Consider the following 57,671-nt stretch of genomic DNA (forward strand, 5'->3'; position numbering starts at 1 on the left):
CCACCACCTGCCGCGGCAACCAGCCGCGGCACACCCCACCCCACCCCACACCCGTGCATGTCGTCCCCGACGCGTCAGATTCCGCACCGCACGCCCGTGTTTCCACGTCGTGAGGCCTGCGAGGTGCACGCGTTTGACGAGATCGGATCGAGAGCGTGGGGCTCTCCCGTCTCCCCAGGTCGCCGCCTCCCCTGCAGGCGGTGTCCGAGTTCCGTTGCAACGACAGCAGACACACATCCGTCCGCCCCCCGGAGGTTCTCGTGGAGTCCTGGCAGTGTTCCCCGGCAGAGGTCACGGTCCCTCAACTGGACCTCGACCCCTACCGCTTCCCCGGCGCAGCGACCGTCGAGTCCGCGACCTGCGAGGCCTCGCCGCACAGCCGCCCAGGTGATACGGACTGGCAGCTGCCTCCCTGCGGCGAAGGCTCTCCGCAGGCTCACTGGCAGCCGTACGACCCACGCCTCACCTGGTCCCTCCAGCCTTCAGACCGGCGTCGCCTGGACCTCCACGCAGCACTGACCACCATCGGCATTCCCCCGCTCCCCGATGACCTGGAAGCCATCCACACCCTGTCCGCACTGGACGACACCACCCACGCAGCCCTCGTGCGATGGATCACCACCAGCCGCTGAACCCACAGTGCGCGCTGCCCGCCTCAAGAGGGGGCCTGCTGGGGTGGTCGGACCGCTGTTGCCGTGTCGACGTCGTGGTGGATGCGGAGAACCTGGTCGAGGCCGACGATGCGCAGGATGCGCATCGTGTTCGCGGGGACGGCCGCCAGGGCGATGTCTGCCTGGGCGGCGACGGCGTGGTTGCGGGCGAGGATGAGTGCGGTGATGCCGCTGGAGTCGCAGAACTGTATGCCGGAGAGGTCCAGGACGAGGCGTTGGCCGGGTTTCAGGCTGAGGGTTGTGACGGCTTGCCGAAGGCGGGGGGCCTGGTCGTAGTCGAGGTCGCCTGCGATGTGCAGTACGGGGCCTGTGCTGGCGTCTCGGGTGGTGATTGTCAGGGCGCTCATGTCGGATCGTGCTCTCGCGCGAAGGGGAGGGGATGGGGCACGCCAAGGGCGAGCAGAGCGGTGTCGTCGTCCAGGCCTTCGCCGAAGCTGTCGAGGAGCTCGGTGAGGGCGGTGATCAGCTCATGCGGCCCGTCATGGGTGTGGGCGGCGGTGAAGGAACGCAGGGCCTCGTCCCCGTAAAGCTCGCGGTTTGCGCCGATACGGGCTTCGGTGAGGCCGTCGGTGTAGAGGAGGAGGGTGTCGCCGGGGCCGAGTGTGGTCTCGGCGGCGGTGAAATGGGGCTCGGGCAGGATGCCGACGAGGAGACCGCCCGGCGTGGGGAGGTAGTCGGCCCGCCCCTCCCCACGCAGGACGAGAGCGGGGGGATGACCGCCGGACGCGATGCGCACGGCAACCGTTCCGGCGGCGGCATCGGGTTCCAGGATGCCGAAAATGGCGGTGCAGTAGCGCGGGTCCCCACTCGTGTAGCGCTCGTGGAGCACGGTGTTCAGGGTGGTCAGCGCGGCTGCGGGGTCGGCATCATGGAGGGCTGCGGCGCGCAGCGTGTAGCGGGTCAGGGAGGTCACGGCTGCGGCCTGGGGACCTTTGCCGCAGACGTCGCCGAGGAAGAACGCCCAGCGCTTGTCGTCCAGCGGGAACAGGTCGTAGAAGTCTCCGCCGAGCCGGTCGACGGAGGCCGTGTGGTAGTACGAGGCCGCCTCCATGCCGGGTACCGCAGGCAAAGTGGCGGGCAACAGGCTCTGCTGCAGTACCGCGAGTGCTTCCCGTAGCCGTTCGCGGTCGGCTACGGCCTGGCGACGCGCCTCGTCCGCCGCCTCGCGTTCGCGGAGCAGTTCGTTTTCGTAGGCGCGGCGCTGGCGGGCATCGAAGACGGTGGTGCGGATGAGCATCGGCTCGCCGTCGCCGCTCGTCTTCACCGTGGAGGTGACCAGGACCGGAAGGCGTCTGCCGCCCGACGCCTTGAGTTCCAGCGCGATCTCGCTGATCTTTCCCTGCATCCGCAGCAGCGGTGCGAAGTGCGTCTCGTGGTAGAGCTTGCCGCCGACGGTGAGCAGATCGGTGAAGCGCTTGCGGCCCACGACTTCCTCGCGCGTGAGGCCGAGCCAGGCCAGGAGCGTTCCGTTGACCTTGGCGATGGTGCCGTCCATCAGTGTGGACAGGTATCCGCAGGGCGCCGACTCGTAGAGTTCCTCGGCGGTGTCCTCCAGCAGAGTGGAGAACACGACGTCGGTAGCCGACTCCTCGCCCTCGGGCCGCTCCGGGTTCCGGGCGGTGCGGCTCATCACCGCAGCTTCCGCAGGAACGCGCGGACGGCTGACGCCGTGGCCTCGGGAGCGCTCAGCTGCGGGCAGTGACCCGTTGCGTCCAGAGTGATCAGGTGGCTTCCGGGGATGGCCGCGTGGACGTAGGCGCCGACCTCTCGCGGTGCGATCACGTCCTGGGCGCATTCCAGTACCAGCGTAGGTACGCTCACCGACTTCAGATCGTCACGGCTGTCGGAGAGGAACGTGGTGCGGGCGAAGACGCGGGCGATGGCCGGATCGGTGGCGCAGAAGCTGTTGGTCAGCTCCTCGCCCAGTTCCGGGCGCTCCGGGTTGCCCATGATCACCGGCGCCATCGCGGCCGACCAGCCGAGGTAGTTGGACTCGAGCGACTCCAGCAGCTCGTCGATGTCTTCGGCGCTGAACCCGCCGCGGTAGGTGTCGTCGTCGATGTAGCACGGGGAAGGGCCGACCATGACCAGGGAGGAGAGCCGCTCAGGGGCGGCGGCCGCCGCGAGGACCCCGATCATCGCGCTGACCGAGTGCCCGACGAAGGCCACGTCCTGCAGGTCCAGGGCTTCGCACACCTCGACCACGTCGCGGGCATAGCCGTCGAGCGACGAGTACCGCTCATCGCTCCAGGCGACGGCGTCGGAGCCGCCCGATCCGACATAGTCGAAGAGGACCACCTGGAATTCCTCGGCCAGCGCGGGTGCCACGAGGCGCCACATGTTCTGATCGCAGCCGAACCCGTGCGCCAGCATGACCACGGGGCTGCCGGGTGAACCGATGACGGTTACGTTGTTCCTGCGGAGGATATCCATCCGGCCATACTGCCATCCGCCGGTACCGGACGAGACGGTGCTACCACCTGGCCCACGTAGCCGCAGCGGCATCGCAGCGCCGGCAATAGCAGGAACGGGCCGCAGTGGAATGGGAAATCGGATCTGAGTCGAATGAATCCGTGTGGGTGGGGCGCTTAAATGGGTTGACGTGCAGCGGGCGCTTATGCAGGACATCGGCGAGGCAGATCCGAAGCGGCTGTAGCACTGGATGTGCTCCGTGGTGGGGAGCATCATGCACGTGAACCACGCCGGAAGTCGATCCCATCCGGGGCCCACAGCCGAAGGACGCAGTTCCCAGCCCCAAGCGCGTCAGCGTCAGGCCGGAACGATGTACTCGGCAGTCGGATCCCTCTGGCCCCGGCGTCGGCGCGATGATCCCCCGCCCGGGATGACCGGAATATCGGAGTAGAGGAATGTGTCCGGCGGCAGAAAAAGCCGGCCGATGAAGGCGCCATGTTTGGGAACCACGACCGCCACGGATATCGACACAGCGGTCCGCAGCGGTCTATGTGCGTCTGTGGTTCGACTCTTCTCCCTGCGCTGAGAATCTCCTCGCATGGACCGACATACTCTTACCTCGCCGTGACGGATATGGTGACGCCCCGGACGCAACGTTTCAGCCAAGGAAACAACCATTCCGAGGGCACGATCGGTGGTACGTCGTAAAGTGGTCGAACCGACGCCACCCCCAGGAGCGCGAAGGGAGCCCGCGCTGGTGGCGTGGCAGCCCGTGAGCAGCTGGCGGGGACCCGCAGCACACGGTCGGCGGTCTGGCGCGACTCGGGGGAGCCGAGCCGGGTCTATCGCAGCGCCGTTCAAAGGTGCGGTGCCAGTGCGGCGGCCGGTCTACACCTGGCCCAGGTCCGAACTCACCCAACGTGCCGGACGCATGTGGATCACCACCTGCTCGCCGTGGTTCTTCCACGCGTCGTCGACGTAGTCGTCTACCTTCTCAGCCGGCAGGTACCGCGAGGAGATCCACACCAGTTGCTCGCGCACCGCCGGTACGGTCGAGACGACCGGGCCCTCGACCGACACATACCGGATCGTCGGCTCCACGCGGTCGACCATCAGACTGAACCGACCTGCGGCCTCGATCAGTTCCGCCTTGCGGGAGTCGCGGCCGGTCATGATCCAGACGTCGCCGCCAGGAGAATAGTGGTACCAGATCGGTACCGTCAGCGGCGCGCGGTCATCGCCCGCACTCACGGCGAGAGCGGCGATATGGGGTTCGGCGAGGAACTGCTCACGCTCGGTTCGGGACAGTGCCACGGCATCCTCCTTCAGGACGGAAGGCGTACTCCGGGAGAACCCCGTCCCGCCGCGGCCCATTCCCTGCATGTCACCCGCAGGGCCCGCAGCACAGCGGCTCACCATGGGCCGCGCGCCGGAGTGGGGATGAGCGATCTGCGGGTCACGGTCTACGAGCACCGCGGCGGCAGGTAGGAGCCGTTGAACAGTCCTCGTGTGGGGAAGCGTCACGCGGGCGTGGGGTGCAGGGTGGCTTCGCCCGTCACGGTGATGCCTGTGCGTTGGCCGGGGCGGACTGGGGCCTGGCCGGGTACGCGTACGTCGATGGGCGCGTCCATGCCGTCGACGGCGACGGTGACCATGGCGTCATGGCCGTAGAAGCGCGTCTCCGTGACCGTGCCGGCGGCCCCTGCCGAAGCGGTGTCGGTGAGGTGGAGTTGTTCGGGGCGGAGCAGCACGACTCCTTCGCTGAGCCCGCCCGGTGGGTTCGTGAGGGGGATGCGGCCCAGGGCTGTGGTCGCCGACTGGTTGTCCGCCGTGCCGGAGACGAGTACCGCGTCACCGACGAAGGCGGCTACCCAGGGGTCGGCGGGGCGGCGGTAGACCTCGTGGGGCGTGTCGCACTGGGCGACCTTCCCGTTGCGGACGACGGCGACCAGGTCGGCCGTGGAGAGTGCCTCCTGCTGGTCGTGGGTGACGAGCAGGGCCGTGGCCCCGGTCGCGTGCAGGGCGGCGCGTACGTCGGCCCGTACGCCGGTGCGCAGGGCGGCGTCGAGGGCGTTGAACGGTTCGTCGAGGAGGACCAGAGCGGGTTTCGGTGCCAGAGCCCGGGCCAGGGCGATGCGCTGCTGCTGTCCGCCGGACAGCTCGTGCGGCATGCGGTCACCGTAGCCCGCGAGGCCGACGAGTTCGAGCATCTCCTCCGTGCGGCGACGGCGCGCGGCCCGGTCGAGGCCCGTCAGGCCGAAGGCGACGTTGCGGGCCACGCTGAGGTGGGGGAAGAGCGCGCCTTCCTGGGGCACGATGCCGATGCGGCGGCGCTCGGGCGCCAGATGGACTCCGGGGCCGGAGAGTGCGCGTCCGCCGAGGGTGACGGTGCCCGCGTCGGCGCGCAGGAATCCGGCGATGATGCGGAGCAGTGTGGTCTTGCCGCAGCCGGAGGGGCCGAGTACGGCGGCCAGTGCGCCGCCGGGGACGGTCAGGTCGAGTGCGTCGAGGACCGGCCCACCGGGGCCGTACGCCTTGCCCAGTCCGGTGATCTGAAGGTCGGTCATGTGCGGTGCCTTCCGAGGAGGTAGGACGGGATGGCGGCCAGCAGGATCAGCGCGGCTGCGTAGGGCGCGGCGGCGGCGAAGGATCCTGTACCGGTCTCCGTCCACAGGCGCGTGGCCAGGGTGTCCATGCCGGTGGGACGCAGCAGGAGGGTGGCCGGCAGCTCCTTCATGCACACGACGAAGGTGAGGGCCGCTCCGGCTGCGACCCCGGGGGCGGCCAGCGGCACGGTCACCTCGCGCAGCACCTTCAGCGGGGAGCGGCCGAGGGAGCGTGCGACGTCTTCCAGGACGGGCGGGGACTGGAGTACGGCGGCGCGGGTGCCGGCGACGGCTACGGGCAGGAACAGCACGGCGTACGCGCAGACCAGCAGCGGGAGTTCCTGGTAGACCGGTTCGGCGTAGCGGACCGCGAAGAAGACCAGGGACAGGGCCACGGTGATGCCCGGGAGGGCGTGGCCGGCGTAGGCCGACTGCTCCAGCAGCTGAGCCGTCCGGCTGCGGTAGCGCGCGGCGATCACGCCGACCGGCAGGGCGAGCAGGGTGGTGAGGGCCGCGCCCGCGGCGGCGACGCCGAGGGTGGTGGCGGCGGTGTCGAGGAGTGTGGACGGATTCCAGGTCGCGGAGTTGCCGACGGCCAGCCAGTAGCCGAGCGTCGCCAGCGGGGTGAGGACGGCGGCGCCGGTGACCGCAGCGCACCAGGTCAGAGCCGGCACCCTCCAGCGGCCCAGCTGGGCGGGGACGGCGGGGCGCGCTGTACCGCCGCCTGTCCGGGCGTGGCCGGCACGGCCCCGGGTCCGCGCCTCGGCGAAGACCAGGGCGATCGTCATCACCACCAGGACGACGCTGAGCGCGGCGGCCGGGGTGCGGTCGAAGCTGGCCCGGTAGGAGGTGTAGATGCCGCGGGTGAAGGTGTCGTACCGCATCAGCGACACGGCTCCGAAGTCGGAGAACACGTACAGCGCGACGAGTACGGCCCCACCGGCGGCGGCGGGGCGCAGCTGCGGCAGGGTCACACGCAGAAAGGTTTTCAGGGGTCCGTGGCCGAGCGAGCGGGCGACCTCCTCCTGGGCCGGATCGTTGCCGCGCAGCGCGGCGGTGACGGGGAGATAGACGTACGGGAAGCTCACCAGGGTCAGGGCGAGCGCAGCCCCGGTGAAACCGGCGAAGTCGGGGAAGGCGGACAGCCAGGCGAAGGCGGCGACGTAGCTGGGCACGGCCAGCGGCAGGGTCACCAGCACCGACCAGGCCCGGGCGCCCGGCAGCGAGGTCCGTACGGTCAGCCACGCCAGCGAGACACCGAGGACCAGGCACGCTGCGACGACCACGGCGGCCAGTCCGAGGCTGCGGACCAGGAGTTGGGCGGTGCGTTCGTTGGCGATGACGTCCCAGGCGAAGGCGGGGCCGCGCTCCAGGGAGCGGACGGCGAGGTAGCCGAGCGGCAGCAGGGCGAACACTGCGGCGACGGTCGCGGGAATGAGCAGGACGGCAGGCGGGCGGCGCCCGGCACGCGACCGCCCGGTCGGCGTGGCGGCGCCGGCCGGGCGGGGGTCGGTGGCGGGATCCGTCGGCGCGACGGGATCCGTGGAGCGCATGACGGGTTAGACCATCCCGGCTTCCTGGAGCATCTTCAGGGTCTCCTGCAGCGATTCCAGCTTCCCAAGGTCGATCTTGGGGGAGTCCAGGGAGGCCAGCGGCGGCAGGTCCTTGACCGTGCTGGTGACTCCTGCCGCCAGCGGGTATTCCTTGGTGTCGTCGGCGAAGTACTTCTGGGCCTTCTCGGAGAGCAGGAAGTCGACGGCCTTCTGGGCGGCAGGTGCCTGGTCGCTGCCCTTGATGATGCCGACGCCTGCGGTGTTGACGAGGGCGCCGGGGTCGCCGCCCGGCAGGAAGTGGATCTTCGCCTTGACCTTGGTCTCGCCCTTCTCGGCGACCTGCTCGTACCAGTAGTAGTGGTTGACCAGGCCGAGGGAGACCTCGCCCTTGCCGACGCCGTCCAGGACCTTGAGGTTGTTCTCGTACACCTTCGGCTCGTTGGCCTTCAGGCCCTTCAGCCAGGCCCGGGTGGCGTCGTCGCCTTCCAGGACGCGCATGCCGGTGACGAAGGCCTGGAAGGAGGCGTTGGTCGGAACGTAGCCGATCTTGCCCTTCCATTCCGGCTTGACCAGGTCGTGCACGCTGTCGGGAACCTTGGTTACCTTGCCCGGGTTGTAGGCGAGGACGCGGACGCGTCCGGAGGTCCCCACCCAGTCACCGGCGCCCCCGCGGAAGCCGGCCTCCACCTTGTCGAGGGATGCCTGGGGAAGCTTCTCCAGCAGGCCCTTGGTGGACAGGGCCCCGAGAGCGCCGGCGTCCTGGGAGAAGAACAGGCCGGCCTTGGTCTTGCCGCCCTCCTCCTGGATCTGAGCGGCGAGTTCGGCGCTCTCGCCGTAGCGGACGGCGACCGTGGTGCCGACGGCCTTCTCCAGCTCGTCCAGGAGGGGCTTGACCAGCTTCTCGTTGCGGCCGGAGTAGATGACGAGCCCTGCGTCGTCCTCGTCGACGCCGCAGCCTGCAACGCCGGGGAGGAGAAGTGCTGCCGCGAAAAGCGCGGTCAAGCGTCGGACCAAGGGGCGTCGCATGGGAAGCCTTCCTGCAAGGGCAGTGGAGAACCGGGTAACGCCCCATAAGTAAGGTAAAGCTAACCTAAAGGTCAAGAGTGACGCACACAACAAATCGGCCGGCCCCCGTATCGGCGGAGCCGACTCTACCCTTTGTTTTCCTGTGGATCTTCAATGAGTCACTTGTGACTTTCCTGTGACTATCCGGCGAGGTAAGGCTTTCCTAAGATTCGCCCGTGACAGTCCTCCCCGACCTGCTTCCAGGCGCCAAGTCGGTCCCGTTCGCCCACGGCCTCGCCGCCCACGGCGACCGGACCGCCGTCATCACGGCCGAAGGCCAGGTCAGCTACGCCCAGCTGGCCGCGCGCGTGGACAGGGCGGCCCGCCGCCTCGGCCGGGAACGCCGTCTGGTCCTGCTGGCCGGTGCCAACACCCTCGATGCCCTCGTCGTCCACCTCGCCGCCCTCGCGGCCGGCCACCCCGTCCTCCTGGTGCCGGGCGACCACCCCGAAGCCGTCCAGTCCCTGATCGACGCATACGACCCCGATGTCGTGGCACACCCCGAGGACGGGGAATGGCTGCTCGACGAGCGACGCGCGGTCTCGGCGCACGACCTGCACCCGGACCTCGCCCTCCTCCTGAGCACCTCCGGATCGACCGGATCGCCCAAGCTCGTCCGCCTGTCGCACGAAAACCTCCAGGCCAACGCGGAGTCCATCGCCCAGTACCTCGGCATCCGCGACACCGACCGCGCCGCCACCACCCTGCCCCTGCACTACTGCTACGGCCTGTCCGTCGTCCACAGCCACCTGATGCGCGGCGCCGCTCTGATCCTGACCGACCTTTCCGTCGCGGACACCTGCTTCTGGGAACTCTTCACAGCCGGCCGGGGGACGACCTTCGCCGGGGTTCCGTACACCTTCGACCTGCTCGACAGGGTCGCATTCGCCGACATGGAACTGCCCCACCTGCGCTACATCACCCAGGCCGGCGGACGCCTGGCACCCGACCAGGTCCAGCGGTACGCCGCACTCGGCCGCGCCGCCGACTGGGACTTCTTCGTGATGTACGGCCAGACCGAGGCGACGGCCCGCATGGCCTACCTGCCGCCGCACCTCGCTGAATCCCGCCCCGAGGCAGCGGGCATAGCCATCCCCGGCGGTGCCTTCCGCCTCCACCCCTTGCCCGAACGCCCCGAAGAGAACACCGGCGAACTGGTCTACTCAGGCCCCAACGTCATGCTCGGCTACGCCCGCACCCCCGGCGACCTCGCCCTGGGCCGCACCGTGCACGAACTCCACACCGGCGACATAGCACGCCGCACCCCCGACGGGCTCTACGAAATCCTCGGCCGGAGCAGCCGCTTCGCGAAGATCCTCGGCCTGCGCATCGACCCCGGACAGATCGAGGCGATGCTCGCACGGCACGACGTCACCGCCCTGTGTACCGGCGACGACGAGGCCCTCTGTGTCGTAGCCGTCGGTGCCCTCGAATCCGAAGCCCGCACGATAGGCAGGCTCGTCGCCAAAGAGTGCGGTCTGCCGGCCCGTGCGGTCCGCGTCCGTATCCTCCCGGACCTTCCCCGCCTGCCCACGGGCAAGCCCGATTACCAGGCTGTTCGCGAACTGAGCCGCCAGGCGCCGGACACCGCCACCGGTCCCGGGGCCACCCCGGACGGCATCCCGGAAAGCCTCTGCCGGCTCTATGCGAGGGTCCTCGACCGCACGGACGTGACGGACGAGAGTTCGTTCGTCAGCCTGGGAGGAGACTCGCTCTCGTACGTCGAGATGTCGATCCACCTCGAGGAGCGACTCGGCCACCTGCCGGCCAACTGGCACACGACACCGATCCGGGACCTCCGACAGCCCGAGCAGCCGGTTTCCTCCTCCCGCAAGCGGGCGTTGGAGACCAGCGTCGCGCTCCGCGCCCTGGCGATCTTCTGCATCGTCGGATCCCATATCCATGTCTTCGGCATCAAGGGCGGGGCGCACATCCTCCTTGCCGTCGCCGGATACAACTTCGCCCGCTTCCACCTCACCGCCGCAAAACGGCGCGTACGCCTACGCCGGATCTGGACCGCCATCGCCCGCATCACACTGCCGAGCATGGCCTGGATCGGCCTGATCCTCCTGCTCAACGACGACTACACGCTCGCCAACCTCTTCCTGCTCGACAGTGTCTTCGGGCCAGAAGACCTCAAGACCGGGATGCAGTTCTGGTTCATCGAGGCCCTCGTCTACATCCTGATCGCCGCCGTCGCGATCCTCGGCCTCCCGGTCGTGGACCGTGCTGAGCGCCGGTTCCCGTACACCCTGCCCCTGGCACTCGCCGGCCTGGGACTGCTCACCCGCTACGACCTCGTCGGCCTGCCGCACCGCGAGCAGATACCTGACGCGATCACCGTCTTCTGGCTGTTCGCCCTCGGCTGGGCGGCGGCGAAGGCCACCACCGTGCGACAGCGCCTGCTGGTCACCGCCGCGGCCCTGGCCACCGTGCCGGGCTTCTTCCCCGGCGACCCCGGCCGCGAAGCGATCATCATGGCCGGCTTCGCGCTACTGGTGTGGGTGCCCACCATCCCCAGCCGCGAGCGCCTCAACCAACTCGCAGGTCTCCTCGCGACCAGCTCCCTGTACATCTACCTGACCCACTGGCAGATCTTCCCACTCATCGACGGGTTCTCCCGGCACCTGGCGTTCTTCGCCTCACTCGTCTTCGGCATCGCCTACGCGACGGGCGTCGCCCGACTGACGAGAGCGCTGCGCGGATTGCGTACTGACCAGGGCGGCCTGGCCTACAACCCGCTCATCGGCAGACGAGGATTCCGCCGAGGCAGGTGACCGGTCGGCGCGAGCAGCAGCAGCCGCTCCTGCGGCTCCGAGACGACGGCAAGCCTGAGCCGGACGCAGCCCGGGCATCGAGTGGCCGGCCCCTTGAGGACGATGGGTTCCGGTGGAACCTGCGCCGACTGATGGCGACCCTGGACATGTTCCAGACCACCGACCTGGTGCCCAGGCTCGCTGAGTACGGCATCCACCTGTCGCGAGCAGGTGTACCGGCTGGTGACCAGGATCCGCAACGTCTGTCGATGGACACCCTGGCCGCGTTGCGCGGGATCCTGCAATGCACCCCGGCCGACCTGATCGAAGTGGTCGAGGTGCGCACGCAGGTCGTCAAGCCTGCCGCCTCCGGCGAGAGTGCCCCTTGTGCGGTGGCGCCGCCCGCCCGCCGGAGTTCGAAGCCATCGACCGGCGGTACTGCAAGCCGTCCGCCGAGGCGATCGCCGAGGTGACGAGTCTGCTTGCGCCCGGAGACGGCCACCGCTGAACCAGGTCTGGTCTGAGCGATCGCTTGGTGCCTCGCGGCCAGGAGGCAGGCTGAGCTACAGCGGCCGGGTGAGCGCGGCCCGGATCGCCAGCCACAGGCGGATGGGAGGTGGACGGTGAGGGGTCGCATGCGGCCGTCGTCGGTGGTGCCGACGGCTGCGGAGTATCCGAACCGCAACTGGGCCTGTGGAAAATCGAGTTGATGCGAAGCGACCCCATCCGTTGTCAGTGGCACGGCATAGCTGCAGGGACAGAAATAGGGAACCGTTCACGCATGGATGCGTGTCTCCGAGCACACAGCAAGACGTGTCCGGGCGGGCCCGGCTCGATCCTCAGGGGGGATCTTGACTTCAGCACACCGCGGACGACTACGAGCCCTGGCCGCCGGCGTACTCGCCCTGGCCGTCGGCGCCCTGGTCGCCGCCCCGAGCAGCGCAGCCGAGCAGCACCGCCTACCCGGCTCCGCCACCGCACCGCCCGCGGGCGGCCCGGAACCTGAGTCGGCCTCCGGGCCCGCACCGCGCAGCGACCGCCAGTACCCGAGCGTCGTCCCGCCCGGCCGCGCCACGGAGCCGGCGCGGGTGGCCGCCGCCAAGCCGCGGCACGACGTCGACGGGGACGGCCTCAGCGACATGATCGTCATGGAGTACGACCAGAGCACGGGCGTCTACCTGTCGTCGATCTCGGCCTGGAGCGACTACACGATCTACAAGACCGACCCCGAAGCCTCGTTCAAGGACCTGCTGCCGGTGGGCGATGTGGGCGGCACGACCAAGCCCGAGCTGCTCTCCCTCTCCTTCGACGGCGTGCTCACGCTCTACGAGGCCGGCCTGAAGTCCACGTCGGCGCCCCTGTGGTCCGGCGGCGGCTGGCAGAAGTACAACCGCCTCATCGCCACCGGCGATATCACCGGAGACCGCCACCCCGACCTGCTGGCCCGCGACCACGCCGGCGACCTGTGGCTGTACACGGGGACCGGAACGGTCAGCAAGCCCTTCAACTCGCGGGTCAAGGTCGGCTCCGGCTGGGGGATCTACGACCAGATCGTCGGCGCCAGCGACGTCGACGGCGACGGCCTCGGCGACGTCCTCACCCGCACCCTGACCGGTGATCTCTGGTTCCACAAGGGATCCGGCAGCGCCAGCGCACCGCTCAAGCCCCGCGTCAAGGTCGGCACCGGCTGGAACACCTACAACGTCGTCAGCGGGCCGGACGACGTCGACGGCGACGGCCTGAGCGACCTGGTCGCCCGCAACCGTGACGGCTTGCAGTACTTCTACAAGTCAATCGGTGGAGGCAAGTTCGCCGCACCCACCTACTACGGCAGCGGGTGGGAACGCAACAAGTTCATGGTCGGCGCCGGCACCACGCAGCTCTACGGCAAGGGTCAGAACCTCATGACCCAGACCAACAACACCCTGGCCAAGTACTACGCCCTGGCCAACGGCGACTACCTGTCGCCGCCGACCAACGCCGGCACCGAGACGCCCGGGTCCCGCAACACGTACGCCACCGGGCTCAACAGCCACAACCACGCCAGTTACGTGCAGAACATCGGCAGCGACCTGTACATCCGCGGCCAGAAGGTCAGCACGACGTGGAACTACACGCTCATGGTCGGCCCCGGCGACCTCACCGGCGACGGCAAGGGCGACCTGCTCAGCCGCGACTCCGCCGGCGTCCTGTGGCTGCACCCCGGCGACGGCGCGGTGTACACCAAGCTCGGCACACGCATCAAGGTCGGCAGCGGCTGGAACGCCTACAACGCGCTCGTCGGCGCCGGCGACTACTCCGGCGACGGGCGGCCCGACCTGCTCGCCCGGGACACCTCCGGCCGGCTGTTCCTCTACAAGGGGACCGGGACGTCCACCGCGCCGTTCGCCGCGCGGGAGCAGATCGCGAGCGGCTGGGGCGTGTACGACATGCTGGTCGTGCCAGGTGACATCGACGGCGACAGCAAGGGCGACGTGCTCGCCCGCCTCCCGAACGGCGACATGTACCTGTACACCTCAACGGGCAACGCCGGCACCGCGACCTTCACCGCCCGCGTGAAGTTCGGCACCGGCTGGAACATCTACAAGAACATGATCTGAGTTCCGCGGCCGCCCGGCGGCCAGTCCGCGATGAGCGACGGCGAGGGCCTGTCCACCGGCACCAGTCGGCGGGCAGGCCCGCGTCCGTTGCGCTGCCGTGGCCCGCACGGGTCGACCATCGGGTCCTGGTGACGGTCATGGGAGGTGGGCCTTGCGCGGGGTCGAGGTGTGGGGGGACACGGACGCGGTCCGAGTTGCCCGCCACCCCTTCGGCGGCTTCGGTGATTCCGTTGAGCCCCGCCCAGCCGACCCCGGTCACGGCCCGGGAGTCGGGACTTGACAACCCGGCCGCACCCGAACGCGTCACCGACCGCGAGGACGTCCTGCAGTCCCGCGGGCCGCAGTGGCTCTTACCCACGCGCGGTCACCTGAAGGTCGGTCGAGCACGCCGAGGGCCGTATCGGGCTCCCGCCGGGCGTTGTCGGTGGCGGCGGTGAGCCCGCGCGGTCGCGCCGTCGCCGGGGAGGCAGATTCCGAACGTCGACCCACTCGCATAGGTAGCGGTCGGATCTAGGCAGCGAGGTTGGTCATCCGAAGGCGCGGGGAGACGCTGGAGGCGTCTGCCCCGCGCCAGGTTGAAGCCACGCGTGCTCAGCCGAAGGTCGGCTCCTCCAGAGGGAGGTGGTCTCGGAAGTACTGCGAGTCCAGCCACTCCTCCTTCACGAGAAGCGGACGCGTGAGGCGTGCTTCCCCGACCTGCTGTGAACGCAGCAGCAGTCCGAGGTCCGTCAGGGCAATCGACTCGTCAGGGGTGTACAACACCCAGTTCTCATGTTCTGCGGCATGTTTTATAAGGAATTCATAACCCTGCGCTGGGTCCCTCCCCGCCAGCGGGAAGCCGGCCAGGAAGATTTGCGGGCCGGTGACTGCATCCAGAGCGACGCATGCAAGCTTGCCCGCGTCGTAGAACGCCTTCACCCCATTCGAAAAGTCTTCCTGCTTGTACGGACCGCCAACCCGCGCCGGGGGCTCGGTGATCAGCAACGCCTCAGCGACTTCGGTTGGCAGCATCCCGAACCGCAGCGGCCCCACACCGGCTCCGGAAAGCATTTCCCAGCGCTCCCGTTCCACATCCGCACTCACTCAGACCCTCCCTCTGGTCGGCTCGGATCCCAGTCCGTGCCCAGCCGCATGCAAATCGCCAAGGGCAAAGCGCCAAGGGCAAAGCGCCAACTCAACAAGGCAGACACTAGACAGGAGGCCACGGGTACCACCTGGAGGCCCGGTGCAGCAGCCAGCCTTATCATGGCCCACCCGATCACCCGCCTCAGATCATCCGCCTGGCCGACGGATCCCGCACCCTCCGCCTGGAAAGCTTCGGCACCGGCAATGTCCCGGACCTGCGCGTCTGGTGACCGATGCTCCGGTGAAGAGGGCGTCGCCGGCTGGCGGGTCTTCGACGACGGCAAGTACGTGAGCCTGCGCAAGCTCAAGGGCAGCAAGGGCGACCAGAACTGCGAGATCCCGGCCGACGTGAACCCGGCCGACTACAGCAGCGTCACCATCGGGTGCGACCGCTTCGACGTCTCCTTCGGCGCGGCAGCCCTGACCTTGGGCGCGACGCGCCGGGCCCATCCAGCTGTCACGAAACGGTCATCATTCGGTCTCATTCCGACATTAATGGTCGGGAAGCATTCCGCTGGAGAACACCAGACCAGCAAGGGATCCCCCGATGCTCCGTTCCGGACGAGACAGGCCCAGGGGGCCGCTCGCGTGAGCCACCGCAAACCGAAGCCGAAGCCGCAGCTGGTGTCACGCCGTACGGCACTGGTATGTACCGGCGGCGGACTCATCGCCACCGCTCTCGGCGTCGTCGTCGACTTCGGCGGGGCCTCCGGGGGATCGGGCCGAACGGAAACGCAAGGAGCGGGCGGGGCGCGGCCACCCGCCGCAACGACTGCACGACCGGGGCAGGCGTGGATGCCGGACGCCACCCGCAAGCCGCTGGCGGTGAACTTCACTCCGCGAGGAATCCGGGAGATGCGGGGTCTGGTCCTGCACGTGCAGGAGGGCGAGAACTCCCTCCACGACCACTTCAGCGACCCGGCGGTGGAGTCTTCCGCACACTTCTGGGTCTCGCAGTCCGGCGAGATCGAACAGTACGTCGCCGCGCACGACCGGGCCTGGGCACAGTCTGCCGGCAACCCGTCGTGGCTCTCGGTGGAGACGTCCGGTTTCGCGAGTCGGCCACTGACCGCACAGCAGGTGGACTCCGTCGCCCGGATCTACGCCTGGGGCATGGCCCAGCACGGCTGGCCCCTCGAACCCGCCTCCACACCGCGGGGCCGCGGCTTCGGCATCCACAGCATGGGCGGCCGCGACTGGGGCGCCCACTCCTGCCCGGGCCCCCTCCGATCCTCCCAGACGGGCGAGATACTCAGCACGGTCCGCAACAGGTACCCCCGACAGACGCCGCTGTGACAGTCGGCGGCGTGCTGTGCTTGATCGCCTCGCTCGGCCGGCTCAGCCCGTTGTCGGCCATTGGCCTCCAGCCGAATGGAATAGAGAGAGGCTGGTGAAGACCAGCGCCGCATCCCTCTGGTTCACGCCCGCCATGCGTACGTTCATGGCCGTCCTGGGTGCGGTGGCGCGCGAGCAGGCCAGCGGGCCGGCCCAAGCGGTAGGGGCGCAGAGGGTTCGCTTCAGAGCGGACTCGGATCGTCGGCGGCTCGCCAGTCCCGCGCCGGAAGGCCTTGGTCCGCGCGCGGCCGGGTCAGTCGGCGGCTCGGCGGCGGCCCCGGGGGCGGCGCGGGTACGGGAAGAGCCGCGGCGAGCGTTTGGCGGCCACGTCCTCGACCCAGCCGAAGGTCAGGACCAGCAGCCCGAGCAGCGGGATCGCCACCAGCAGCGTGAACCACTGGCTGGCCAGCAGCCACTGGAAGTTGTCGTAGAAGAAGGGGACGCTCCAGAGGGGGTCGATCAGTGGGATGGCGACCACCAGTGCAACCTGGTGCCAGAGGTAGACGCTGACGGCTCGTGAGTTGAGCAGGCTGATCAGGCCGTTCCAGCGTTCCAGGGGCCTGGGCCACCGATCCCAGGACGGGCTGACGTGGAGCAGGATGGCGACGAAGCCGAAGGACCACAGGGCGTGGGCGATGGGCCAGGCCTCGATGTCGGTCGCCACGGTCGGATCGACAGGCCGGGTTTGCAGGTACCACAGGCCGGCCACCATGATCAGCGGCGCGACGGACGGCAGCACGTACTGCGGGATCTTCTTGAGCAGCCCCTCCTGGTGGGCCATGCCGAGGATCCAGCAGGCCCCGAAGGTGGCGAAGTCGTTGGCGGTCTCCCAGACCCGGCTGTAGACGAACTCCTGGTCGACGAAGAACGCGTTCATGACGATCACCATCGCCAGCGGAGCGGACAGCGTCGCCACCGGAAAGCGTCGCAGTGCCCGGAGCAGCAGCGGCGAGAGCAGGACGTACCACAGGTAGGCTCGGAGGTACCAGAGCGGGACGATGATCTGCGTGGCCCAGGCGGGTTCCACGAGCTGGAAGCCGGCGAGGTCCTCCCCGTACGGCGGGGTGCTCAGCGGCAGGATCCAGAAGGCCAGCTTGGACCACCACCAGGTGGGGTGGCCCTCGGATTGGGGGCCCCAGCCGTCGAGGATCTGCAGGGCGATCAGCACGGCGCCGAACAGCCACATCGGCGGCAGCAGGCGGCGCAGTCGGCCGCGGATCACGCCGAGGGCGGGACGGCTGAGGGAGCGGGCCATCAGCGAGCCGGCCAGGGCGAACATCACGCCCATCGACGGGAAGACGAGGGGCAGCCAGAACCAGCCGAAGTTGTGGTACAGCATCACGCGGGCCAGCGCCAGCGCGCGCAGCAGGTCGAGATAGCGATCCCGGCCTCCCTTGCGCTCGGTCGGCGCCTGCGCCTGCGGGTCCGGCTGGGGCGCAGGCGCCGGCTCCGGCTCCCCTGACGGGTCAGCTCGCAGTGCGGCCGGGACCCTCAACTGGATGGTGTCCCGAGTGCGACCGAGGTCGAAGGATGCGGTCACGATCACGCCTCCACCGGTACGGCGACCTCGCCGGTGCGCCGGAGTTTCTGCCAGCGCAGTCGGCCCCCGGTCATCGCCGTGATCGCGGACTGCAACAGGACGATGTACATCAGCTGCCGGTAGACCAGCTGCTGGATCGGCAGGCTGATCAGGTACCAGGGCTTCTCGCGGTCGAGCCGGAAGGCGTACCAGGACAGCGCGGCCTGGAGCAGGATGAAGCCGCCCCAGCTGGTGAGGGTGATCCCGGCGTCCCCGAAGAACACGCCGTACAGCAGGAACAGGTCGACCAGCGGCGCCAGCAGCGGGGCGACCACGCCGAACAGCACGACGAGCGGCAGCCCGACCCGGCCGAAGCGCCCGCCCGGTCCGCGGGAGGTCACCGCGCCGCGGTGCTTCCACATCGCCTGCATGCTGCCGTAGCTCCAGCGGTACCGCTGGGACCAGAGCTGCTGGAGGCTGGCGGGAGCCTCGGTCCAGGCGCGGGCGTTCTCGGCGTAGACGATCCGCCAGCCGTCGCAGAGCACCGCGATGGTGATGTCGGTGTCCTCGGCGAGGGTGTCGTCGCTCATCCCGCCGACCCGCCGCAGCGCCTCCTTGCGGAAGGAGCCGACGGCGCCGGGGATGGTCTGGATGACGTTCAGCATGTCGTACATCCGGCGGTCCAGGTTGTGGCCGAGGACGTACTCGATGTGCTGCCAGGCGCCGATCAGGCTGTCGCGGTTGCCGACCTTGGCGTTTCCCGCGACCGCGCCGATCTCCGGGTCGCCGAAGGGCTGGACCAGCTCGCGCACGGTGGACGGCTCGAAGACGGTGTCGCCGTCCATCATCACGATGATGTCGTGCGAGGCGGCCGCGATACCGGTGTTGAGCGCGCTGGACTTGCCGCCGTTGGCCTGGCGGATCAGCCGGACGAACGGCAGGCCCATCTCCTCGACTATGTCCGCGGTGCCGTCCGAGGAGCCGTCGTCGATGACGATCACCTCGATCGGATGATCGCTGACGGCCAGGGAGTTGAGGGTGTTGGCGATGCACTCGCGCTCGTTGTAGGCCGGGACGAGTACGGTGACCGGCCCGGTGACGGGCGGCCCCCAGGCGTCCCTCCTCTTGGAGCGGCGGGCGTGGATCGGTGCGAGGACGAGCATCAGCGCGAACCGTCCGAAGTTGAGGAAGCCGACGAGGGCCAGCAGTCCGACCAGCACCGGCAGGGTGTGCACGGCGACCTGGGTGGCCCAGATGTAGCCCTTGCCCGCCCACAGCTGGTATCCGGTCACCGGCACGGTGGCGCTGGAGGCGCCGAGGGCGTCGGAGATGGTGGTGAAGCGGTAGCCCTGGGCCTGCAGCTTGTCGATGATCTGCTCGAGCGCGGCGACGGTCTGGGTACGGTCGCCGCCCGCGTCGTGCATCAGGATCAGCGCGCCCGCTCCGGGCTTGGACGGCATCGCCCTCTTGACGATCTCCTCGACTCCGGGACGCTTCCAGTCCTCGGTGTCGCGGTCGATGAACGCGGTGAGGTAGCCGCGCGCGCCCACGTACTTGATCACCGGGTAGTTCCAGTCGTCCATCGCTGTGGCGTCGGAGGAGTACGGCGGGCGGAACAGCGCGCTGTGGATGCCCGCGACGCCGGCCAGCGCGAGCTGCGTCTGCGCCAGCTCCCAGCCGATCCGGCCCTGGGACTGGTACGCCATGTCGGCGTGGGTGAAGGTGTGCACCCCGAGTTCGTGGCCGCCCGCGACGATCTGCCGGATCAGCTCGGGATTGCGCGTGGTCATGGCGCCGGTCACGAAGAAGTCCGCACGGACGTCGCGGGCCGCGAGTACGTCCAGGATCTTCGGAGTCCACTCCGGAGAGGGACCGTCGTCGAAGCTCAGAACCGCGGTGCGGTCGGGGATGTGATAGCTCACCGGCTTCGCGTTCTTGCCACCGCGCGCGTCGATGACCGGACCACCCTTGAGCAGGTGGTTCGGCACGGTCGTCTTGTCGACCGAAATCGCGATCCGGGAGTCGTGGAACGCTTCGTTGGTGGCCAGGCCGCGCAGGACGAGCAGGGCGAGCAGGCAGGCCAGCAGGGACAGCGGCATGAAGAAGCGCAGCGGCGGCGCGGCCAGCCGGCGCGGCCTCAGCGGGGACTGCCGGCGGCGCTGGTGGCGGGACAATGACGCTCCTGGAGACGGTGGTGCGGGTGATCAGGGTTGCGTGGTGGGTCGGCCCGAGGGCTTCGCCCCGCGCAGTGCGGTGGTCGCCGGTTTCGGCGGGGTGGCGGCCGCCTTCGAGGGGGCGGCTGCGGTCTTCGACGGGGTGGCCGAGGTCTTGGCGGCCGGCGTCTTCGTCCCGGGAGTCGCAGACCGCGCGACCGTCCGAGGTGAGGACGACGAGGACGACGAGGACGACGAGGACGGCGAGGTCGATGGGGACGACTGGGCCGGCGACGGCACGGGTGAGCGCGAGGGCTGCGGGGGTATCCCCATCGCCGGGGCGTCCGCCTGCACACCGATCAGGCTGCTGCCCATGGCGACCGCCAGGATCGCGCCGATCACGGAGACCGGCCAGCCGAAACCCCGCAGCAGACGGCCGCGCAGACCCGACTGGTCCACGAACACCGGTGCGGGGGCGGGCTCCTCGAAGCTCGACTCGGACGTTTCAGGCTTGGTCGGGCGTGCCGATCCGCGCTGGACGGAAGTCATGGCTGGGCGCACCTTGCGAGGCCTTTCATTGCAGGGTACGTAGACCGCGGGATCGCAGGGCGAACGCTAGTGCACCGACCTGAGGGGACTTCGGCCCGATGTCGGCATATGACCCGATCTAGTCGGGGGACGTGATCAGATCGAAACGGAATTGGTTGTACCGGTTAGTAGATACGGTCGCCCTGTCGCCACTTCTGACCGGTGCGTGTCCAACCCGGGTGGTAGCGCCCGGGGGCTCGGTGGCCGGGGGCACCCGAAGCCGCCCCTGCGGCCACCCCCGCGGTCGCCCGGGCGGTCACGGCGCACCTTAGGATGACGCCCTCATCGGTTCAGCCGGTGACGATCCCCATGCAGAGGGCGTGTCCAGGTACCGCCTCTACGCCCCAAGGAGCCCGTGTGAGCCAGCCCCGCCGCACCCCTCGTCGCCGTGTGTGGACCGCGCTCACGCTGCCCGCCCTCTTGTGCGTACTCGCCGCGTGTTCCGGTGGCCCCGGTGACGATGCCGCCGCGCCCGCCCCCAGCGCGTCGCCGACCCCCTCCGGTCCGCCGGGAACCCTGTTCGACAGCTTCCACTACAGCGGCCCCGACGACCCCTCGCTCGCCGCCCACGGCTGGGAGGTGCGTACCGGCGGGGGCGGCCCGGGGATCAAGGACACCTGGTCCACCGCGGGTGCCGGCTTCCCCTCCGACACGACGGCCCAGGGCGGCAGGGTGCTGCAACTGCAGTCCTCCACCGACGGCACCAAGCAGGGCACCAAGCAGGTCGAGGTGCAGGGCACCGGCAAGAACCTCTTCACGGGGACCTTCGCCGCTCGGGTCCACTTCAGCGGCAAGCCCACGAGCGGCCGCAACGGCGACCACGTCGTCCAGACCTTTTTCCCGATCTCCCCCTCGGACGCCTCAGCCGACTACAGCGAGCTGGACTTCGAGTACCTGCCGAACGGCGGCTGGGGTTCGGCGGGTCCGCGACTCGACACCGTCAGCTGGTACAAGGCCGACCCGCCGGACCGGGTCAGCCACACGCTCAAGCAGCGCACCGAGGGCTGGCACATCCTGATGGTCACCGCCATGAACGGAACGGTCACCTACTCACTGGACGGCAAGACGCTGTTCACCAGCTCCGGCAAATACGTCCCGCGCGAGAAGATGGACATCCACTTCAGCAACTGGTTCATCGACACACCCGCCACCGGTGGTCCGCGCACGTGGGACATGAAGGTCAACTGGGTCTACTACAAGGCCGATGAGGCCGTCCCCCAGGCGGACGTCCAAAAGACGGTGGACGGCTTCTACAACGCCGGAACCGACTACATCAACACCGTTCCGAAGGCCTGACCCCCGCCGCCAGGCGTCGGCGAGTCCTCCCGGGGCACCGGCACCGGCACCGTGGCCAGGTGCTCGAGCGGCCTGGTCAGCGCCCGCAGGGCCGGCAGGTCGGCAGCGCCGGGAGCGTCGGCGAGGCTGCCGTCGCGATGCACCACCGCCGCCCGTGCATTCGGCGCCGAGAAAATGGTTTTGCGGTGGGGCGCGGCTCGGGGTGATATATGCGGATGAGTAGAAACGCGCAGGTCATCGTGTTGGCGCAGTACGAGGATGAGGTGATGGAACCTTTGACTCGGTTCGACGAGGCGCGTACCTGGAGTGGCCGCTTCACGCGGATAGAGGACTGGTTCGTGGGGGGCTGGTACATAGAGTTCCACAGGTGGCGAGGGCGCTACGGGGTACTGCGGGACCTGGAGTCGTTGCCCTGGAACAGGCCGGAGTGTGTGCAGGTGATGCTCCATGACGAGGAGGACGACTGTTTCGCCTTGTGGATGTTCCGTGACGGGGTCTTGGTTGAGGTGGATATCCCGGGAACTCAGCGATTCCATACGCCGGTGCCGGAGTGGAAGAGGGCGGAGCCCCACCCCGGCGTTCTTCTGCGGACTGATCAAGGCGAAGTGGAGCTTCGGCACTCACCGGAGCATGTCCAGGACCCGCGGTCGGCCTGGTAGTTGGGCCGTACCGCCGGCTGCCCCTTCGCCGGCGACGGGGGTGTCCACCAGGCCGTGGGGCGTTGACCTGGGCTGCGCGGGAAGAGCGTGGCGTTCACCCGATGCAGGTTGGTGTCGTTTCGCAGGTATCCGGCGTGGCGTGCGTGTAAGGCTCGCGTCCCTGGTGGCCGCACGCTGCCCCCATCGCGGAGCAAGGCCGGCGGCGGGGGCCGTCTATCCGATCTCCTCGGTGATGATCCGGTCGTCGATCTGCTTGTATGCCCCCGCCTGGCGGGTCAGCACCGGCAGCGCGGAGCCGAGAGCGAGGTGTGCGGCGTGAGCGGTGGGCAGATCGGCCGCCCGTTCGCGGGCGAGCTGAGCGACGGCCCAGCATGCGGGTTCGTCGAGGGAGCGGAAGACGAAGCACGGCGCCGACAGGGCGTCCTGCAGTATTCGCGCCACCTCCGCCTGCACGACGGGGGTGAGCCCTTCAGCGAAGGCGACTGCGGGCACGTACAGGGGCTGGACCTGCTGGACGGATCGGAAGACGCGCGCGGCCATGTACAGGTCGCCGTGGGCGAGGGCCGCGATGGCGGTGTGGTCGAGGATATAGCCGGTGTTCACGCGGCGCTCTGCTCCTGGTCCCCGGTGAAGCCGTGCCGGCGGTCGGCCGCCTCAACGGCTGCGAGGGCCTTCTCCCACTCGCCCGCGTTTTCCTCGCGCGCGCGGTCGACGAACCATCGAACGGCGCGGTCCGCACGCTCGGCCTGATGGAGCTTGGCGGCCACCGCGTCTTCGATCCAAGCGGAAACCGAGCCAGTGGGGCTCGACTGCAGGTACTGCTCGATCGCCGCCACCTTGTCGGTGTCGATCGTGATCGTGAGCTTCTTCTTCGCCATACCGACACCCTACCGATGTCATACCAGGCTGTCAGGCCTTCCCCGCCGCTCCGCGCGAACTGCGCTGCGGCCGGCTGAACCCGTTGACGAACCCTTCCGCCGGTCCACCCTTGCCTGGGCGGGGGAGCACGTGGGCGCGTCGACGCCCGGGAGGCGCCCCCGGTGCCGGTCCGCCATGAGGCGATCGGCCTGGATGGGTGTGGTGGTGTGCCGGAAAAGGATCACCGCCATCAGATCCGTCATGCGCCCGTCACCGGGCTGCTCCGGCGCCCGAGGACCTCCGCAAGACCCCGTCGGGTGGCTGCGATCACCACCCGGTCCTGAGCCTTGAAGACGTAGCCGGGGTGGAGATCCCAGACGAGGCCCGGGAAGGAGTCGCCGTCACCGTCGGGCGTGGACGCCAGGTCCGGGCGCCGGTCCTCGGGAGCCGCGGTGTCGAGGGCGATGACGCGCCAGGCCCCGGGCCGGAAGGACTCCGCGACGGTCCTCCCTTCGAGCTCGCGGTGACCGGACACCTCCACCGCGGCGAACAGCAGGACACGGCGCTCCACCGGTATGGCCCCCAGGATCTGCCGGCCCATCATCGCCCCGGCGAAGGCGGGCGCCGCGAGGTGGGTGACGCTGCGGCTGCGCGTGAGGGCCTCGGGGTGCGCCGCGCGAAGGGTGCGGTACACGGCGGTTGCGAAGTCGTCGTCGTACAGGCGCAGAGCCACGCGTACGTCGGACCTGACGGACCGGGAGTACAGCACGGCTTCGAGGTTGGTGGTGTCGGAGCTGGTCAGGGCGAGCAGGGCCTGGGCCTTGTGGATACGGGCGGTCTCCAGGACCCCTTCCTCGGTGACGTCGCCCAGGACGACCGGTACGCGCAGGGCTCGGGCGAGGGCGACTCCGCGTGCGTCCGGGTCCGCTTCCACGCACACCACGGGGATGTGCAGTTCGCGCAGCCGGGCCAGGACCCGCGTCCCGATCTTGCCCAGCCCGAGGAGGACCACGTGCCCCGTCAGGCCCCGGGGCGGACGCCGGAGCGCACCCGCGTTGCGGAAGGAGCCGAGTGCCTCCAGGGCTGCCGCCACGAGGATCGGAAGGAGCAGCATTCCGGTCAGGCCGGCGAGGATCTGGAGGATCTGCCTTCCGGTCTGGTCGTCGACGGCGGGATCGTTGATCGCGAAGATGTCCAGCAGGATCATGTAGGCGGCGTGCAGGGGATCGTCTCCGGTGACCCACCACGCCGCGACGGTCAGGGCGCCGACGGCGGCCCCGAGTCCGGCCAGCGACCAGCGAAGCCGCTTGGAGAAGATCGATCCCATGGGAGCCGCCGTCGTGCTCAGCCGGCGCGTGGCCGGCACGGGACCTTCGTGGGTGACGGTCTCCAGCGCGATGATGCCGCGGCCGGTCGCTGCTTCCACCGCGCTGTCGTCGGGGAGCAGCTGGGGCCCTTCGCTCCCGCTGGCTTCCGAACCTTCGCTGCCCGCGGGGTCGTTCGTCGTGGCGGACAGCAACGCCAGGGTGCACAGGCCCGGATCGGCTGTCTGTCCCGGGCCCGGCGGGGTGCGTTCCACCGCACGCAGCAGCAGTCCGTCCGCCTGCACCACCTTGCTCGTCCCCGCTACGGCTGTCGCGGCCAGAGCGGGTGCAGCCGTGTCGGCGTCCGACAGAACCGTGGTCGACGAGTCCAGTTCCCGCAGGTCGATACCGGGCTCCGCGACGATCGCCGCCTGGTCCAGCAGTTGTTCCAGATGCTGGCCCAGCTTGCGGTTGTACAGCCGGATCACCAGTCGCAGCCTGGGGTTGAGTCGACGCGCCACCAGTGCGGCTCGTACGTTGGTCTCGTCGTCCTCGTAGACGAGTGCGAGGGCGGCGGCGCTCACCACTCCGGCCGCGATCAGTACTTCTTCGTCCGGTTCGGTCGCATCGAAGAACCGGATGCCCTGCGCGGCCGGGTGGTTGTCCGGGGCCGGGGTGGGTCGGCTGCGGGCGGCAGGTACCCAGCTCAGGAAGCGCCGTGAGGGCTCGCGGCCCTCCCCCTCACGGATGCCGGGCTGAGTGGCACTGCTCGGCGGCGTCACGAGGGTCACGTGCTCGCGGTAGACGCCTTCGAGTTCCGCAGCCAGTCGGTGGGCCAGCCCGTCGTCGCCGCAGACCACCATCCGCTCGGCTGACTGCGCCTGTTGGCTGTCAGGGGAGTTTGACACGGCCCAAGGATGCACTGCCGCTGTCATACCTGGCCCCTTATGGTCTTGGCCCGCTTGGCCGCCTCGGCCCGGCTGCCAGGGCCGGCGGGCGAGGCAGGCCGGCGCCGTCCTGGCTGCGTGGCCGCAGGCGGAACAGTACGGATGCGGCGAACCATCAAGGCGTGATCCTGCCCGCTTTCGGCGCAGCGTGCATTGCCGTTTTCCGGCAGCGTTCACGCGCTCTTGATGCCGACTGCCTGACAGGCAACAGTGATCGCCCTACGAGCGTAGAAGCTGTCGAAGCGCGGGCCTTGCCCTGACGTTGACGCCCCCCCGCTGCACGGCTTCACCCGTACCGGTGCCGAGACCGGCATTGAGGGCCGTCAGTCCGGCGGACCGGCGGGTGGCGTCTTCAGCTGATGGTGACGTTCCGCCGTCTCGGGGGAGATCGGCAGCGCGCCGGTGGCGGCGCCGTCGGCTTCCGCTGCGTCGGCGAGGGCCTCGGCAGCGGCTTCTGCCGCCTCCGCCGCGTCGTTCGCGGCCTGGATGGCCAAGTCGTCCGATGACGTCCGGCGGGTGGCGGCGGACTGGGGGAGGACTTCGCTGAAGGCGCGGGAGACGCCCTGGAGAGCGGACGTAACCTCGCCGGGGATCACCCAGAACGTGTTTCCCGGGCTCTGCGCGAGCTGGGGGAGCGTCTGGAGGTACTGGTAGGCGAGCAGTTTGGGGTCGGGGTCGTTGCGGTGGACGGCCTGGAAGACCTCGTCGATCGCTCGCGCCTGGCCCTCGGCCTTGAGGATGTCGGCGGTCCGGTTGCCTTCCGCGCGCAGTACCGCGGCCTGCTTCTCGCCTTCCGCGGTCAGGATCTGGGACTGGCGCTGCCCCTCCGCCCCGAGAATGACGGCCCGCTTGTCCCGCTCGGCCCGCATCTGCTTCTCCATCGCGTCCTTGATGGACTGCGGCGGGTCGATGGCTTTGATCTCCACTCGGTTGACCCTCAGCCCCCACTTGCCGGTGGCGTCGTCGAGTACGCCGCGAAGCTGGTTGTTGATGGTGTCCCGTGAGGTCAAAGTCTTCTCAAGGTCCATGGATCCCACGACGTTGCGCAGCGTGGTGACGGTCAGCTGTTCCACCGCCTGCAGGAAGTTGGCGATCTCGTAGGCGGCCGCGCGCGGATCGGTGACCTGAAAGTAGAGGACGGTGTCGATCTCGACGACCAGGTTGTCTTCTGTGATGACTGGCTGGGGTTTGAACGAGACGACCTGCTCGCGCAGGTCGATCACCGGGTAGACGCGGTCTATGTAGGGGATGACGACATTGAGCCCGGGCTTCAGTGTGCGGTGGTAGCGGCCGAGCCGTTCGACGTTGCGGGCGCGGGCCTGCGGGACGATCCGCACCGCGCGGACCACGGTGAATACCGCGATGACCGCGATCAGCAGACCGGCGATGACGAACGCCGAGATCTCCATGGTTCACTCCCGGGGGTAGACGAGCGCAGTGGTGCCCTTGATCTCGATGACGTCGACGGTCGTACCGGCAGGGATCACCAACGTCTCGTCGTAGGCGCGGGCCGACCATTCCTCGCCGCCGATGCGGACCCTTCCGCCCAGTCCCGTGACTTCGGCTGTGACATGCGCTGCTTCGCCGACCAGGGCGTCCACGCCGAAGCGGTCGCTCTGTGGTGGGGACAGGTGGCGCAGGGCAAGCGGGCGTACGAACACCACACCGGCCGTCGCCACGAGGGTGAACACGAGGAGTTGCCACGGGAGGGGAAGTCCGATCGCCGCGAAGCCGGCGGTGATCAGCGCGGCGCCGCCGAGCAACCCGAGTGCGGCAGTGAGGGTGAAGATCTCCGCCGCACCCAGGAGCGCGGCGGTGATCAGCCAGATCAGCCAGGGATCCATCGCTTACGCCTCCTGCAGACGGTATGGCGAATGCCCCTTCTTATTACTTTTGTAATATTTTACACATTCATTCTCCCGGGTCAGAGTTGAGCCCATGGCGGACTTCCTGTCCGGCGCGGATTTCGGGGACGCCGACCCGGTGTGCGGGCATCGTGTGACGTGATGAAGATCGTTCGTCGAAGGTTTTGGGGAAGATGGAAGCCGGAGACGGCTTTGGAAGTGCCCGATTCCGACCAGATGCCGCACCGGAGCGCCGGGAAGATGAGCCAGGACGCACGCCGCATCGCGAAGTGGTCGGTAGCGTGGGCGCTCATGGCCATGGTGATCTGGGGATGGTTCGCCTTCCTGATGTCGGCCGACTACGGCCCCGACGTTTCGTCCTATCAGGGGAGCCGCAGTGTGTGCCGGGGCCCGTTGGTCGAACCGTCCCCACACGACCGCGTCTGCCGCGGCGACGGGATGCGCCAGTGGCCCACGCTGTTGGCGTCCTCGCGTTGGCAGCCGTAGCGACCGTTACCGCTGCGGCGACCACGGTGTATTCCAAGGTCCTTTTCCACCTGACCCGCGGCGAAGCGTCAAGCCCACGGTCGCAGACCTGAGGCCTCAATCCCTCTTCTGGAAGCGAAGCGCGCCGGGCGGACGGCAGCACCGCCTACGACGGCTTCGGGAGCCGAGTCCGACGACGTTCAGGCGGGCCAGACCTCGTCGGCGACGCGACGGCGACCGCGGCCACCCAGGTGCTTGCCACACCCGCGGACGTCGTAGAGCCGCCGGGCGACGACACCGGGGCGCTCATGCTCGGCGAAAACGGTTTCCCCGTCGGCGAGGCACCCGCCGACGGCGTCCGCACGGTCTCCCACCTGCGCAAGCGCGGCACGCCACTGAGGTCCTGCTCGACAAGGCCCAGTTCCCACGACCCTGACTGTGCCCCTTCCCTGCCCCTGCCCGAGGAACAGCCGGAGGAGTTGGGGGCGGTCCGCCGCCCAGCGAAATGCCCACCCCCACGATTCGTCGCCCTCCGATTGTCAGTGGTGGCTGAGAGGATCGGAGCATCGAGTCAGTCGGAACAACGGGGGCGGCAATGTCCGGAAACCAGAACTACATCAATCACGTTGCTCTTGTACTGGATGCAAGTTCGTCCATGTCACACCTGAGCGGAAAGGTCGTCGAGGTCGCCGATCAGCAGATCGCCTACCTGGCGCGCCGGTCGCAGGAACTGGACCAGGAAACCCGTGTCACGGTGTACGTCTTCTCGAACAAGGTGGAGTGCGTCATCTACGACAAGGACGTGCTGCGCATGCCGTCCCTCAAGCAGATGTACCGGGCCGGTGGAATGACCGCCCTGCTGGCCGCCACTTTGAAATCGCAGCGGGAACTGGCGCAGACGGCACAGCTCTACGGCGACCACAGCTTCCTCACATTCGTGCTGACCGACGGGCAGGAGAACGCAAGTCACCGCTGCCCGGACGCGCCTGCCCGGAACTCTCGCGAACTGGTGCAGGCCGTGGCTACGATGATCGAGACGCAAGAGGACAACTGGACGCTGGCCGTCCTCGTGCCGGACCAGATGGGCAAGCGCGAGGCCATGCAGTGCGGTTTCCCGAAGGACAACATCGCCGTCTGGGATGCCACGAGCACTCAGGGTCTGGAGGAAGCCGGACAAGCCATCCTGAAGGCCACCGAGAACTTCATGGTGGGCCGCAGCAAGGGAATTCGTGGATCGCGGGCGGTGTTCTCCATTGGGGCGGAGGCGGTCAACAAGAAATCCATTGCGGCGGCCGGTCTCACCCCGGTCGATCCGTCGCTTTACCACTTGATTCCCGTGGCCCGGGAAGCAGCCATCCGGGACTGGGTTGTTGAAAGCGGACACACTTACCGCACCGGTTGCGCCTATTATCAGCTGAGCAAGTCGGAAAAGATTCAGGCGCGGAAGCAGATCGCGGTACTGGAGAAGAAGACGGATCAGGTCTACACGGGACCGGAGGCCCGAGCCCTGCTCGGCCTGCCGGACACGGAAGTCCGCGTCAAGCCGGACCACAACGACGAGTTCACCATCTTCGTACAGAGCACCAGCGTGAACCGGAAGCTCGCGCTGCAGACGCGGCTTCTGCTCATGGTCTGACGCCTCGGGACCCCCGCCGAGCCGGCCGGCGGGGGGTCCGTGCGCGTGCGGCTCCCGCCGACCCTCAGCACGCCGCCGGGGCCCGTCAAAAGGGGCCCCGGCCGGCGAGCCGGACGACCATGCCCTCGGACGGTCCCGCGGCGGACCGACCACAAAGATCCACCTCGCCGCGGACAGCCGCTGCCGGCCGCTCGCCTTCGTACTCACGCCAGGCCAGGCAGGCGACGCACCCGCGTTCCCCGAGGTCATGACCCAGTTACGGGCGGCCGATCGGTCGGCCCAGGAGCACCCCGGACATGGTCCTGGGGGCGTGCGGCCTGCGGCGGACGCCCGATTGTCAAGTGGTCGCCCACGCGTTGGCGGGAACTCCTGCCGGGGCTGCGCACGGTCTTGACGTAGATGCCGCCTCGGCGAGGTCTCCTGGCATCTCTCGCGTGCCACGGGGAGAGGGGAGGACAGGAACAACCCCACTGCCTGCGTCAGTTCGTCGGACGTTCCCTCGGCTAGGGTCCGGCCGACCGCCAACAGAGGCGTGACCATCTCGACCTCCACGGCATCCGGTAGGGCGTCCAGGTGTGCGCAGTCCTCTGTGAGGACGAGGTCCACGACCTGAGTCGCCGCTCGCCGAAGCTTCTCATCTGCGCTCATGCCCAGCACTATTCACGAGCCGCCACAGCATCCGCGGATCGGCGGCGGCTTCGGTCAGCCGGAGGCGGGATGCCAGGAGTCCTCGGCAGCTTGGGCGCTGGGACGGGTCGGGAAAGCCTGCTCCAAGCCGACGATGCGGAAGATCCGGCTGACGCGTTCGGGGACCGCGGCGAGCGCGATGGTCGTCGACGAGCGCGGGCGGTACCGAGCGACGGGCGCTGCCGGCCTGCGGGGCGACGGGTCGTCGCTCCGGTCGGGGTGCGCGGATCAGCCGGCCCGCCGGACCCGGCTCGCCCGCGGTGTACGCGGGCTCGGCCCAGGCCGTCGGGCCCAGTCCTGCCCATGGGGTGGGGAGACGTGCCCGGGCCGCAAGCGCGTTCATAGCGGACGGAATGCCGGCCTCCGCAGGGGCATGATCACGGATGAGTCTTTTCGGCCAGGATGGAATCGGTTACTTACGGTAAGAGTCGCCGCTCGGCCCCCTCACGCCCCCCTCACGCCTCCCTGACCCCCCTTGCCCCACGCGCCCCGCGCCGCCTGTTCGCCTCGCCGAAATTTACGTGGTGGTACCCCGAGTAGCACGAAAGATTTCCCGACTCGTGTCCCCTGCGCCGCAAAACAAGTCCGAAACTGACAGGTTTCCTTTGACTGTTGCGCGATTAATCGGTGAATGTCATTCACATGTCCGACACAAACCGCGCCGCCACTGGTGGCACCGGCGGCCGCCCCATGCGCTTGCGTGACTTCCGACTGCTGCTCGCGGGAGCCGCCACCGGACAGTTCGGTGCCCAGGTGACGCTGGTGGCACTGCCCCTCGTAGCCGTCCTCGAACTCGACGCCCCCGCCTTCCAGGTGGGCCTCCTGACCGCAGCGGAGACCGCCGCCTTCCTGCTCGTCGGGCTGCCCGCCGGGGCCCTCACCGACCGCATGCGCAAACGGCCCCTGATGATCCGGGCGGACCTGGTGCGAGCCGTGGCCATGGCGAGCATCCCCGCCGCCGCGCTCGCCGACGTCCTGACCATGGCCCAGCTCTACGCCGTCGCGCTCGTGACCGGCGTGGCGACCGTGTTCTTCGACGTCGCCCACCAGAGCTACCTGCCCCAGATCCTGCCCCGCGACCAACTCGTCGCAGGCAACGGCGCACTGGAGACGGTCCGTTCCACCGCCCACGTCACCGGCCCCGGTATCGGCGGCGGACTCGTCCAACTCGTCGGAGCGCAGTTCGCCGTCATCCTCGACGCCGTCGGCTACCTCCTCTCCGCCCTGTTCCTCCAGCGGATCGAGCGGACCGAGGAAGCACCCGAACCCCCCGCGCCCGGGGCCTCGTTGCGCAAGGAGATCAGCGAGGGCGTCCGCTTCGTCTTCGGCCACCCCCTGCTCCGCGTCATCGCCCTCACCACCGGCCTTGCCAACCTCTGCACGGCCGTCCTCATGGCCACGCAGACCGTGCACCTCGTCCGCATCGTCGGACTGCAGGCCGGCGGGCTCGGGCTGGTACTGTCCGCGTCGGCCGTGGGCGGGCTCCTCGGCGCCCTGTGCGCCGGCCGCCTCGCCGCACGGCTGGGACAGGCCCGGGTCATCCTCCTGTCCCTCCTGGTGACCGGCCCCTTCGCACTGCTGTGGCCCCTGTCCACGCACGGTCTCGCCGGGGCGGCTCTCTTCGCCACCGGGTCCGCGGTCGTCTCCTTCGGCGCCGTCGTCTACAACGTCGCCCAGGTCAGCTTCCGCCAAGGGATGTGCCCGCCACGCCTGCTGGGCCGGATGAACGCCACCCTGCGCTTCCTGATGTGGGGCACCCTGCCGCTCGGCGCGCTCATCGGCGGAGCCCTCGCCCAGGCCTACGGATCGCGTACGGCCCTCGCCTGGTGCGCCGTCGGCATCCTCGCCGTACCACTGCCGCTGCTGCTCTCCCCGCTGCGCCGGATGCGCGACCTCCCCGGTCCGCAGGACGAGGGCAGCGCCGACAGGACACCGCAGGACGCCGCATCCCACGCCGACGAGGACGAACGGCCTGCCCCCGCGCCCACCGGCTGATCACCGCCCGCCACCACCGACCACACCGACCCGCGCGGCCGCGACCGCGGCCACGACGAAGAGGACCCCGTGCTCAGCATCACGAGTCAGTACCTGACCCGCTACCGGCGTCTCACCGCCGACCGGCCCGACGCCCTGCTGCCTGTCACCGGAGCACAGCGCCGCTTCATGCTGGTGCGTTCGCTGGACCCGACGGGACGCCCCGACGTGGTGCCCATGTTCTTCGCGTTCCCATCCGGAACCATCGACCCCCACCGCCTGCGGACAGCGGCCCACAGGCTCGCCGCACGGCACACCGCCCTGCGCTCGCGGCCCGCCGTCGTCCGGGGCACCCCCGTACTGCGCGTCGCCGCTCCCGACGACGCGGACGTCACCGTGACCCGGCCGACCGTCGCCCCCGGCGAGCCGGCAGCCGACGCGCTCCGCCGCGCACTCGCGTCATGGGATCCGCAGGGTCCCCCCTTGCGGCTCTTCCTCGTACGCGACGAGGAGCGCGAGGAGGACGTCCTCGCCGTCGCCCTGGACCACGCCGTCTGCGACGGCCGTTCGCTGGCGCGGATCGTCGACGAACTCGGCGCCGCCTACGGCGAGGAGGCCACCGAACCCGGCGCCGCGGCGGGGGAGACGGCAGCCGAACTCGCCACCTATGAGGACGCCGTCCTGCGGCAACTCGCCGCCGAGGAACGAGCGGAGACGCCCGCCGCGGCCGCGTACTGGGCGGACCGGCTGCGCATGCTGGACACCCACGCCCCGGCACCCCGCCCCGTACGAGCGCCTGAGGGCGCACCGCCCAGCGGCGCCGCGCACGCCCTGCTGCCCGCACACGACGGCGGAGTCTCCTTCCCCGGACTGCTCGACGCCTGCCGTTCCGCGGCCCGTGAGATGTACGGCCCGGACCGCACGGTCCCGCTCGGCTACCCGTGGGGCGGCCGTCCCGCGGGCGCGGAGCCGGTCATCGGCTGCTTCCTCAACACCCTCGTCTTCCCGGCCGACACCGGCCGCGGACCCGGCTCGCAGGCCACCGCCGACGCGTGGTGGGACGACCTCGACCGGGCCGACGTACCGTTCGACGCGGTCGTGACCGCCGTACGGTCCACCGGCTCGGGCTGGACCGGAGGCCTCGACGGACTCCTCACCGTGGACGACGACAGCCGCCGCCCGCCCCTCACCCTGGCCGGCGTCGAAGGACGGGAGGTCCACGTCGACGGCAGACCCCTCCGCGGTCCCTTCGCCGTGTCCGTCACCCAGGGAGCGGAGATCCGCCTGCGGATGGTGTGGGACCGGGCGGTGGTCGACGACGAGACCGCGAACCGGGCGTTCGACGCGCTCACCGACGCCCTGCGCCCCTGAGACACGCCCCAGCTCGTGGCCGCAAAGGAGCGCCGATGGCACCGCCTTGCGCCACGCTGTCCTCGGTCGCCTTGCGATCCTTCCCCTCGGCTCCGCGGGCCTGGGGAGGCCCCACGACACCGGCCGCCGCTCCCTCATCCGGCCTGATCGGCAAGGCACCGTCCAGGGGGCCCACACCCCGCCCCGCCGGGCGCCCCGCCGGACGCGGCAACCGGACACCGGCCCTCGCCCGGCCCCGCGCCCCCCTGCGCGCGCCCCCACGCCGCCGCGCCGCGCCCCGCGCTTCCCCCCACAGCATCCCCGCACGTCCGAACGGCACCGCGCGACCCGCGAAGCCGCCCGTACGACCGCCGGACACGACCGTGACCGGCACCGGAAACCGACCCGACAACCTCAGGGATCGCCCATGCTTCCCCTCTCCTCCTCGCAGGAGATCGTCTGGCTGCACGAGCAGATGCAGCCCGGCAGCCGCGCCTACAACTTCACCGCCTCACTGGACCTGTGGGGCACCCTCGACCCCGAGGCCCTGCGCCGCGGACTCGCCGCCACCCTGGCACGCCATGCCGGCCTGCGGCTCGAACTCGTCGCCCCCACCGGTTGCGTACCGCAGCAGCGGGTCGCGGAGCACTGCTCGCCGAGGCTGCACACCGTCGACCTCAGCACGACGGACGACCCCGAGGCGGCGTTCGCCCGCCTCCTGCGCACCGAGGCCGAGACACCGCTCGACACCTTCGAGGCACCGCTGATCCGCTGGACGCTCGTACGGCTGGCCGAGCGCCACCACCGGCTGATCCACGTCGAGCACCACCTCATCCACGACGGTCACTCCTTCGCGATCCTGCTCGACGACGTCTTCCGCGTCTACCGCGCCCACGTCCTCGGCGAGACCCTGGAGCTCCCGGCCGCCTCCTCGTACGCGGACCACGTGCAGGAACGGGCCCAGGCCGCCTACGCCCCCGAATCGCTCGACTTCTGGCGGGCCGAACTGCGCGACCAGCCGCACGACCTGCCGCTGCCCGGCGTGACGCGCCCCGGCGCCCGCCGCAGGCACCACGGCGGCCAGCTGCGCCAGACCATCGGCGCCGATCTCGCCGAACGCCTGCGCGGACACGCCCGTACCCGCGGCCTCACCCCCTTCTCCACGCTCCTCGGGCTGTTCGCGGAACTCCTGCGCCGACACAGCGGCCGCTCCCGCATGGTCATCGGCACCGCCGTCGGCAACCGACCCCTCGGCTACGAGGACGCCGTGGGCATGTTCGTCAACACCATCCCGCTGCCGCTCACCCTGGACGCCGCCGTCCCCGCCCAGGACACCATGGACGAGGTCACCGACACCCTCATCCGGGCCCTGCCGCACCAGGACGTACCGGTCCAGGAACTGACCCGAGCCCTCGGCATGCACACCTCCGGCGCCGACAACCCGCTGTTCTCCGTCATGTTCAGCGCCCACGACGCGCCCCTGCCCGAGATCGACGTACCCGGCCTCGACATCACCCTCTTCGAGGGCTTCAACACCGGCACCACCCGCTTCGACCTCGACGTGGTCCTGCTCCCGGACGACCGGCGCGGCGTCACCCCGCGCCACGGCGCGCCCGGCATGACCCTCGTCTGGGACTACGACGCGGACCTCTTCGGCGAGGACGTCGCCCGGTTGCTCTCCGGCCGCTTCCTGGACCTGCTGCGCGCCTACCTCCACAGCCCCGAGACCCCGCTGGCCGATCTCGATCCGGCCGCCACGGAGCCGGCCGCCGAGCCCGTACCCGTCCCGGCCGGCCGCGATCCACTGGATCCCGTGGCCGCACACCACCCGTCGCTGCCGGCCCTGCTGTGCGGCGCCCGCCGTCTGACCTACGGCGAACTCGACGCCCGCGTGGCCTCGCTCGCCGAGCGCCTGAAGGCCGCCGGTGTCACCCCCGGCCGGCCGGTGGCCGTGGTCCTGCCCCGCGGGACCGAATCCGTCGTCGCCCTGCTCGCCTGCCTGCGCACCGGCGCCGTCTACTGCCCGCTGTCCCCGTCCGATCCGCCGGCCCGGCTCGGCCTGCTGCTGGAACGGCTCGCGCCGGCGCTCGTCCTCACCGGCGACGGCGCCCCGACCCTGCCGGACGCACTGCCGACCGCCCGGATCGACGCCCCGGTACTGCCCCCGGCGCGCGACGGCGCCGTACTTCCCGGCACCGCGTACGTCATCCACACCTCCGGCTCCACCGGCACCCCCAAGCCGGTCGCTGTCGGCCCCGCCGCCCTGGTGCACCACATGACGGCGGCCGCCGACCGGTTCGGCCTCATCACCTCGGACCGGGTCCTGATGTTCGCCCAGCCGTCCTTCGACGTGGCGCTGGAGGAAGTGCTGCCCACCCTGTACGCAGGCGCCTGCCTGGTGCTGCCCCAGCACGAGGTGCCCACCGGCGCCGAGCTCACCGAACTGCTCGCCGCGGCCCGGGTCACCGTCGCCAACCTGCCCACCAGCTACTTCCTCGCCACCCGCGAGGATTTGCGTCCCGCCCTGCGTGACGAGCGCTGGACGCCCCGGCTCCTGGTCCTCGGCGGCGAGCGCCTTCCCGTGGAGGCACTGCGCGGCATCCTCGCCGACACCGACGCCACCGTCCTCAACGCTTACGGCGTCACGGAGGCGGCCATCACCTCGACCGTCCACGAGATCTCCCGCGACGCCCTCGTCGAGGGCGCCGAGATCCCCCTGGGCACCGAACTCCCGGGCGAGCGGATCCACGTACTCGACGCCCACCACCGCCCGCTGCAGACCGGCGCGGTCGGCGAACTCGCCGTCGCCGGACCCGGCCTCGCCGAGGGCTACGCGGGCAACGAGGAGGTGACCGCGGCCCGGTTCGTCACCGTCGACGCGCTCGACGGGCAGCGCGTCTACCTCACCGGCGACCTCGGCTACCGCGGTCTGGACGGCCTGCTGTACTTCCTCGGGCGGCGCGACAATCAGATCAAACTGCGCGGTCACCGCATCGAACTGGAGGAGATCGAGGCCGCGGCGTCCGCGGTGCTGGGCGGCCGGTCCTGCGCCGTCGTACTGGACCGGCAAGGCCCCGGCGGCCCGAGGCTCGTCGGCTTCCTCGAAGACGGGCCCGACGGCGAGGACTTCGACGAGAAGGCGCTCCACGCCGAGCTGGGCCGCCGCCTGCCCGGCCCCCTCGTGCCCGCCCGCTGGGCCCCGCTCGAAAGCATGCCGACCCTCCCCGGCGGCAAGCCCGACCGTACGGCGCTGTCCCGCCGGGCGGCGGAGCTGGACACCGGCGACACCGGCGACACCGGCGACGCGGGTGATGCGGGTGACACCGCCGAGTCCGAGGCTGAGGCCGGAGCCGGCTCGGAGGGCTCGCCCGCGGCCACCGCCGCGTCCGACGACCCGATGACGGCGCTGCTCACGGAGGGCTGGAGCAAGGTCCTCGGCCACAGCCGGATAAACGCCCGTTCCCACTTCTTCCACAGTGGGGGCCATTCCCTGCTGGCCGCCGAGCTGGCCGCCTGGCTGGAGCCCCGGCTGGGCGCGCGCCCGCCGCTGCGGGTGCTCTTCCGCAACCCCGTCCTCGCCGACCAGGCCGAGGCCCTCTCCGCCACCGCCCTTTCCACGGAGTCGTGATGACCCAGTCCCCGACCGCCGCTGCCGCACTCCTCGCCACGCCCCTCGACGTCGGCACTGTGCCGAGCGTCGCCCACGGGCCCCGCGCCGAACCGACCGGCGTACTCGACCGCTTCGATGACTGGGCCCGGCTCGCCCCGCAGGCCCCGGCCGTGATCGACAGCGCCCGCATCTGGACGTACCAGGACCTCGACGAGGCGGCCGAGCGGGTCGCCGCCGCCCTGGGCGACCGCGTCCGGCCCGGCGACCTGGTGGGCGTCTGCCTCGACCGCTCGGCTGCCCTGGTGGTGACCGCCGTGGCGCTCGCCCGGATCGGCGCCGTCTACCTGCCGCTCGGCCCCCGCCCCGGCGAACGCCGTACCCAGGCCGTCACCGAGGACCTCGACGTCGCCTGCCTCATCGGCGACCCCGGGGTCCTGCCCGAGGGGCACCGCGGCGGGGAGCACCTCCCGCTGCCGCTGCCCACCGCCGGTGTCAACGCCCCCGCCGCCGTCGTCGCGGCCTTCACCCAGTGCGCCCGCGGCACCCGGCGCGCTCCCGAGAACGCCCTGTACGCCGTCCTGACCTCCGGTTCCACCGGCCGCCCCAAGGCGGTCGCCGTTGCCGAGACCTCCCTCTCCGTCGCCCTCGACTGGTACCGGGCCGAGACCGGTCTCGCACCGGGTGACCGCCAGTCCCTGCTGATCGGCGTCGCGTTCGACCCGCACCTGCTGGAACTGTGGGCCGCCCTGACCTCGGGAGCCGCCCTCGTCCCGGCGCCGGACGACACCCGCTGGGACTCGCACGTACTCACCGACTGGTGGCGTGAGCGCGCCCTCACGCACGTCGTCGCGGCCACCCCGACCGTCGAACCGCTCCTGGACCGGCCCTGGCCGCAGGACCTGAAGCTCCGCCACCTCGTCGTCGGCGGCGACCGCATGCGCCGCCGACCCGGCACCGATGTCACCGCCACGGTCCACAACGCCTACGGCCCCGCGGAAGCCACCGTCGTCACCACCACCCACACCATGCGCAACACCGACCCGGGCGCCGGCGAGCAGGCCCCTCCGCCCATCGGCACCGCGCTGCCGGGCGTCACCCTCGTCGTCACGGACGACGACGGCCGCCCCGTCCCCCGCGGGCAGGACGGTGAACTGCGCGTCGGCGGCCACTGCCTGGCCCTCGGCTACCTCGACCCCGAACTCACCGCGCGCCGGTTCACCGCACCCCCGCAGGAGCCGGAGCTGGCCTCGGTCGACCGCCTCTACCGCACCGGCGACCGGGTACGGATGAACGCCGACGGCAGCCTGGACTTCCTCGGACGCCTCGACGACCAGGTGAAGATCAGCGGCGTGCGCATCGAACCCGCCGAGGTGGAAGCCGCCTTCGAACACGACCCGCGGGTACGCAGCGCCGTCGTCACCGTGCTGCGCGACAGCTCCGGCCACGGCCGTCTCGTCGCACACCTTCGGCTCGCCGACGGCGCCGAACCGGTCACCGGGGAGCTCCTCGACGCGGTCCGTGCCTGGCTCCCCGAGCAGGCCGTCCCCGGCACCGTACGGATCGTCGACGGCTTCCCGCTCGACGCCAACGGCAAGGTGGACCGGCCCGCCCTGGCGGCCGCCGTCCCGGCGCCCGTGGCGCCCGGGACCACCACCGAGGACGAGCACGCCGACACCGGGGCCACCGCCACCGCCACCGCCACCGCCACCGAACGGCTCGTGCTGGCGACCGTACGCGACCTCCTGGGCCGCCCCGGCACCGGCCTCGGCGACAACTTCACCGACGCCGGCGGCACCTCCATCATCGCCGCACGGCTGCTGGCAACCGTCGAACGCGAGACGGGAATACGCCTGCGCGCTCCCGAGCTGCTGCGCAGCACCGACCTGCGCGCCTTCGCCGCCCTCCTCGACCAGCGCCGGACCCCGCAGCCGGCAGGAGCCTGACATGACACTCACCATCCCGAAGCCTGCCGAGCCGCAGCCCGCCGGTCCGCAGCCCGCCGGTCCGCAGCCCACCGATCCGGCGAAGGGCACCGCCCTGCCCGCACTCGTCGCGCGGCACGCCGCACGCACCCCCGACGCCCTCGCCGTCGTGGACGGCGACACCACCCTCACCTACGGCGGCCTCCTCCAGGCCGGCCACGCCCTCGCGGCACGACTGCGCCGGCACGACGTGACCCGCGGCGACCGGGTGGCGCTGCTGACGGCCCGTTCGTCCCGCACGGTCGTGGCCCAGCTCGGCCTGTGGCTGGCCGGAGCCGTGTGCGTACCGCTCGACCCCGCCCAGCCCCGGCCGCGTACCGAGGCGATGATCGCCGACGCGGAAGTGACGCTCACCGTCGGCGACGCGAAACTGCTGGATGCTGCCGCACTCCCCGGCCCCGTCCTCGCCCTGCCCGAGGAGCCGCTCACGCACGGCCTGCCGGCCGACGAGTCCGACCCGGACAGCCCGGCGTTCATCATGTTCACCTCCGGCTCGACAGGCCGCCCCAAGGGCGTCCTGGTGCCGCACCGTGCCATCGCCGAGCTGGTCACGGCACCCGACTACGTCACCCTCACCGGCCGCGACCGCGTCCTGTTCCACTCGCCCATGACCTTCGACGCCTCGACGTTCGAAGTCTGGGCCGCGCTCGCCAACGGCGCCGCGGTCGTCGTCTGCACCGAGCAGCGGCCCACCCTGGAGGACCTCGCCCGGCACGTCGAGCGGCACGGCGTGACGGTGGCGTTCTTCACCACGGCCCTCTTCCACCAGCTCGCCGCGCGCCGCTCCCGCGTCTTCGCCCAGCTCCGCTCGGTCGTCGTGGGCGGCGAGGCGCTGGCCGCCGCCCAGGCCCGCGAGGTCCTCAACGCCTTCCCCTGGCTGGAACTCGTCAACGGTTACGGGCCGACCGAGACGACCACCTTCGCCACCGCCCACCGGGTCACCGAGCAGGACTGCGCGGGGCCGATCCCCATCGGCAGGCCCATCTGCGGGGCCACAGCGCACGTCCTGGACGCCGACGGCCACCCCGTGGCCGACGGGGACCGGGGCGAGCTGTGGATCGGCGGCAGCAGGCTCGCCCATGGCTACACGGGCCTGCCCGAACTCACCGCCGAACGGTTCGTCGAACACCCCGCCGCCGGTCGGCGGCTCTACCGCACGGGCGACATCGTCTCCCTCCGCCCCGACGGCATCCTGCAGTTCCACGGCCGCAACGACGACCAGGTGAAGGTCCGCGGCTTCCGCATCGAACCCGCCGAGGTCGAGCACGCCCTGCGCGAGCAGCCGGACGTGGACGACGCCGCCGTCACCGTCGACGGCGCCGGCACCCCCGAAGCGCGCCTCGTCGCGTTCGTCGTCGCCGCGCCCGGCCCCGTACCTCCCGGCACGGCGCTGCGCGAACGGCTCACCGCGGTCCTGCCCGCCCACCTCGTCCCCGACGTGGTCACCGTGCTGGACCGGCTTCCCCTCACCCCGGCCGGCAAGGTCGACCGGCGCGCGCTCACCGCTCGCGCACACGCCGCCGAAAGCCGGCCCACCGGCGAGCCGGTGCAGCGCATGACACCGCTGGAGCAGGCCGTCGCCGAGGTGTGGAGCCGGGCCCTGGGCACCGAGGTGACGCACGCCGACGCCGAGTTCCTCCTCATCGGCGGCCATTCGCTCCTCGCCCTCGTCGTCACCGAGGACCTGCGCGAGGAACTCGGCGTGGAGATCTCCCTCGCCGACTTCTTCGCCGCGCCGACCGTCGCCGCACAGGCCGCGCTGGTCGAAAGCGCCCTCCTGGCCGCCCACGCGGACCTCCACCCCGACACCCAGGAGCACAGCGATGTCCACTGACGCCGACTCCGCGTCCCTCGACCGCCGACAGCAACTCCAGCAGGAACTGCTGCGCCGGGCCCGCGCCGGTACCGCCCGTGCCACGACGACCGCCGAACCCGCCACCGGCGCGAGCACCGGCCGGGAAGACCGCGCACCGCAGTCCGAGTGCGTTCCCCTCTCCCGCGCGCAGCGCCGTATGTGGCTGATGGAGCGGCTCGGAGGCACGGGCGACTCGTACCACGTACCGTTCGCCACACGGGTGCGCGGCCCGTTCGACGTCGCCGCGTTCGCCACCGCCCTCACCTCCCTGGTGGCCCGGCACGCCATCCTGCGCACCCGCTACACCGAGCACGACGGCGAGCCCTGCCAGGAGGTGCTCCCGACCCCGCGGACGGTCCCCGTGCGCGTCGTCGACACCGACGAGGCGCAGGCCCGGGAGCTGCTGCGGCGCGAGACGGCCCGGCCGTTCGACCTCGCGGCCGGCGACGCCGTACGGGCGCTCGTCCTGCGCCACGGACCGACGGATCACACCCTGCTGCTGACCTTCCACCACATCGCCGTGGACGGCGCCTCGTTGGAGACCTTGGCCGCCGAACTCGCCGACCTCTACACGGCGGCCACCGGCGACACGCCCCGGCACACCCTCACCGCAGCGCCGCAGTACGCCGACCACGCGCGCCGCGAGCACGACGGCCTGTCCGGCCTCGAGGAGGAACTGGAGCGCTGGAGCGAGCTGCTGGCCGACGCCGAACCTCCGCGCCTGCCCCGGCCGGCGGCGCCCGCGCCGCACACCGCCGGGCGCCCGGCGGCCGTACGCACCGTGCCCCTCACACCCACCGTGCCCGACGCCCTGCGGACACTGGGCGCACAGCGGCAGGCCACGCTCTTCACGGTGTCGCTCACCGCGGCCTTCGCCGCACTGCACCGCCTCACCGGCGACGACGACCTCGTCATCGGCGTGGCGGGCACCCACCGCAGCGGAACGGCCATGCGCGGCCTGGTCGGCCTCTGCGTCAACACCCTGCCCGTACGGGTGGACCTCTCCGGCGCCCCGTCCTTCACCCGGCTGCTGCGCCGCGTGGGTGACGCGCTCCTCGAAGCCCAGCAGCACCGGCACATCCCCTTCGACCTCGTCCTGGAACGCCTCGGCGCCGGGGCGCGCGGCGCCGACGGCACCGCACTGGTCCGCGTCACCTCCGACGTCCTCGGCGAGCCGACGGTGCTGCGGCTGCCGGGTACGTCGGCCGAGTACGTCGACCTCCCCTCCGACGGCACGAAGTTCAGCCTCTCCTACGCCTTGGACCTGGGCGACCCGGCACGGCCCCGGGCCCTTGTGCAGTACGACGCCCACGCCCTGGACGACACCGCGGCGGAGGCGGCCGTACGGGACTACGCGGCCCTGCTCCACGCGGTGGCCGCCGACCCGGAACTCGCCCTGGGCACGCTGCCTCCGGCCGGGCCGAACGACACCTCCCCGGGCCAGAGTCCCCCGGCCCGTGACCGTCACCCGGCCGCGGAGGCCCTCTGCGCCCACCCGATGGTCGCCGACGCCACGGTGGTCCAGCCCGAGCAGGGGCCGGCCGTGGCCTACGCCGTCCTGAAGGACAGCGCCGGCCCGTCCGGCCACGAACTCCTCGGTCTGCTGCGCCGCACGCTGGCACCGGAGGCCGTACCCGCGGCGGTCACCCTGCTCGACGCTCTGCCGCGCACGGCCGCCGGGCCGGCGGACCACGCCCGGCTGCCCGGGCGGCCCTCGACGCCCGACGCCCCGTCCGGCGCACGGGCCCAGGCGGTCACGGAAGGGTTCGCCGCAGTGCTCGGCCTCCGCCCTTCGCCGGACGAGGACTTCTTCGCCCTCGGCGGTCACTCCCTCAAGGCCGTACAGCTCGCCGAACGGCTGCGCACGGACCTCGGACTGCCCCTCACGGGCCTCGACGTACTCCAGGCCCGCACCCCGCGGGCGCTGACCGCGCTCCTCGACGAACGGGCGGCACGGCAGAGCGCCGCGAAAGCCGCGAGCCGGCCCGCCCCTCGCTCCCGGGACGTCCGCCCCGGCACCGTGCTGGTCACCGGCGCGACGGGCGGCGTCGGCGCGTTCGTGGTGCGTGAACTCGCCGCGCGGGGACGCCCCGTGCTGGCGCTGGCCCGGCCCGAGTCCGCCCACCTGATCGCCACCGCCGGCGTCGACGTGATCGAGGGCGACCTCACCGACCTGGCCGGGCTGCGGGAGGCCGTCACGCAGGCGGACGCGGTCGTCCACGCCGCCTGCACCTTCACCCGGCACGACGTGGACCTGGCGGCGATGGAGACGATGGTCGACGCGTGGCGGCGCGGCCCCTTCGTCTTCGTCAGCAGCGTCGACGCCTACGGGCATCCCGCGACGGCCCGGGTCGCCGAGGAGTCGGCGCCCCGCGAGCCCGTCAGCCCGTACGGAAAGGCCAAACTCGACTGCGAGGCCTTCCTGCTGCGCGCAGCCGGGACCGAAGGGCGCGGCGGCGCCAGCTCCGTACGGTCACCGATCGTCTGGGGCGCCCACGACCGGCTCCGCGAACAGCTGCGCTGGGGCGCACTCGGCACGCTCTACCAGGCCGCCGAGCAGGGCCGGCCTATCGAACTGCCCCGCCCCGGTACCGGCGGGCACGCCTGGTACGGAACCGCCTGGGTGCACGCGGCGGCCCTGGCCCGCGCGGTGGCCGAATGCCTGGACCGGCCCGTGCACGGAGTCGCCAACGCGTGCAGCGGCCACGTCTCCTGGCACGACCTCGCCCACGACCTCACGGAACTGCTCGGCACCCGAGCGGACCTCCGCGAGACCGACGCGGTACCGCAGGACCTCGACCACCGCTGGCACTACGACAGCACACGCCTGGCCCGCCCCCTGCGTCCCCGGCCGCGCGAGGACCGTCGCACCGTCCTGGCAGAGATGATCACCGCCACGACACCGGCCCACGCCTGACAACCGCCTGCGCCCCGGAGCAGCCCCGACGCACTCCGGGCGCAGGCGCGGCCGCAGCACCGCCCTGCCCAGAGGATCCGGCGACCTGGCACGGGGAGGGAACCGGCGGCCCGACCCTGCGCCAGTGCGCGGCCTCCTCCTCGTCGCGCAGCTGCTGCTCATACCATTCGAGCTCGGGCTCGCCAAGGCCGGGCCGCTTCGTCCTGCCGGCTCCGTTCCTCGGCCAAAGGCGCGGAACGGCAGAACGTTCCTCGAGATGGTCACCGAACCCGGAGCCGTCGTTCCTGTCCGCCTGTTCGCCTCGGGACTCGAACCGCGCATGCCGCAGCATCGCGGACACCGGCGTGTGAGGCGACCGGGCTCGATCGGGATCCGCCCGGTCTTCGGCCGCGCCACGCCCGCGGCGCGACCGTCATGTCACACCTGCTTGGGTTCGTCCCTGCTCTCCTTGGCCAGGTTCGAGTTCCGGTACGAGTACCCGAAGTAGATCACCAGGCCGATCAGGAGCCACACCGCGAACCGGAACCAGGTCTGCCACGCGAGGAAGGTAGTCAGCCAGAGCGAGAACACGACACCGATCCCCGGCACGAACGGCACCCCGGGGCAGCGGAACTTCCGCGGCAGGTCCGGCTGCCGGTAACGCAGCACGATCACAGCGATACACACCACGACGAACGCCAGGAGAATGCCGATGTTCGTCAGCTCCGCGGCCTCGCCGATCGGCAGGAACCCGGCGATCAGCGCGGAGCCCACCCCGACGATCCACGTCACCCGCACCGGCACATGCCGCGTCGGGTGCGTCTTCGCGAACCAGCGCGGCAATAGCCCGTCGCGGCTCATCGAGAACCACACCCGGGTCACACCCAGCATGAACGTGAACATCACGGTGAGGATGCCGATGATCGCGCCGACCGCGATGACGTTTGCGAGCCCGGGCAGCCCGACCGACTCGAAGGCCGTGGAGAAGCCGCTCTCCGGGTCGATCTCCGTGTAGTTCTGCATACCCGTCAGTACCAGACAGGCCAGCACGTACAGCACCATCGAGATCGCCAGCGAATAGATGATCGCCTTCGGCATGTGGCTCTGCGCGTCCTTGGACTCCTCGGCCGCCGTCGACATGGCGTCGTACCCGAACACCGCGAAGAAGACGGTCGCCGCGCCCGTGAACGCCCCGCCGATGCCGTACGGAAAGAACGGATCGTAGTTGGAGGTGTCGATGTGGAAGAAGCCGACCACGATCACCAGCAGGACGACCAGGACCTTCAGCACCACGACGACCGTCTCGAACCGGGCTGCGTTCTTGATCCCGAGGGTGAGCAGATACGCGGTGAACAAGCACAGGATCATCGCGAAGAGATCGACCTGGTGCCCCTCACCGGTGCCCGGCGCGCCCAGCATCCACGCGGGCAGATCCACCCCCAGAGCCCCCAGGAGGAAGCCGAAGTAGCCTGAGATCCCGATGGCGACCACCGCCACGATCGCCGTGTACTCCAGCAGCAGGTCCCAGCCGATGAACCAGCCCGCCAGCTCTCCGAGAACGGCATAGCCGTAGGTGTAGGCCGAACCCGCTTTCGGAATGAGGCCCGCGAACTCGGCGTACGAGAAGGCCGCGGCCGCGCTCGCCACGCCGGCGATGAGGAACGAGATGAGCACCGCGGGCCCCGCCGTGCCGTTGGCGACCGCGCCGGCGAGGGCGAAGATCCCGGCACCGATGATGCCGCCGACACCAATGGCGGTCAGCTGCCACAAGCCGAGTGTTCTGACGAGCCGCTCGCTCGCAGCGCCTTCTTCGATCTGTTCGATGGGCTTGCGGCGCAGTACGCCCTGTCCCATCCGGAGCCCTGCCATGAGTCACCTCTTCGGGTACTGCGGATCGGCTGATGGCGGCTCATAATGACCCAGGCCAGACGGTGGCGAAAGACGACATGCGGTGTCATCGGGGTCTACGGTGCGGGAGCGGGACGAAACCACCCCCACGGCCCGGTTCGGACCCTCATGTGTGCCAGGACGTTGCGCAGCAACCCGGTCGCGATTTCCCCGTCCTGTGAGCCGCCGCCGGGGAATCCGGGTACGAGCGACGCGCACGGCGAGGGCGCTTCGGCCATGACCGAACGAGGTGAGGACGGGCAGTTCGGCGGGCTTCCCGCCCGTGCCGCTCAGCGGAACGACCGGGCGCCCCGATGCTGGAACAGCGTCTGCTGACGGGTTTCGCCAGCAGTAGGTGATCAATAGGGTGACGGTGGAGTTCCCTGGCATGGAGGACCGTGACGAGCCCAGCTCTGGGATCCGACACCGACATGAGACGGATCAAACCCGGACACGGCGTGAGACAGGTTGAAAACCACAGGTCGCAGCAGCGGCACGTGACACGAGCCGCGAGACCCTACAGGTCATGCTGTCCGCTCGGCGCGTCAAGCGAGTCGAGGTCTACCGGTGCAGCCCATCGCTTCGACCTGAGTCGCAGCGGCCCTGAGTCGTCGCGCAAAGCCCTACCAGTCTCGGACGGATTCGCAGCCCTCGGTCAAGCCCTTGCCGACCCAGGCCAGGTCGGCTCCCGACCCGGCGCCGGCCTCGGTGACGATGGCGTCGAGTGCGTCGTAGAGCTCTTCGCGCTCAACGGACTCGATGAAGCCGGCGCGCTCGTCGAGCTCGTTGAAAGCTTCGCCGAACTGTTCTCCGAGCTGGACAAGCCTGGGTGTCAGGACGTCTACCGAATGCCCCGACGCCAGCACAGCCAGCACCGCGCGCCGCGTCGCTTTGTACTGCGCCAACGCCTTCTTGTAGATCGCGGCACTGATCTGCTCGCGGCCGTCCCAGTCCCGGAGCGGATTGTTCAGGTTCTCGGCGAGCCACTCGGGCTTCCGAGGCTTGGCAACCCTGAGGTAGACGCCCTGAGGCTCCTCGGGCCGCCAGAGCCTCTTCATCGCCGTCGCATACTCCGCGGGGACACTGACCAGTTCCAACGACTCCAGTGCCGGAACACGCCGCGGCAAGAGGCAGTCCGCCTCGACCATCCCGAAGACGCCGGAGAGCATGAGGTGCTTCAGCGAAGTCAACTCATTGAGGCTCGATGCCGACGTCAAGGTCACCGGCCCGACGAGCGTAAGGCCGGTCAGCGCCGGATACCGCTCGACGAGCCGCGCACAGTCCAGCGATTCCACAGCCCGAACCGTCAGCCGACGCGTCTCCTCGTCAGGATCTGCGGGCCCGGCAAGAGGGTCGTGCAATTCGGCGCCGGTGACGTTCTTCGCCCACGGATCAGACCACTTCGACTCGTCGCCCTGCTGCCGCCGCCGCTCCAGGGCTAGATCGAGCCCCCTGCCCCACCCGAACGCGTAGCTGTTCGACGGCCCCTCGTGCAGGAGCGGCAGTGTCCCGATGACCTTGTAGCTCCGAGGGAGCACCCACTCGTAGTGGCAATGCGCCAGCTGCCCCGTGAAAGAACCCCGCGTGCGCGAAAGAGGCACGACTTCGCCGAGCTCCGCGACCGACATCGGCTCTGGGCCGGACCAGTCGAGGTGCAGGACGCCCGCGAGCTGGTGGTCCGGGTCCAGATTGGTGATCTGCGCCGCTGTCCACTCGCCGAGATACTCGGAGAACCCTGCGACGACATCCCCTGGGACGATGCGTCTGGGAGGTGTTGGTTTCTTGAGGGTAGCCACGCCCCGCAGACTATTCGGCACCACCGACACAGCTACTGCCAACGCCGACGTGCGTGCTCCACCGCGGAAGACCACAGCCGCAGTGGAGGTGACCTCAGCGATGCTTGCGGCGACAGCGGAGCAAGGGCAATGACCCGGAACGTTCACTGGCTTCGGGCACGCTCGGCCTGCTCGCCCACGCCGGCTGCAGGGCCCGGCCGGGCCCTGTTCCGGTCGCGGTCGTCTGCCTGAGAGGACCCCACGGCAGCCGTGGCCCCGACCGCGCACCGCACTCGGCCTTTCACAGCCTTCGACAGTGCGAATCGTTCCTGCGGTGAATGTCTGCGGCTGTGTGGGTGAGCGCAGCCCGCTGTGTCTCCGGCGCAGGCGAGGATGCCGGTAGAAGACGGGGGTCGTTCCGTCGTCCTGAGGGGTGTTCGTGATGAGCCGAGGCTTGATCGTCGTGGATGTGCAAAAGGACTTCTGCGAAGGAGGCAGTGTTCCCGTCGCGGGAGGCGCGCAGATCGCCACCGCGATCGCCGAGCTGGTGGAGCAGGGCGCGGATGGTGACTACCAGTACGTCGTGGCCACCCGCGACCACCACATCGACCCGGGTGGCCACTTCTCCTCGACCCCGGACTTCAAGGACAGCTTCCCCGTCCACTGCGTCGCCGGAGACGAAGGCGGAGAATTCCACCCGAACTTCGCCCCTACCGCCGCCGGCGGCAAGGTCCACGCGATCTTCTTCAAGGGCGCCCACAGCGCGTCCAAGAGCGGCTTCGAAGGTGCGGACACCGAAGGCACCTCCCTCGCGGACTGGCTGCGTGCACGCGGGGTGCGGGATGTGGACGTGGTGGGCATCGCAACCGACCACTGCGTGCGTGCCACCGCGCTGGACGCTGCCGCGGCTGGATTCGGAACCCGGGTACGCCTGGACTACACGGTCGGTGTCGCCCCCGACACCATTGCCTCCACTCTGGACGACTTCCGCGAGGCAGGCATCAAGGTGTCCGGCAAGGCACCGGCGCCGAGGTAGCCCAGCAGGCAGGACAACGCCCTCGCCCTGGCGGTCCACACTCACGGAACCAGTTCTGCGAGGGCTCGTTGGACTGGCGGGTGCACGCCCCTGCCCGGGGTGCCTCGATCCTTTGGGGCGGGGCGCCCGAGGCTGGCGTCTTCCATGATCGGCCCGCGCCGTGCCTGGGAGAGGCAGCGGAGCTCTTTCCGGCTCCATTCCGGCTCAATTCCGCCTGGTGTGGGCCGGGGCCGGGGGCCGGGGGCGGCGATAGCCGTGCCGATATGGCATGCCCGGGTGAGGCCCTGTGCCCAGAACGTTCAGGCCAGAAGTACCGCCGAGCCGCAGTAATCTGACGACGCGCCGGTCGACTGAGCGTGCGAGGACACGGGCAGTGGGCATGTTCTGTCCCGCCGGGACGCTCAGGGTTGGTGGAAGGGTACCTTCGAGTGCAATGTGGCGGGCGATGCCGAGAATTTGCTGTTACGTCAGTTCCTCGGGATCGGGGACGAGAAGATCACACACGCCGCTGGCGCGCGTGTGCCGGTGACGGTCTCGTCCTCGGGCGCGCTGGAGGCGCGTCCGGAGAGTGCGGCGCGGGCGGCGGCGTAGGCGTTGATGGGGTCCGACTTGCCACTGCGGCGCCGTTCGGCACGGTCGGGGCGGTTGACCTCGACCACGCTCAGGCCCTCGGCGCGGGCTGCGCGGGTGAACCCGGTTCCGTAGGACGCGGTGCCCTCCACGCCGATCGCCACCACGCCCCCGTGGGCCCCCAGAACGCGATAGCGGTCGTGTATCCGGCGGTGGTGGTGGGAACTCGGCATCGGAGAGGTGCCCGCCGTCGTCGGTGACGACCGCGACATGAATGGTGTCGGTATGGGAGTCCACACCGCCGAACACCCACTGGTCGACCGTGCTCACCGTGTCCGCTGCTGTCATGCTGGAGGCGCCTTCTCAACCGGAGGGGGCACTGGCCAGGTGGGGCGGACGGACAGGACATTGAGGGGGCTTTTGACCAAGCTCCTCTCAGGTCATGTTCCACTCTGGCCGGAGCCATGAGAAGAACGGGCCCCGGCAGCCGGACGGTACAGCCCGAAGACAGTCCAGCAGGGCGCCAGTCAGTGGCAGAGCCACGACCACAGGAACCCGCGTACGAGTATCAATGTCAGAGGCTGTCTGTAGCATCCGTGGCCAGGTTGGTGACCCGTCCACCCGCAGCGGGGAGGGACGGGGTCGTGAACGGGCTGCGAGGAGCGTGTGGCGATGGCGAACGGTAACAGGGCCGTCGGGCCGACGCTGGACTCCGACGACGAAGCCGCGCTGTTGCGGCCGTTGGCGTTCGCCGAAGGCGCGGGTCTGCCCCTTGCCCTGTGGGCGGTCCTGGCACGTGCCCTGTCGGGTCACCCGTGGACGGCTCAGGGCGTGAGCGCGTTCCGGGACCGGTCGGGTGAACTCCTGGTCGAGACGCAGACACCCGAGGGTGTGGCCTACCGATTGCGTGCCCGGGGAGCTCGGTCGGGCGAGCGGCAGACGCAACGGGCGGTCACGAGCGCGTTGCTGGCCGAGGTGCCCCTTGACGAGGACAGCGGGCACCGCGACTGGCCGGCTGCCGCACCGTACATCGTCGACCATCTCGCCGCCCACGCCGCCGCGGCCGGCGCCCTGGACGAGATACTCGAGGACGCCGAGTACCTGGTGCACGCGGCCCCGCGGGGGCTGCTCCGCGCGCTCAACATCCCGGGCTCGTCCCAGGGGACGGTGCGGCGGAGTATTTACCGGGCATCCGTCCACGTCCATGCCACCGCGAGCCTGCCCGAAAGGCGGGACATCCTCGCCGTCGACGCCGCGCGCCACGGTGAGACCGGCCTCGCCCGGGAGCTGTCTCGCGGCCGCCCGTGGCGGCCGCGCTGGGCGACCGGCACGATGGTTCATCCAGCGCTGCGCTTCACCAAGACGGGACTGGGCGTGGACGCCGCCGCGTGCACCGTCATCGACGGGCGTGCCCACGCGGTGACCGGCTGCTACGACGCGAACGTCCGCGTGTGGGACCTGGTCGACGGAACCGAACGCCTTGTCATCACCGAGGACGACGGGGTCTACGCACTGGACTGCGTCGAGATCGACGGGCGTCCCCATGTCGTCACAGGAACCTGCTCCGGCAGCCTACGGGTGTGGGATCTGGATACCGGGGCCGAGCGGTTCGCCCTCGGAGGTCACAAGGGCTGGATACACGCGGTGGGCTGCACGGTGATCGACGGCCGGCCGCACGCCGTCACTGCGGGAGAGGACTGCCTGGTCCGGCTGTGGGACCTGGTCGACGGGTCGGAACGTGCGCGGATGCCCGGCCACACCGAGGAAGTACGAGCGGTGGCGTTCGCCGAGGTCGCCGGCCGCCCCGTGGCCGTGACCGGGGGCTATGACAACACGGTGAGGCTGTGGGACCTGGAGGAGGGCGTCGAGCAGGCCGTGCTCACCGGTCACACGTCGGCCGTCTACTCGGTGGCCTGCACGGTGATCGACGGCATCCCCCACGCCATCACCGGGAGCGGCGGGGAGCACGCGGCACGGGTCTGGTGCCTGACCGACGGCTCGCAGCGCGCTGTGCTGGACGGGCACACCTCGTGGACAGCTGCTGTGAGCTGCTTCGACCTCGGCGGACGCCCCCACGTGTTGACCGCCGGTGGTGACTGCACGGTGCACGTGTGGGATCTGACCGAGGGCACCGAGCGCGCCGTCCTGACCGGACACCAGGGCTATGTGGACGCGCTGGCCAGCACGGAGATCGACGGGCGCCCGTACGCTGTGAGCGGCGGCCATTCCGCGCCCCCGCGAGTATGGGACCTGGGTGACGCCGCACTGCCCGCGGGACACAACGGCCACACCGGGACCGTGCAGGCCGTGGACACCGTGGAGATCGACGGCCGTCCGCACGTCGTCACCGGAGGCGACACCACAATACGGGTCTGGGACCTGGCCGATGGGACGGAACGAGGCACCCTGGCCCACGGGCACCGTGTGGAGGCGCTGTCGTGCACAACGGTCCACGACAGCCCCTACGCTGCCGTCGGAGGCTGCTGCGGCGTCGCCCGGGTCTGGGACCTCGCCGCAGGGGCCGGGCTTCGGGACCTTCGCGGACCCGACCGCCGGGTGGAGACCGTGGCGTGGGCGGATGTCAACGGCCGTCCCTGCGTGGTCACCTCCGACCAGGACCGCACCATACGCGTGTGGGATCTGGACGAGGAGGTGGAGCACCCGCTCCACAGCGACCGCACCAGGTCGGCGGTGCGGGCCATGGAGCCCGTCACCGTCGACGGCCGCCCCCACCTCCTCACGGGCAGCGATGACGCCGCACTGCGGCTGTGGAGGCTCACGGAGAAGGGCCGACGCGTCACCGCCACCGTCCACACAGGGCACCACTGGATACGGGCACTCGCCGGCACCGTCCTGGAGGGCCGCCCCCACGCGCTGACCGTGGGCGGGAACGACACCGCAGTGCAAGTGTGGGATCTGACGGACGGCACCCAGCGGTCCACCCTTGCGGGACACCCGTCAGCAGTTCTCGCGGTGGCCTGCACCACGCGGGACGACCGTACCGACGCCATCACCTTGGACGGCAGCGGTACGGTCCACGTGTGGGATCTCGCGCCGGCCCGGCTCCGGGAGAAGGTCGCGCTGCCGACAAGGGCCCAGTGCATGACCGCCGTCGGCCAACGCCTCGTCATCGGCATGGGCGACGACGTGGTTGTACTCGACCGCAATCGCTGAGGTATGTGCACGGCCGGATCGGTCCGATGCACGCCACCGGCACCGACGGCAGCACTCGGACGCTTCAAGGCTTCAAGGCTTCAAGTCAGAGTTCCGGAAGCCGACAGCGCGCGAGGAGCTGTGTCGGTCCACACCGCGACGGTGGCCGGCCGGGTTCCACTCACGCGGGTTCACGATCACAGCCTGTGGTTGGCAGCCCGCTACCGCATGAGCACCCGGCCCAACGCCGACGAGGGCAGCAACCTCGTCCAGGTCTAGCACCAGTCCTAGCAACTAGAAGGGCCGCTGAGCTGGGAACTAGCGGCTGGCAAGGGCATAGGCACAACCTCGGCATCCGCCCGGAAACCGGGGGTTTCGGGGCTCAGCCCAGCGCACTAGCGGCGGACCCGCTCGACCGCGGCGATCTCGGACGCCGTGGCCGTGGCCCGTCGGCCCGCCTGGACCTGCTGGAGGCGCTTGATCGTGGCAGCCAGCACGTCATGGGCATCCGTGGGGTCCCCGCCCGCGTCCTGGGGCCGGACTCGGGCGATGACAGCGCCGGACCGGCTGTAGCCGTAGACCGTGCCGCTCGATCCGCTGTGCGCGAGGAAGACCGATTCCTCTCCGACCCGAGCGGGCACCACGACGGGAGCCGTTTCGTCCCTGTCCTGCCACTGCTCGTACGCCGCCTTCATGTGCTCGGCGTTGTCGAACTGGCAGACGTGCAGATCGAGCTCTCGCGAGACGGTCGATCCCTGGTAGTCGTAGTCGCCTCTGCCCGACCGCTGCCAACCGGCCGGCGCGGGGCCCTTCCGGGGAGCACAGTCGTCGGGCTCCCCCGGCATGTTCTTGTGCAGGCTGCCGGGGTAGTAGCCGGGCACCACGCGTCCCTGGCGTCGGGACTCTCCCCGGAAGGCCGGCCCGGCCCCGGTGTTAGGCCGTCCCCTTACAGACCACGCGTTACGCGGACGACGCCGCCGGCGCGGCAGACCTGGCTGCCCGGTCTCCGTCCTCATCCGCTCGACCCATCACCGGGCGACCAGAGCCCGTCACTGAGAGCGCAACCTCCCATCAGGTTCCTTGACCGCCCGCCCACAGACTGTTGCCCGAGCCGGGGTCGGGCCCGGTGTCGAGGCCGCCGAAGAAGACCGAGATGCCAGCGGTGATCGGAGTCATGCCGGAACAGACCTGATCCTTCGCCGGATCGCACGCGGCGGGTTGGGGCATGCTTGGGGTGCGCTCACGCGCTTCACATCCGATGCAGGGGGTCGGTCGGTGTTACGCATTCATTTCACGACGGAAGACCTTGCCCGGACCCGGGTGGCCGCAACGATCGGTGTCGCAGCGGAGGTCTACTACAGCCTGGAGCTGCTGAGGGAAAGCCGGGAGCTTCCGCACTTCTGCACCTGGCGGTCAGCGGTCGCGGGCCGGATGGGAGCTGACACTCGCGCTCTGACATCCCTGGTTCCGGTGCGCGGCCCCGGGCTTGATCTGCTGGCCCTGATGGGAGATGTGCCCTCTCTGGACCACGCCGTGGACAACCTGCTGCACGCCCCGGTGTCCCGGCTGCGACGCGAGCTCGAGGGCCTCGACTTCCGCCCCGGGCACATGCCATGGGCCAGACGGGTGTCCGAGGGCGACCGTGACGCGCTGCGTCAGCTCGCCGAGTCCGTGCGCGCCTGCCACCGGCTGACCGTGGAGCCGTACTGGCATCGAGGGCGGTCCGAACTGGTCGCGCTGTCCACCCGTTGCGCGAACCTGGTACTGGAGGGAGGCATCGATCTGCTGCTGCGCTCGATGTGCGCACCACTGGTCCGCTGGCGTCCGCCGGTACTCGAAGCCCCCTATCCGCGCCGAGTCGAGGTGTATCTCCGCGGCAGGGGGCTGCTCATCACGCCCACCATCTTCGCGAAGCTCCCGGTGAGCTTTCTGTGGGACCCCCTCGATACCGCCCAGCCGCCCCGGCTGACCGTCCCGGCTCTGCGCCGACCGCTGACCGGTACCGGACCGGCAGAAACGGACGGTTCCGCCGTGCGGAACCTGGAGTCTTTGCTCGGCCGCACGCGAGCGGCCGCCCTGCAGGTGACAGCAGAAGGATGCACGACGAGCGAACTGGCCCGCCGCCTCAACGTCACGGCCGCAGCGGCCAGTCAGCACGCGACAGTGCTGCGGAACACGGACCTCATCACCACCAGCCGCCGAGGCGGGTCCGTGCTGCACCTCATCACCCCCCTCGGACTGTCCCTGCTGCAGACCGGTGCCCTGACGGAACCGTGAGGCCCCAGAGCACGCGGCGTCAGACCGGTGAGTGCAGCGCCGCCGTGCGCGGGTTCCGCAGAGACTCGTGCCCGGGTGCGCGAGGCACCGCGCCTGCCGTCCCGGCCCCTTTAAGCCGTGACTTAAGAGGTAGGCCGCGGGGGGCCGACCCGTCCAGGATGTGAAGCCACAACCGGCCCATCCCATCCTGGAGATCGCATGAAAACTCATCTCGCCGCCGCCGCCGTCGGTTCCGTCGTGCTGGCCGCGGGCACCTTGTTGGGCGCTCCCGCCGCCGGCGCGCAGACCGCGACTGCGAGCGACTATCCCACCAGCGACTTCAACATCGATTTCGGTGCCACGTGGACCAGGGGGACCGTCACTTGGTACAATCGGTCGGTCCGACTCGTCGGGTACCACAGGTCCGCAGTCGGGGACAGCGCGCTCACATGCCGGACCACGTACGCGTACACGCTCCAAGGGGACCGCGCCGTGATCGGCCAGCGCGGCGCCTACCCGATCGCCTGCGGCGCCGTCGCGTCCTACAACTTCGTCGTTCCGGCGGACCAGCCCGGCGGTGCCGCGTACGTCAGGGTCTGTCTCGATGACGGGAACCTCAAGGACCTCGAGTGCCTGCGTATCCCCAGGCCTCAGTCCGCGAGCTGAGGCCGGCTGGCACGCCCGGTCGCAGCTGTTCGGGGCCCGCGCCTGACGGTGGCGGCACGGCCGTCGCCTGGGGCAGGTGAGCCTGCGAACGGCAGGTAAGCAGAGCCAGCCGCTCTGCCTGATCGGCGACTCCGGGACTGGGAACCGAGGCCGCGATGGCCGGCTACCGGGTCAAGTGCGTCCTGGTCACGAAGCTGGTCAACGAACTCGTCGAAGCCGCCGACGAAAGCAGCTGACCAACGCCATCGCCCGCTACGGCCGCATCGATCTTCTCTGCATCGACGAACTCGGCTACATGGAACTCGACCGCGGCGGCGCTGAACTCCTCTTCCAGGTCCTGACCGACAGCCGACCAGGGATGCCGGACTACCGGCCCGGCTTGGTCCAGAACTGACGCGGCGCGAAACCCTCGCGCCGCAGCCAGTGCTCGGTATAGACGATCCGCTCGGCCTCGATCACCACGAAAGGTGCCGACGCTGGTTCCTCGAGATGGCTGGTTCAGCCCGCGGGGGCTCGCCTCCCTTGTGTTCGGCCTGCTCGCCCTCGAAGAACATCTGCCCGAGGGAACCCTGCTGAGCGAGGTCATCGCCGTGACCGTGGGCCTGGCTGCGCCAATGACAACTGACTCCATTGGTCGGTCAGTTCTGACTCCACTCAGGGGCCTCAGGGACAAGACCTGAATGAGAGAAGTGACTCCACGTTGGGCGCGTGAAAGACCGAAGATTCGGCTGTTCCGGGCAGCGGCCGCTTCTCGGACCGAACGCTTGGAGCGTGCCTCTTGATAGGTAGGTCAGTTGAGCAGATATGTCTGGCCGGTTAGCGATCACTGATGCGATGTGGGGACCGGGTCGCGCCGCTGATGCTGGCCGATCCGTTCAGGAAACCGTCCTTAACCGTACGAACCCGATGGAGCCCCAGCAACCATTCGCTGGGGCTCCATCGGATCGCGGCAGATGGGGGCAGACACATTGCTTGGCGGCTGCCCCCCATCCCTACCCCGTTAGACGGCGAGTGGGAATCTCTCGCTTTCTCGGGTGGCGCTGGTAACAAGCGGGTTATTGATTCGATGGTGAACCACCGCATAATATTCTTCGCCGCCCAACTCCGTGTGGAGGGCCTCACGGTTAAAGGTTGCGGTGAAGGTTCGCGTTCGTTCCCTCGTTGTAGGCGTGAAGATGTTGATCGACCAATTGAGCTTATGATCATCGTCGTCTGTGTCATCTTCGAAGAGCGCACAGCTCTCCGCAAACGACTGCCCAACCTCCGCCGCGCTGTAGAGCATCTTATATGTGACGTTAACCCTGAAGTTGTCGCCCGGCTCGTTTACTATGTCGATGATCGGGTGGCCCAGAAATTCTGCCATGGGAATGTACCTTTCGATAAGGAAGAGTGGAAAAGGGTCGCCGATTGCTCTGGCTGGGATGTCTACGGCGGAGTGCTGGTTCTTGCACTCCCGCCGCCGTCTTTTCCATATGGATTCGAGTTTGCCGCCAGGTTGGCGGTGGCTCGTGTCTCAAGTAGGCCCGACGCAGGCAATCCCGTCATGGCACTCGATCTCGGTACTTGACAGTCGAAGCTGTGCCCGGTAAAAGTCCTGGGCGATGCCCTGAAAGAGACACGCTCTGGCTAGGTTCTGTCTCTTTAGTCAGCGTCGTGCCCAGATGGGATGCCAGCGAGGTGGAGTGCGGCCTGGTTCGGCTCCGCGCCGGTCCAGTTCCATATAGCTCAGTTCATCAATGCAGAGAAGGTCGACACGGCCGTAGCGGGTGATGGTCTTGGCGAGCACTTTCTCATCAGCGGCTTCGACGAGTTCGTTGACGAGTTTCGCCGCGAGGACGTATTTGACCCGGTACCCGTGCATCGCGGCCTCGGTGCCGAGCGTGATCAGCAAGTGTGATTTCCCGGTCCCCGAGTCACCGATCAGGCAAAGCGGCACGCTCTTCTTGACCCAGTCGCAGGAGGCCAGGTATGGATCGCGGCCGGGTCGATGGCCGGATTCGCAGCGAAATCAAACGACCTCAGCGACTTATTCCGCGGGAACCCGGCCGCCTTGATACGTCGCTCCGAGCGGCGCCGGGCCCGGTCGTCGCACTCCGACATCAGCAGCTCGGCCAGAAACCCGCGGTAGGTCACCTGTGCGGCGGCCGAAGCGAGCTCTGGCACAAACACCATCGCCGCTGGTCAGCGGATGGAACTTGGGCGATGCCGCTGTCGCGGATCCAGGCGGCCGAGGACGCCGCGGGCCAGATCGACCGGGACGTCTCGGTGGACTCGACAGCCGTGCGCGCCCACCAGCACGCCGCCGGCGCGAGGAAGACACCGGCGGTCACGGTTCCTCAAAAGGGGATCGTTGGGGGGACGAACCAGGTCGATCCGGTGTTGCGGAAACTGGCGGTCCGGCTGGAGGAAGTGGTCAGACCGGCGAGTGTCTGGGACGTTCCCGCGGCGGATTCACCACCAGAATCCACCTTGCCGCGGATGGGCGATGCCAGCCCCTCGCCCTCGTCCTGACACCCGGACACTACCGTGGCGGCCCCCAGTTCGAGCGGGTGCTGGAGCAG

General features: G+C 70.0%; 42 protein-coding genes and 7 pseudogenes (1 of these 49 running past the window's edge). 26 read left to right on the forward strand and 23 right to left on the reverse strand.

What is annotated here, in order from left to right; all coding sequences use genetic code 11:
- Positions 1 to 260 precede the first annotated feature (260 nt).
- Positions 261 to 632, forward strand: coding sequence for a hypothetical protein (locus ACWGIF_RS11875; RefSeq protein ID WP_453494778.1), 372 nt, complete (start codon positions 261 to 263; stop codon positions 630 to 632).
- Between the two features lie 23 nt (positions 633 to 655).
- Here the strand turns inward: ACWGIF_RS11875 and ACWGIF_RS11880 are convergent, their stop codons facing one another.
- From ACWGIF_RS11880 to ACWGIF_RS11910, 7 genes are all read right to left on the reverse strand, one after another.
- Positions 656 to 1,018, reverse strand: a complete 363-nt coding sequence (locus ACWGIF_RS11880; RefSeq protein ID WP_453494781.1) for an STAS domain-containing protein — start codon at positions 1,016 to 1,018, stop codon at positions 656 to 658.
- The gene (locus ACWGIF_RS11885; protein ID WP_453494783.1) at positions 1,015 to 2,301 is read right to left on the reverse strand and encodes a PP2C family protein-serine/threonine phosphatase; all 1,287 of its coding nucleotides are present in this window, start codon (positions 2,299 to 2,301) and stop codon (positions 1,015 to 1,017) included. The genes ACWGIF_RS11880 and ACWGIF_RS11885 overlap by 4 nt, the downstream gene beginning before the upstream one ends.
- Positions 2,301 to 3,104 (reverse strand): alpha/beta fold hydrolase, encoded by an 804-nt coding sequence (locus tag ACWGIF_RS11890; RefSeq protein ID WP_453494786.1) that lies wholly within the window; start codon positions 3,102 to 3,104, stop codon positions 2,301 to 2,303. Before ACWGIF_RS11890 ends, ACWGIF_RS11885 begins: the two co-directional genes overlap by 1 nt.
- An 867-nt stretch (positions 3,105 to 3,971) precedes the next feature.
- Positions 3,972 to 4,397 carry a pyridoxamine 5'-phosphate oxidase family protein gene (locus ACWGIF_RS11895; RefSeq protein ID WP_453494789.1) on the reverse strand — a complete coding sequence of 142 codons (426 nt, stop codon included), beginning with the start codon at positions 4,395 to 4,397 and terminating at the stop codon, positions 3,972 to 3,974.
- A gap of 206 nt (positions 4,398 to 4,603) precedes the next feature.
- Entirely contained in the window at positions 4,604 to 5,650 is a 1,047-nt protein-coding gene (locus ACWGIF_RS11900) for an ABC transporter ATP-binding protein (protein ID WP_453494792.1), read from the reverse strand.
- Positions 5,647 to 7,242, reverse strand: coding sequence for an ABC transporter permease (locus tag ACWGIF_RS11905; RefSeq protein WP_453494795.1), 1,596 nt, complete (start codon positions 7,240 to 7,242; stop codon positions 5,647 to 5,649). Before ACWGIF_RS11905 ends, ACWGIF_RS11900 begins: the two co-directional genes overlap by 4 nt.
- A gap of 6 nt (positions 7,243 to 7,248) precedes the next feature.
- A complete protein-coding gene (locus tag ACWGIF_RS11910; protein WP_453494798.1) occupies positions 7,249 to 8,268 on the reverse strand; it encodes an iron ABC transporter substrate-binding protein in 1,020 nt (339 codons plus the stop codon).
- Positions 8,269 to 8,483: 215 nt separating this feature from the next.
- On the opposite strand from ACWGIF_RS11910, the gene ACWGIF_RS11915 reads away from it, so the two are divergent.
- The 3 genes from ACWGIF_RS11915 to ACWGIF_RS11925 all read left to right on the forward strand — a co-directional run bounded on the left by ACWGIF_RS11915 (position 8,484) and on the right by ACWGIF_RS11925 (position 13,663).
- Complete coding sequence (locus ACWGIF_RS11915) at positions 8,484 to 11,084, forward strand: AMP-binding protein (RefSeq protein ID WP_453494801.1); 2,601 nt, start codon at positions 8,484 to 8,486, stop codon at positions 11,082 to 11,084.
- Positions 11,081 to 11,536 carry a helix-turn-helix domain-containing protein gene (locus ACWGIF_RS11920; protein WP_453494804.1) on the forward strand — a complete coding sequence of 152 codons (456 nt, stop codon included), beginning with the start codon at positions 11,081 to 11,083 and terminating at the stop codon, positions 11,534 to 11,536. Before ACWGIF_RS11915 ends, ACWGIF_RS11920 begins: the two co-directional genes overlap by 4 nt.
- Positions 11,537 to 11,914: 378 nt before the next feature.
- The gene (locus tag ACWGIF_RS11925; RefSeq protein ID WP_453494806.1) at positions 11,915 to 13,663 is read left to right on the forward strand and encodes an FG-GAP repeat domain-containing protein; all 1,749 of its coding nucleotides are present in this window, start codon (positions 11,915 to 11,917) and stop codon (positions 13,661 to 13,663) included.
- A 591-nt stretch (positions 13,664 to 14,254) separates the two neighbouring features.
- On the opposite strand, the gene ACWGIF_RS11930 is transcribed toward ACWGIF_RS11925, so the two are convergent.
- Entirely contained in the window at positions 14,255 to 14,746 is a 492-nt protein-coding gene (locus ACWGIF_RS11930; RefSeq protein ID WP_453494809.1) for a hypothetical protein, read from the reverse strand.
- Positions 14,747 to 14,931: 185 nt separating this feature from the next.
- Between ACWGIF_RS11930 and ACWGIF_RS11935 the strand changes: the two are divergent.
- Positions 14,932 to 15,211 (forward strand): annotated as a pseudogene (locus ACWGIF_RS11935) (DM13 domain-containing protein); the annotation flags it as partial.
- Positions 15,212 to 15,283: 72 nt separating this feature from the next.
- Positions 15,284 to 16,084, forward strand: a complete 801-nt coding sequence (locus ACWGIF_RS11940; RefSeq protein WP_453494991.1) for a peptidoglycan recognition protein family protein — start codon at positions 15,284 to 15,286, stop codon at positions 16,082 to 16,084.
- 292 nt (positions 16,085 to 16,376) lie between these two features.
- Here ACWGIF_RS11940 and ACWGIF_RS11945 read toward each other — a convergent pair whose 3' ends face one another.
- Positions 16,377 to 17,663 carry an acyltransferase family protein gene (locus ACWGIF_RS11945; RefSeq protein ID WP_453494812.1) on the reverse strand — a complete coding sequence of 429 codons (1,287 nt, stop codon included), beginning with the start codon at positions 17,661 to 17,663 and terminating at the stop codon, positions 16,377 to 16,379.
- Positions 17,664 to 17,665: 2 nt separating this feature from the next.
- Positions 17,666 to 19,816, reverse strand: a complete 2,151-nt coding sequence (locus tag ACWGIF_RS11950; RefSeq protein ID WP_453494815.1) for a bifunctional polysaccharide deacetylase/glycosyltransferase family 2 protein — start codon at positions 19,814 to 19,816, stop codon at positions 17,666 to 17,668.
- Positions 19,817 to 19,859: 43 nt separating this feature from the next.
- Between ACWGIF_RS11950 and ACWGIF_RS11955 the strand changes: the two genes are divergently transcribed.
- The 3 genes from ACWGIF_RS11955 to ACWGIF_RS11965 all read left to right on the forward strand — a co-directional run bounded on the left by ACWGIF_RS11955 (position 19,860) and on the right by ACWGIF_RS11965 (position 22,338).
- Positions 19,860 to 20,387: a hypothetical protein gene (locus ACWGIF_RS11955; protein WP_453494818.1), complete on the forward strand. Its 528-nt coding sequence runs from the start codon at positions 19,860 to 19,862 to the stop codon at positions 20,385 to 20,387.
- A gap of 353 nt (positions 20,388 to 20,740) precedes the next feature.
- Complete coding sequence (locus tag ACWGIF_RS11960) at positions 20,741 to 21,679, forward strand: glycoside hydrolase family 16 protein (RefSeq protein WP_453494821.1); 939 nt, start codon at positions 20,741 to 20,743, stop codon at positions 21,677 to 21,679.
- A 215-nt stretch (positions 21,680 to 21,894) separates the two neighbouring features.
- Positions 21,895 to 22,338 carry a hypothetical protein gene (locus ACWGIF_RS11965; RefSeq protein WP_453494824.1) on the forward strand — a complete coding sequence of 148 codons (444 nt, stop codon included), beginning with the start codon at positions 21,895 to 21,897 and terminating at the stop codon, positions 22,336 to 22,338.
- Between the two features lie 213 nt (positions 22,339 to 22,551).
- Here ACWGIF_RS11965 and ACWGIF_RS11970 read toward each other — a convergent pair whose 3' ends face one another.
- The 5 genes from ACWGIF_RS11970 to ACWGIF_RS11990 all read right to left on the reverse strand — a co-directional run bounded on the left by ACWGIF_RS11970 (position 22,552) and on the right by ACWGIF_RS11990 (position 27,291).
- On the reverse strand, positions 22,552 to 22,941 hold the full coding sequence (locus ACWGIF_RS11970; RefSeq protein ID WP_453494827.1) for a hypothetical protein: 390 nt from the start codon (positions 22,939 to 22,941) through the stop codon (positions 22,552 to 22,554).
- Positions 22,938 to 23,216 (reverse strand): hypothetical protein, encoded by a 279-nt coding sequence (locus ACWGIF_RS11975; protein ID WP_453494830.1) that lies wholly within the window; start codon positions 23,214 to 23,216, stop codon positions 22,938 to 22,940. The genes ACWGIF_RS11970 and ACWGIF_RS11975 overlap by 4 nt, the downstream gene beginning before the upstream one ends.
- Before the next feature lie 239 nt (positions 23,217 to 23,455).
- Positions 23,456 to 25,363: an NAD-binding protein gene (locus ACWGIF_RS11980; protein ID WP_453494994.1), complete on the reverse strand. Its 1,908-nt coding sequence runs from the start codon at positions 25,361 to 25,363 to the stop codon at positions 23,456 to 23,458.
- Between the two features lie 407 nt (positions 25,364 to 25,770).
- Positions 25,771 to 26,856 carry an SPFH domain-containing protein gene (locus ACWGIF_RS11985; protein ID WP_453494833.1) on the reverse strand — a complete coding sequence of 362 codons (1,086 nt, stop codon included), beginning with the start codon at positions 26,854 to 26,856 and terminating at the stop codon, positions 25,771 to 25,773.
- Between the two features lie 3 nt (positions 26,857 to 26,859).
- Complete coding sequence (locus tag ACWGIF_RS11990; protein WP_453494836.1) at positions 26,860 to 27,291, reverse strand: NfeD family protein; 432 nt, start codon at positions 27,289 to 27,291, stop codon at positions 26,860 to 26,862.
- A 162-nt stretch (positions 27,292 to 27,453) separates the two neighbouring features.
- On the opposite strand from ACWGIF_RS11990, the gene ACWGIF_RS11995 reads away from it, so the two are divergent.
- Positions 27,454 to 27,798 (forward strand): hypothetical protein, encoded by a 345-nt coding sequence (locus ACWGIF_RS11995; RefSeq protein WP_453494839.1) that lies wholly within the window; start codon positions 27,454 to 27,456, stop codon positions 27,796 to 27,798.
- A gap of 179 nt (positions 27,799 to 27,977) precedes the next feature.
- Here ACWGIF_RS11995 and ACWGIF_RS12000 read toward each other — a convergent pair whose 3' ends face one another.
- Entirely contained in the window at positions 27,978 to 28,151 is a 174-nt protein-coding gene (locus ACWGIF_RS12000; RefSeq protein ID WP_453494842.1) for a hypothetical protein, read from the reverse strand.
- Positions 28,152 to 28,372: 221 nt separating this feature from the next.
- On the opposite strand from ACWGIF_RS12000, the gene ACWGIF_RS12005 reads away from it, so the two are divergent.
- The 8 genes and pseudogenes from ACWGIF_RS12005 to ACWGIF_RS12040 all read left to right on the forward strand — a co-directional run bounded on the left by ACWGIF_RS12005 (position 28,373) and on the right by ACWGIF_RS12040 (position 43,788).
- Positions 28,373 to 29,413 carry a vWA domain-containing protein gene (locus tag ACWGIF_RS12005; protein ID WP_453494845.1) on the forward strand — a complete coding sequence of 347 codons (1,041 nt, stop codon included), beginning with the start codon at positions 28,373 to 28,375 and terminating at the stop codon, positions 29,411 to 29,413.
- Positions 29,414 to 29,537: 124 nt separating this feature from the next.
- A pseudogene (locus tag ACWGIF_RS12010) lies at positions 29,538 to 29,756 on the forward strand (IS5/IS1182 family transposase); the annotation flags it as partial.
- 986 nt (positions 29,757 to 30,742) lie between these two features.
- Positions 30,743 to 32,095 (forward strand): MFS transporter, encoded by a 1,353-nt coding sequence (locus tag ACWGIF_RS12015; protein ID WP_453494848.1) that lies wholly within the window; start codon positions 30,743 to 30,745, stop codon positions 32,093 to 32,095.
- Between the two features lie 69 nt (positions 32,096 to 32,164).
- Entirely contained in the window at positions 32,165 to 33,445 is a 1,281-nt protein-coding gene (locus ACWGIF_RS12020; protein ID WP_453494851.1) for a condensation domain-containing protein, read from the forward strand.
- Positions 33,446 to 33,851: 406 nt separating this feature from the next.
- On the forward strand, positions 33,852 to 37,052 hold the full coding sequence (locus tag ACWGIF_RS12025) for a non-ribosomal peptide synthetase (protein WP_453494854.1): 3,201 nt from the start codon (positions 33,852 to 33,854) through the stop codon (positions 37,050 to 37,052).
- On the forward strand, positions 37,052 to 38,977 hold the full coding sequence (locus ACWGIF_RS12030) for a non-ribosomal peptide synthetase (RefSeq protein ID WP_453494857.1): 1,926 nt from the start codon (positions 37,052 to 37,054) through the stop codon (positions 38,975 to 38,977). Before ACWGIF_RS12025 ends, ACWGIF_RS12030 begins: the two co-directional genes overlap by 1 nt.
- Before the next feature lies 1 nt (position 38,978).
- Positions 38,979 to 40,850 carry a non-ribosomal peptide synthetase gene (locus ACWGIF_RS12035; RefSeq protein WP_453494860.1) on the forward strand — a complete coding sequence of 624 codons (1,872 nt, stop codon included), beginning with the start codon at positions 38,979 to 38,981 and terminating at the stop codon, positions 40,848 to 40,850.
- Complete coding sequence (locus ACWGIF_RS12040; protein WP_453494863.1) at positions 40,840 to 43,788, forward strand: condensation domain-containing protein; 2,949 nt, start codon at positions 40,840 to 40,842, stop codon at positions 43,786 to 43,788. Before ACWGIF_RS12035 ends, ACWGIF_RS12040 begins: the two co-directional genes overlap by 11 nt.
- A 417-nt stretch (positions 43,789 to 44,205) precedes the next feature.
- Here the strand turns inward: ACWGIF_RS12040 and ACWGIF_RS12045 are convergent, their stop codons facing one another.
- Together ACWGIF_RS12045 and ACWGIF_RS12050 are read right to left on the reverse strand one after the other, a co-directional pair.
- Positions 44,206 to 45,636, reverse strand: coding sequence for an amino acid permease (locus ACWGIF_RS12045; protein WP_453494866.1), 1,431 nt, complete (start codon positions 45,634 to 45,636; stop codon positions 44,206 to 44,208).
- Between the two features lie 641 nt (positions 45,637 to 46,277).
- Positions 46,278 to 47,450: a hypothetical protein gene (locus tag ACWGIF_RS12050; protein WP_453494869.1), complete on the reverse strand. Its 1,173-nt coding sequence runs from the start codon at positions 47,448 to 47,450 to the stop codon at positions 46,278 to 46,280.
- Positions 47,451 to 47,871: 421 nt separating this feature from the next.
- Here ACWGIF_RS12050 and ACWGIF_RS12055 point away from each other — a divergent pair, with 421 nt between their 5' ends.
- A complete protein-coding gene (locus tag ACWGIF_RS12055; RefSeq protein ID WP_453494872.1) occupies positions 47,872 to 48,465 on the forward strand; it encodes an isochorismatase family protein in 594 nt (197 codons plus the stop codon).
- A gap of 378 nt (positions 48,466 to 48,843) precedes the next feature.
- A pseudogene (locus ACWGIF_RS12060) lies at positions 48,844 to 48,975 on the forward strand (hypothetical protein); the annotation flags it as partial.
- Here ACWGIF_RS12060 and ACWGIF_RS12065 read toward each other — a convergent pair.
- A complete protein-coding gene (locus tag ACWGIF_RS12065) occupies positions 48,933 to 49,268 on the reverse strand; it encodes a hypothetical protein (RefSeq protein WP_453494875.1) in 336 nt (111 codons plus the stop codon). The pseudogene ACWGIF_RS12060 and the gene ACWGIF_RS12065 sit on opposite strands and share 43 nt — an antisense overlap.
- A 439-nt stretch (positions 49,269 to 49,707) precedes the next feature.
- Between ACWGIF_RS12065 and ACWGIF_RS12070 the strand changes: the two genes are divergently transcribed.
- Positions 49,708 to 52,209: a WD40 repeat domain-containing protein gene (locus ACWGIF_RS12070; RefSeq protein ID WP_453494878.1), complete on the forward strand. Its 2,502-nt coding sequence runs from the start codon at positions 49,708 to 49,710 to the stop codon at positions 52,207 to 52,209.
- 120 nt (positions 52,210 to 52,329) lie between these two features.
- Positions 52,330 to 52,467 (forward strand): hypothetical protein, encoded by a 138-nt coding sequence (locus tag ACWGIF_RS12075; RefSeq protein ID WP_453494881.1) that lies wholly within the window; start codon positions 52,330 to 52,332, stop codon positions 52,465 to 52,467.
- A 116-nt stretch (positions 52,468 to 52,583) separates the two neighbouring features.
- Here ACWGIF_RS12075 and ACWGIF_RS12080 read toward each other — a convergent pair whose 3' ends face one another.
- On the reverse strand, positions 52,584 to 53,069 hold the full coding sequence (locus tag ACWGIF_RS12080; protein ID WP_453494884.1) for a hypothetical protein: 486 nt from the start codon (positions 53,067 to 53,069) through the stop codon (positions 52,584 to 52,586).
- Between the two features lie 622 nt (positions 53,070 to 53,691).
- Here ACWGIF_RS12080 and ACWGIF_RS12085 point away from each other — a divergent pair.
- The 3 genes and pseudogenes from ACWGIF_RS12085 to ACWGIF_RS12095 all read left to right on the forward strand — a co-directional run.
- Positions 53,692 to 54,465 (forward strand): ArsR/SmtB family transcription factor, encoded by a 774-nt coding sequence (locus tag ACWGIF_RS12085; RefSeq protein WP_453494887.1) that lies wholly within the window; start codon positions 53,692 to 53,694, stop codon positions 54,463 to 54,465.
- A gap of 198 nt (positions 54,466 to 54,663) precedes the next feature.
- Complete coding sequence (locus ACWGIF_RS12090) at positions 54,664 to 55,110, forward strand: hypothetical protein (protein WP_453494890.1); 447 nt, start codon at positions 54,664 to 54,666, stop codon at positions 55,108 to 55,110.
- Between the two features lie 97 nt (positions 55,111 to 55,207).
- Positions 55,208 to 55,456 (forward strand): annotated as a pseudogene (locus ACWGIF_RS12095) (ATP-binding protein); the annotation flags it as partial.
- A 20-nt stretch (positions 55,457 to 55,476) separates the two neighbouring features.
- On the opposite strand, the pseudogene ACWGIF_RS12100 reads toward ACWGIF_RS12095, so the two are convergent.
- The 3 genes and pseudogenes from ACWGIF_RS12100 to ACWGIF_RS12110 all read right to left on the reverse strand — a co-directional run.
- A pseudogene (locus tag ACWGIF_RS12100) lies at positions 55,477 to 55,599 on the reverse strand (pyridoxamine 5'-phosphate oxidase family protein); the annotation flags it as partial.
- A gap of 511 nt (positions 55,600 to 56,110) precedes the next feature.
- On the reverse strand, positions 56,111 to 56,473 hold the full coding sequence (locus ACWGIF_RS12105; RefSeq protein WP_453494893.1) for a hypothetical protein: 363 nt from the start codon (positions 56,471 to 56,473) through the stop codon (positions 56,111 to 56,113).
- A 330-nt stretch (positions 56,474 to 56,803) separates the two neighbouring features.
- Positions 56,804 to 57,267, reverse strand: a pseudogene (locus ACWGIF_RS12110) (ATP-binding protein); the annotation flags it as partial.
- 3 nt (positions 57,268 to 57,270) lie between these two features.
- Between ACWGIF_RS12110 and ACWGIF_RS12115 the strand changes: the two are divergent.
- Positions 57,271 to 57,671 (forward strand): annotated as a pseudogene (locus ACWGIF_RS12115) (IS5 family transposase); its annotated part runs 351 nt beyond the window's last position; the annotation flags it as partial.

The organism is Streptomyces sp. NPDC054849 (genome assembly GCF_053610945.1).

Excerpts from the sequence above, each read along its gene's own strand:
- ACWGIF_RS11975 (WP_453494830.1), bottom strand. The coding sequence starts at position 23,216 with ATGGCGAAGAAGAAGCTCACGATCACGATCGACACCGACAAGGTGGCG.
- ACWGIF_RS12045 (WP_453494866.1), bottom strand. The coding sequence starts at position 45,636 with ATGGCAGGGCTCCGGATGGGACAGGGCGTACTGCGCCGCAAGCCCATC.
- ACWGIF_RS12055 (WP_453494872.1), top strand. The coding sequence starts at position 47,872 with ATGAGCCGAGGCTTGATCGTCGTGGATGTGCAAAAGGACTTCTGCGAA.
- ACWGIF_RS12040 (WP_453494863.1), top strand. The coding sequence starts at position 40,840 with ATGTCCACTGACGCCGACTCCGCGTCCCTCGACCGCCGACAGCAACTC.
- ACWGIF_RS11910 (WP_453494798.1), bottom strand. The coding sequence starts at position 8,268 with ATGCGACGCCCCTTGGTCCGACGCTTGACCGCGCTTTTCGCGGCAGCA.
- ACWGIF_RS12065 (WP_453494875.1), bottom strand. The coding sequence starts at position 49,268 with ATGCCGAGTTCCCACCACCACCGCCGGATACACGACCGCTATCGCGTT.
- ACWGIF_RS12070 (WP_453494878.1), top strand. The coding sequence starts at position 49,708 with ATGGCGAACGGTAACAGGGCCGTCGGGCCGACGCTGGACTCCGACGAC.
- ACWGIF_RS12090 (WP_453494890.1), top strand. The coding sequence starts at position 54,664 with ATGAAAACTCATCTCGCCGCCGCCGCCGTCGGTTCCGTCGTGCTGGCC.
- ACWGIF_RS11940 (WP_453494991.1), top strand. The coding sequence starts at position 15,284 with ATGGTCGGGAAGCATTCCGCTGGAGAACACCAGACCAGCAAGGGATCC.
- ACWGIF_RS11905 (WP_453494795.1), bottom strand. The coding sequence starts at position 7,242 with ATGCGCTCCACGGATCCCGTCGCGCCGACGGATCCCGCCACCGACCCC.
- ACWGIF_RS12085 (WP_453494887.1), top strand. The coding sequence starts at position 53,692 with ATGGGAGATGTGCCCTCTCTGGACCACGCCGTGGACAACCTGCTGCAC.
- ACWGIF_RS11880 (WP_453494781.1), bottom strand. The coding sequence starts at position 1,018 with ATGAGCGCCCTGACAATCACCACCCGAGACGCCAGCACAGGCCCCGTA.
- ACWGIF_RS11885 (WP_453494783.1), bottom strand. The coding sequence starts at position 2,301 with ATGAGCCGCACCGCCCGGAACCCGGAGCGGCCCGAGGGCGAGGAGTCG.
- ACWGIF_RS12025 (WP_453494854.1), top strand. The coding sequence starts at position 33,852 with ATGCTTCCCCTCTCCTCCTCGCAGGAGATCGTCTGGCTGCACGAGCAG.
- ACWGIF_RS11890 (WP_453494786.1), bottom strand. The coding sequence starts at position 3,104 with ATGGATATCCTCCGCAGGAACAACGTAACCGTCATCGGTTCACCCGGC.
- ACWGIF_RS11980 (WP_453494994.1), bottom strand. The coding sequence starts at position 25,363 with ATGGTGGTCTGCGGCGACGACGGGCTGGCCCACCGACTGGCTGCGGAA.
- ACWGIF_RS11965 (WP_453494824.1), top strand. The coding sequence starts at position 21,895 with ATGAGTAGAAACGCGCAGGTCATCGTGTTGGCGCAGTACGAGGATGAG.
- ACWGIF_RS11990 (WP_453494836.1), bottom strand. The coding sequence starts at position 27,291 with ATGGATCCCTGGCTGATCTGGCTGATCACCGCCGCGCTCCTGGGTGCG.
- ACWGIF_RS11900 (WP_453494792.1), bottom strand. The coding sequence starts at position 5,650 with ATGACCGACCTTCAGATCACCGGACTGGGCAAGGCGTACGGCCCCGGT.
- ACWGIF_RS12015 (WP_453494848.1), top strand. The coding sequence starts at position 30,743 with ATGTCCGACACAAACCGCGCCGCCACTGGTGGCACCGGCGGCCGCCCC.
- ACWGIF_RS11995 (WP_453494839.1), top strand. The coding sequence starts at position 27,454 with ATGAAGATCGTTCGTCGAAGGTTTTGGGGAAGATGGAAGCCGGAGACG.
- ACWGIF_RS12035 (WP_453494860.1), top strand. The coding sequence starts at position 38,979 with ATGACACTCACCATCCCGAAGCCTGCCGAGCCGCAGCCCGCCGGTCCG.
- ACWGIF_RS11985 (WP_453494833.1), bottom strand. The coding sequence starts at position 26,856 with ATGGAGATCTCGGCGTTCGTCATCGCCGGTCTGCTGATCGCGGTCATC.
- ACWGIF_RS12005 (WP_453494845.1), top strand. The coding sequence starts at position 28,373 with ATGTCCGGAAACCAGAACTACATCAATCACGTTGCTCTTGTACTGGAT.
- ACWGIF_RS12030 (WP_453494857.1), top strand. The coding sequence starts at position 37,052 with ATGACCCAGTCCCCGACCGCCGCTGCCGCACTCCTCGCCACGCCCCTC.
- ACWGIF_RS12105 (WP_453494893.1), bottom strand. The coding sequence starts at position 56,473 with ATGGCAGAATTTCTGGGCCACCCGATCATCGACATAGTAAACGAGCCG.